61 protein-coding genes (2 of these 61 running past the window's edge) are annotated in these 57,671 nt (G+C 36.5%); 37 read left to right on the forward strand and 24 right to left on the reverse strand.

Annotated elements, in window-relative coordinates; translation table 11 throughout:
* Positions 1 to 619 carry the 3' portion of a sensor histidine kinase gene (locus CIL05_RS05485; protein ID WP_095654517.1) on the forward strand. 755 nt of this gene lie to the left of the window's left edge, so only the last 619 of its 1,374 coding nucleotides appear in the window; its start codon lies beyond the left edge, outside the window; it ends in the stop codon at positions 617 to 619.
* A gap of 5 nt (positions 620 to 624) precedes the next feature.
* A complete protein-coding gene (locus tag CIL05_RS05490; protein WP_095654518.1) occupies positions 625 to 1,293 on the forward strand; it encodes a response regulator transcription factor in 669 nt (222 codons plus the stop codon).
* A gap of 55 nt (positions 1,294 to 1,348) precedes the next feature.
* Here CIL05_RS05490 and CIL05_RS05495 read toward each other — a convergent pair whose 3' ends face one another.
* Positions 1,349 to 1,771 (reverse strand): cupredoxin domain-containing protein, encoded by a 423-nt coding sequence (locus CIL05_RS05495; RefSeq protein ID WP_165769049.1) that lies wholly within the window; start codon positions 1,769 to 1,771, stop codon positions 1,349 to 1,351.
* Between the two features lie 288 nt (positions 1,772 to 2,059).
* On the opposite strand from CIL05_RS05495, the gene ddlA reads away from it, so the two are divergent.
* Positions 2,060 to 3,163, forward strand: coding sequence for a D-alanine--D-alanine ligase (gene ddlA, locus CIL05_RS05500; protein WP_095654520.1), 1,104 nt, complete (start codon positions 2,060 to 2,062; stop codon positions 3,161 to 3,163).
* Between the two features lie 46 nt (positions 3,164 to 3,209).
* Here ddlA and CIL05_RS05505 read toward each other — a convergent pair whose 3' ends face one another.
* Positions 3,210 to 3,770, reverse strand: a complete 561-nt coding sequence (locus CIL05_RS05505; RefSeq protein ID WP_095654521.1) for a nitroreductase family protein — start codon at positions 3,768 to 3,770, stop codon at positions 3,210 to 3,212.
* Between the two features lie 263 nt (positions 3,771 to 4,033).
* Between CIL05_RS05505 and CIL05_RS05510 the strand changes: the two genes are divergently transcribed.
* The 6 genes from CIL05_RS05510 to CIL05_RS05535 all read left to right on the forward strand — a co-directional run bounded on the left by CIL05_RS05510 (position 4,034) and on the right by CIL05_RS05535 (position 8,310).
* On the forward strand, positions 4,034 to 5,071 hold the full coding sequence (locus CIL05_RS05510) for a PTS sugar transporter subunit IIC (RefSeq protein ID WP_095654522.1): 1,038 nt from the start codon (positions 4,034 to 4,036) through the stop codon (positions 5,069 to 5,071).
* A gap of 126 nt (positions 5,072 to 5,197) precedes the next feature.
* Positions 5,198 to 5,449 (forward strand): amino acid decarboxylase, encoded by a 252-nt coding sequence (locus CIL05_RS05515; RefSeq protein ID WP_240510126.1) that lies wholly within the window; start codon positions 5,198 to 5,200, stop codon positions 5,447 to 5,449.
* A 144-nt stretch (positions 5,450 to 5,593) separates the two neighbouring features.
* Entirely contained in the window at positions 5,594 to 6,322 is a 729-nt protein-coding gene (locus CIL05_RS05520; RefSeq protein ID WP_095654524.1) for a metallophosphoesterase, read from the forward strand.
* Positions 6,323 to 6,492: 170 nt separating this feature from the next.
* Positions 6,493 to 6,945 carry a DUF2269 family protein gene (locus CIL05_RS05525; protein WP_095654525.1) on the forward strand — a complete coding sequence of 151 codons (453 nt, stop codon included), beginning with the start codon at positions 6,493 to 6,495 and terminating at the stop codon, positions 6,943 to 6,945.
* Positions 6,946 to 7,192: 247 nt separating this feature from the next.
* On the forward strand, positions 7,193 to 7,732 hold the full coding sequence (locus CIL05_RS05530) for an HD domain-containing protein (RefSeq protein WP_095654526.1): 540 nt from the start codon (positions 7,193 to 7,195) through the stop codon (positions 7,730 to 7,732).
* 131 nt (positions 7,733 to 7,863) lie between these two features.
* Positions 7,864 to 8,310, forward strand: a complete 447-nt coding sequence (locus tag CIL05_RS05535) for an SRPBCC family protein (RefSeq protein WP_095654527.1) — start codon at positions 7,864 to 7,866, stop codon at positions 8,308 to 8,310.
* Between the two features lie 97 nt (positions 8,311 to 8,407).
* Here CIL05_RS05535 and CIL05_RS05540 read toward each other — a convergent pair whose 3' ends face one another.
* Complete coding sequence (locus CIL05_RS05540; protein WP_095654528.1) at positions 8,408 to 9,448, reverse strand: D-alanyl-D-alanine carboxypeptidase family protein; 1,041 nt, start codon at positions 9,446 to 9,448, stop codon at positions 8,408 to 8,410.
* Between the two features lie 166 nt (positions 9,449 to 9,614).
* Here CIL05_RS05540 and CIL05_RS05545 point away from each other — a divergent pair, with 166 nt between their 5' ends.
* Complete coding sequence (locus tag CIL05_RS05545; protein ID WP_095654529.1) at positions 9,615 to 10,634, forward strand: serine hydrolase domain-containing protein; 1,020 nt, start codon at positions 9,615 to 9,617, stop codon at positions 10,632 to 10,634.
* Between the two features lie 52 nt (positions 10,635 to 10,686).
* On the opposite strand, the gene pepT is transcribed toward CIL05_RS05545, so the two are convergent.
* Positions 10,687 to 11,916: a peptidase T gene (gene pepT, locus CIL05_RS05550; protein ID WP_095654530.1), complete on the reverse strand. Its 1,230-nt coding sequence runs from the start codon at positions 11,914 to 11,916 to the stop codon at positions 10,687 to 10,689.
* Positions 11,917 to 12,050: 134 nt separating this feature from the next.
* Here pepT and CIL05_RS05555 point away from each other — a divergent pair, with 134 nt between their 5' ends.
* From CIL05_RS05555 to CIL05_RS05565, 3 genes are read left to right on the forward strand one after another with little or no spacing between them, the layout of a single operon-like run.
* Complete coding sequence (locus CIL05_RS05555; protein ID WP_095654531.1) at positions 12,051 to 12,551, forward strand: GNAT family N-acetyltransferase; 501 nt, start codon at positions 12,051 to 12,053, stop codon at positions 12,549 to 12,551.
* A 2-nt stretch (positions 12,552 to 12,553) separates the two neighbouring features.
* Positions 12,554 to 13,396, forward strand: a complete 843-nt coding sequence (locus CIL05_RS05560) for a sulfurtransferase (RefSeq protein ID WP_095654532.1) — start codon at positions 12,554 to 12,556, stop codon at positions 13,394 to 13,396.
* Between the two features lies 1 nt (position 13,397).
* Positions 13,398 to 13,961, forward strand: coding sequence for a DNA-3-methyladenine glycosylase I (locus CIL05_RS05565; RefSeq protein ID WP_095654533.1), 564 nt, complete (start codon positions 13,398 to 13,400; stop codon positions 13,959 to 13,961).
* Between the two features lie 61 nt (positions 13,962 to 14,022).
* Here CIL05_RS05565 and CIL05_RS05570 read toward each other — a convergent pair whose 3' ends face one another.
* Positions 14,023 to 15,768 (reverse strand): methyl-accepting chemotaxis protein, encoded by a 1,746-nt coding sequence (locus CIL05_RS05570; protein ID WP_095654534.1) that lies wholly within the window; start codon positions 15,766 to 15,768, stop codon positions 14,023 to 14,025.
* A 173-nt stretch (positions 15,769 to 15,941) separates the two neighbouring features.
* On the opposite strand from CIL05_RS05570, the gene CIL05_RS22770 reads away from it, so the two are divergent.
* From CIL05_RS22770 to CIL05_RS05585, 4 genes are all read left to right on the forward strand, one after another.
* Positions 15,942 to 16,076, forward strand: coding sequence for an RAxF-45 family protein (locus CIL05_RS22770; RefSeq protein ID WP_276245331.1), 135 nt, complete (start codon positions 15,942 to 15,944; stop codon positions 16,074 to 16,076).
* Positions 16,077 to 16,187: 111 nt separating this feature from the next.
* A complete protein-coding gene (gene abc-f, locus CIL05_RS05575; protein WP_095654535.1) occupies positions 16,188 to 17,816 on the forward strand; it encodes a ribosomal protection-like ABC-F family protein in 1,629 nt (542 codons plus the stop codon).
* Between the two features lie 70 nt (positions 17,817 to 17,886).
* Positions 17,887 to 18,768, forward strand: coding sequence for a GNAT family N-acetyltransferase (locus CIL05_RS05580; RefSeq protein ID WP_165769050.1), 882 nt, complete (start codon positions 17,887 to 17,889; stop codon positions 18,766 to 18,768).
* Between the two features lie 388 nt (positions 18,769 to 19,156).
* Positions 19,157 to 20,731 carry a BCCT family transporter gene (locus CIL05_RS05585; protein WP_095654537.1) on the forward strand — a complete coding sequence of 525 codons (1,575 nt, stop codon included), beginning with the start codon at positions 19,157 to 19,159 and terminating at the stop codon, positions 20,729 to 20,731.
* A gap of 134 nt (positions 20,732 to 20,865) precedes the next feature.
* Here CIL05_RS05585 and CIL05_RS05590 read toward each other — a convergent pair whose 3' ends face one another.
* Positions 20,866 to 21,852 carry a diaminopimelate dehydrogenase gene (locus CIL05_RS05590; protein WP_095654538.1) on the reverse strand — a complete coding sequence of 329 codons (987 nt, stop codon included), beginning with the start codon at positions 21,850 to 21,852 and terminating at the stop codon, positions 20,866 to 20,868.
* 280 nt (positions 21,853 to 22,132) lie between these two features.
* Here CIL05_RS05590 and rsgA point away from each other — a divergent pair, with 280 nt between their 5' ends.
* A complete protein-coding gene (gene rsgA / locus CIL05_RS05595) occupies positions 22,133 to 23,203 on the forward strand; it encodes a ribosome small subunit-dependent GTPase A (protein ID WP_165769054.1) in 1,071 nt (356 codons plus the stop codon).
* Between the two features lie 67 nt (positions 23,204 to 23,270).
* On the opposite strand, the gene CIL05_RS05600 is transcribed toward rsgA, so the two are convergent.
* On the reverse strand, positions 23,271 to 23,810 hold the full coding sequence (locus tag CIL05_RS05600) for an HD domain-containing protein (RefSeq protein WP_095654540.1): 540 nt from the start codon (positions 23,808 to 23,810) through the stop codon (positions 23,271 to 23,273).
* 317 nt (positions 23,811 to 24,127) lie between these two features.
* On the opposite strand from CIL05_RS05600, the gene fni reads away from it, so the two are divergent.
* Positions 24,128 to 25,183, forward strand: a complete 1,056-nt coding sequence (fni, locus tag CIL05_RS05605) for a type 2 isopentenyl-diphosphate Delta-isomerase (protein ID WP_095654541.1) — start codon at positions 24,128 to 24,130, stop codon at positions 25,181 to 25,183.
* A 142-nt stretch (positions 25,184 to 25,325) separates the two neighbouring features.
* On the opposite strand, the gene CIL05_RS05610 is transcribed toward fni, so the two are convergent.
* Positions 25,326 to 26,483: a hypothetical protein gene (locus CIL05_RS05610; protein ID WP_095654542.1), complete on the reverse strand. Its 1,158-nt coding sequence runs from the start codon at positions 26,481 to 26,483 to the stop codon at positions 25,326 to 25,328.
* Between the two features lie 98 nt (positions 26,484 to 26,581).
* Between CIL05_RS05610 and CIL05_RS05615 the strand changes: the two genes are divergently transcribed.
* From CIL05_RS05615 to CIL05_RS05650, 8 genes are all read left to right on the forward strand, one after another.
* Positions 26,582 to 27,097 carry a hypothetical protein gene (locus tag CIL05_RS05615; RefSeq protein ID WP_095654543.1) on the forward strand — a complete coding sequence of 172 codons (516 nt, stop codon included), beginning with the start codon at positions 26,582 to 26,584 and terminating at the stop codon, positions 27,095 to 27,097.
* Between the two features lie 114 nt (positions 27,098 to 27,211).
* Complete coding sequence (locus CIL05_RS05620) at positions 27,212 to 27,670, forward strand: DUF2188 domain-containing protein (protein WP_095654544.1); 459 nt, start codon at positions 27,212 to 27,214, stop codon at positions 27,668 to 27,670.
* Between the two features lie 341 nt (positions 27,671 to 28,011).
* Positions 28,012 to 28,728, forward strand: a complete 717-nt coding sequence (locus CIL05_RS05625; protein ID WP_095654545.1) for a DsbA family oxidoreductase — start codon at positions 28,012 to 28,014, stop codon at positions 28,726 to 28,728.
* 418 nt (positions 28,729 to 29,146) lie between these two features.
* Positions 29,147 to 30,100 carry an ABC transporter permease gene (locus CIL05_RS05630; protein WP_095654546.1) on the forward strand — a complete coding sequence of 318 codons (954 nt, stop codon included), beginning with the start codon at positions 29,147 to 29,149 and terminating at the stop codon, positions 30,098 to 30,100.
* Positions 30,090 to 31,040 carry an iron chelate uptake ABC transporter family permease subunit gene (locus CIL05_RS05635; protein WP_095654547.1) on the forward strand — a complete coding sequence of 317 codons (951 nt, stop codon included), beginning with the start codon at positions 30,090 to 30,092 and terminating at the stop codon, positions 31,038 to 31,040. Before CIL05_RS05630 ends, CIL05_RS05635 begins: the two co-directional genes overlap by 11 nt.
* On the forward strand, positions 31,034 to 31,789 hold the full coding sequence (locus CIL05_RS05640; RefSeq protein WP_095654548.1) for an iron ABC transporter ATP-binding protein: 756 nt from the start codon (positions 31,034 to 31,036) through the stop codon (positions 31,787 to 31,789). Before CIL05_RS05635 ends, CIL05_RS05640 begins: the two co-directional genes overlap by 7 nt.
* A gap of 372 nt (positions 31,790 to 32,161) precedes the next feature.
* Complete coding sequence (locus CIL05_RS05645) at positions 32,162 to 33,112, forward strand: siderophore ABC transporter substrate-binding protein (protein ID WP_095654549.1); 951 nt, start codon at positions 32,162 to 32,164, stop codon at positions 33,110 to 33,112.
* A gap of 212 nt (positions 33,113 to 33,324) precedes the next feature.
* Positions 33,325 to 34,068 carry a SurA N-terminal domain-containing protein gene (locus CIL05_RS05650; RefSeq protein WP_095654550.1) on the forward strand — a complete coding sequence of 248 codons (744 nt, stop codon included), beginning with the start codon at positions 33,325 to 33,327 and terminating at the stop codon, positions 34,066 to 34,068.
* A 573-nt stretch (positions 34,069 to 34,641) separates the two neighbouring features.
* Here CIL05_RS05650 and hisC read toward each other — a convergent pair.
* From hisC to hisZ, 9 genes are all read right to left on the reverse strand, one after another.
* Complete coding sequence (hisC, locus tag CIL05_RS05655) at positions 34,642 to 35,718, reverse strand: histidinol-phosphate transaminase (protein ID WP_095654551.1); 1,077 nt, start codon at positions 35,716 to 35,718, stop codon at positions 34,642 to 34,644.
* The gene (hisIE, locus tag CIL05_RS05660) at positions 35,711 to 36,352 is read right to left on the reverse strand and encodes a bifunctional phosphoribosyl-AMP cyclohydrolase/phosphoribosyl-ATP diphosphatase HisIE (RefSeq protein WP_095654552.1); all 642 of its coding nucleotides are present in this window, start codon (positions 36,350 to 36,352) and stop codon (positions 35,711 to 35,713) included. Before hisIE ends, hisC begins: the two co-directional genes overlap by 8 nt.
* Positions 36,343 to 37,116, reverse strand: coding sequence for an imidazole glycerol phosphate synthase subunit HisF (gene hisF, locus CIL05_RS05665; RefSeq protein ID WP_095654553.1), 774 nt, complete (start codon positions 37,114 to 37,116; stop codon positions 36,343 to 36,345). The genes hisIE and hisF overlap by 10 nt, the downstream gene beginning before the upstream one ends.
* Positions 37,106 to 37,828 (reverse strand): 1-(5-phosphoribosyl)-5-[(5-phosphoribosylamino)methylideneamino]imidazole-4-carboxamide isomerase, encoded by a 723-nt coding sequence (gene hisA, locus CIL05_RS05670; protein ID WP_095654554.1) that lies wholly within the window; start codon positions 37,826 to 37,828, stop codon positions 37,106 to 37,108. The genes hisF and hisA overlap by 11 nt, the downstream gene beginning before the upstream one ends.
* Entirely contained in the window at positions 37,825 to 38,430 is a 606-nt protein-coding gene (hisH, locus tag CIL05_RS05675; protein WP_095654555.1) for an imidazole glycerol phosphate synthase subunit HisH, read from the reverse strand. The genes hisA and hisH overlap by 4 nt, the downstream gene beginning before the upstream one ends.
* A gap of 252 nt (positions 38,431 to 38,682) precedes the next feature.
* Entirely contained in the window at positions 38,683 to 39,267 is a 585-nt protein-coding gene (gene hisB / locus CIL05_RS05680) for an imidazoleglycerol-phosphate dehydratase HisB (protein WP_095654556.1), read from the reverse strand.
* Positions 39,260 to 40,540 (reverse strand): histidinol dehydrogenase, encoded by a 1,281-nt coding sequence (gene hisD / locus CIL05_RS05685; RefSeq protein WP_095654557.1) that lies wholly within the window; start codon positions 40,538 to 40,540, stop codon positions 39,260 to 39,262. The genes hisB and hisD overlap by 8 nt, the downstream gene beginning before the upstream one ends.
* A 6-nt stretch (positions 40,541 to 40,546) precedes the next feature.
* A complete protein-coding gene (gene hisG, locus CIL05_RS05690; protein ID WP_095654558.1) occupies positions 40,547 to 41,173 on the reverse strand; it encodes an ATP phosphoribosyltransferase in 627 nt (208 codons plus the stop codon).
* Complete coding sequence (gene hisZ / locus CIL05_RS05695; RefSeq protein ID WP_095654559.1) at positions 41,170 to 42,417, reverse strand: ATP phosphoribosyltransferase regulatory subunit; 1,248 nt, start codon at positions 42,415 to 42,417, stop codon at positions 41,170 to 41,172. Before hisZ ends, hisG begins: the two co-directional genes overlap by 4 nt.
* Positions 42,418 to 42,530: 113 nt before the next feature.
* Here hisZ and CIL05_RS05700 point away from each other — a divergent pair, with 113 nt between their 5' ends.
* From CIL05_RS05700 to murB, 4 genes are all read left to right on the forward strand, one after another.
* On the forward strand, positions 42,531 to 43,331 hold the full coding sequence (locus tag CIL05_RS05700) for a histidinol-phosphatase HisJ family protein (RefSeq protein WP_095654560.1): 801 nt from the start codon (positions 42,531 to 42,533) through the stop codon (positions 43,329 to 43,331).
* A 95-nt stretch (positions 43,332 to 43,426) separates the two neighbouring features.
* Complete coding sequence (locus tag CIL05_RS05705) at positions 43,427 to 43,807, forward strand: YbaN family protein (RefSeq protein WP_095654561.1); 381 nt, start codon at positions 43,427 to 43,429, stop codon at positions 43,805 to 43,807.
* A gap of 14 nt (positions 43,808 to 43,821) precedes the next feature.
* Positions 43,822 to 44,634, forward strand: a complete 813-nt coding sequence (locus tag CIL05_RS05710) for an alpha/beta fold hydrolase (protein ID WP_095654562.1) — start codon at positions 43,822 to 43,824, stop codon at positions 44,632 to 44,634.
* A 183-nt stretch (positions 44,635 to 44,817) separates the two neighbouring features.
* Positions 44,818 to 45,723: a UDP-N-acetylmuramate dehydrogenase gene (murB, locus tag CIL05_RS05715; RefSeq protein ID WP_439144827.1), complete on the forward strand. Its 906-nt coding sequence runs from the start codon at positions 44,818 to 44,820 to the stop codon at positions 45,721 to 45,723.
* A gap of 243 nt (positions 45,724 to 45,966) precedes the next feature.
* On the opposite strand, the gene ehuA is transcribed toward murB, so the two are convergent.
* The 4 genes from ehuA to ehuB all read right to left on the reverse strand — a co-directional run bounded on the left by ehuA (position 45,967) and on the right by ehuB (position 49,187).
* Positions 45,967 to 46,737, reverse strand: a complete 771-nt coding sequence (gene ehuA / locus CIL05_RS05720) for an ectoine/hydroxyectoine ABC transporter ATP-binding protein EhuA (protein ID WP_095654564.1) — start codon at positions 46,735 to 46,737, stop codon at positions 45,967 to 45,969.
* Positions 46,738 to 46,739: 2 nt separating this feature from the next.
* Positions 46,740 to 47,453 carry an ectoine/hydroxyectoine ABC transporter permease subunit EhuD gene (ehuD, locus tag CIL05_RS05725; protein ID WP_095654565.1) on the reverse strand — a complete coding sequence of 238 codons (714 nt, stop codon included), beginning with the start codon at positions 47,451 to 47,453 and terminating at the stop codon, positions 46,740 to 46,742.
* Positions 47,450 to 48,112: an ectoine/hydroxyectoine ABC transporter permease subunit EhuC gene (ehuC, locus tag CIL05_RS05730; RefSeq protein ID WP_095654698.1), complete on the reverse strand. Its 663-nt coding sequence runs from the start codon at positions 48,110 to 48,112 to the stop codon at positions 47,450 to 47,452. The genes ehuD and ehuC overlap by 4 nt, the downstream gene beginning before the upstream one ends.
* A gap of 136 nt (positions 48,113 to 48,248) precedes the next feature.
* Positions 48,249 to 49,187, reverse strand: a complete 939-nt coding sequence (gene ehuB, locus CIL05_RS05735) for an ectoine/hydroxyectoine ABC transporter substrate-binding protein EhuB (protein WP_095654566.1) — start codon at positions 49,185 to 49,187, stop codon at positions 48,249 to 48,251.
* Positions 49,188 to 49,690: 503 nt separating this feature from the next.
* Here ehuB and CIL05_RS05740 point away from each other — a divergent pair.
* The 3 genes from CIL05_RS05740 to CIL05_RS05750 are packed head-to-tail and all read left to right on the forward strand — an operon-like array spanning position 49,691 to position 51,270.
* Positions 49,691 to 50,113, forward strand: coding sequence for a GNAT family N-acetyltransferase (locus CIL05_RS05740; protein WP_095654567.1), 423 nt, complete (start codon positions 49,691 to 49,693; stop codon positions 50,111 to 50,113).
* Positions 50,114 to 50,126: 13 nt separating this feature from the next.
* Positions 50,127 to 50,288, forward strand: a complete 162-nt coding sequence (ytzI, locus tag CIL05_RS05745; protein WP_095654568.1) for a YtzI protein — start codon at positions 50,127 to 50,129, stop codon at positions 50,286 to 50,288.
* A 4-nt stretch (positions 50,289 to 50,292) separates the two neighbouring features.
* On the forward strand, positions 50,293 to 51,270 hold the full coding sequence (locus CIL05_RS05750; RefSeq protein WP_095654569.1) for a Gfo/Idh/MocA family protein: 978 nt from the start codon (positions 50,293 to 50,295) through the stop codon (positions 51,268 to 51,270).
* A 41-nt stretch (positions 51,271 to 51,311) separates the two neighbouring features.
* Here CIL05_RS05750 and CIL05_RS05755 read toward each other — a convergent pair whose 3' ends face one another.
* Positions 51,312 to 51,878 (reverse strand): M15 family metallopeptidase, encoded by a 567-nt coding sequence (locus tag CIL05_RS05755; RefSeq protein WP_095654570.1) that lies wholly within the window; start codon positions 51,876 to 51,878, stop codon positions 51,312 to 51,314.
* A gap of 282 nt (positions 51,879 to 52,160) precedes the next feature.
* Here CIL05_RS05755 and larE point away from each other — a divergent pair, with 282 nt between their 5' ends.
* Positions 52,161 to 52,994: an ATP-dependent sacrificial sulfur transferase LarE gene (gene larE, locus CIL05_RS05760; protein WP_095654571.1), complete on the forward strand. Its 834-nt coding sequence runs from the start codon at positions 52,161 to 52,163 to the stop codon at positions 52,992 to 52,994.
* Between the two features lie 86 nt (positions 52,995 to 53,080).
* On the opposite strand, the gene CIL05_RS05765 is transcribed toward larE, so the two are convergent.
* Positions 53,081 to 54,274 carry an ROK family protein gene (locus tag CIL05_RS05765; RefSeq protein ID WP_095654572.1) on the reverse strand — a complete coding sequence of 398 codons (1,194 nt, stop codon included), beginning with the start codon at positions 54,272 to 54,274 and terminating at the stop codon, positions 53,081 to 53,083.
* A gap of 144 nt (positions 54,275 to 54,418) precedes the next feature.
* On the opposite strand from CIL05_RS05765, the gene uxaC reads away from it, so the two are divergent.
* Together uxaC and gnd are read left to right on the forward strand one after the other, a co-directional pair.
* Entirely contained in the window at positions 54,419 to 55,816 is a 1,398-nt protein-coding gene (uxaC, locus tag CIL05_RS05770) for a glucuronate isomerase (protein ID WP_095654573.1), read from the forward strand.
* A 33-nt stretch (positions 55,817 to 55,849) separates the two neighbouring features.
* Positions 55,850 to 57,259: an NADP-dependent phosphogluconate dehydrogenase gene (gene gnd, locus CIL05_RS05775; RefSeq protein WP_095654574.1), complete on the forward strand. Its 1,410-nt coding sequence runs from the start codon at positions 55,850 to 55,852 to the stop codon at positions 57,257 to 57,259.
* A 142-nt stretch (positions 57,260 to 57,401) separates the two neighbouring features.
* Here the strand turns inward: gnd and CIL05_RS05780 are convergent, their stop codons facing one another.
* Positions 57,402 to 57,671: the end of an ROK family transcriptional regulator gene (locus CIL05_RS05780; protein WP_095654575.1), read on the reverse strand. 930 nt of this gene lie beyond the right edge of the window; only the last 270 of its 1,200 coding nucleotides appear in the window; its start codon lies off the right edge, out of view; its stop codon occupies positions 57,402 to 57,404.

Consider the following 57,671-nt stretch of genomic DNA (forward strand, 5'->3'; position numbering starts at 1 on the left):
CTATATGAAAGGCTATGCGGATATTATTAATCGGCAGGATCTCCCGAGTGATGAAATAAAAGAGTATACTGCAATTATCCGCGAAGAAACAGAACATTTAACTAAATTGATTAAGAATCTGTTTGAATTAGCAAAAATGGATCATAATAAATTTTCGATTGTTCGTAAGCAAATCCAATTTCGGGGTCTGATTGAATCAATTGCACATCGAATCAATCCTGTGTTTGCAGAAAAGGGAATCACATTTTCCTATCAGTGCCCTGATGATATATTTGTAAATATTGATCCAGACCGTTTTGAGCAGGTTTTGATAAATGTTTTGGATAACGCTTTGAAATATTCCTCTGAAGGCGGTTCTGTTTATTTAGATGTTCACAAATCCGGAAAAAATACAGAAATTACTGTTTCCGATCAAGGAGACGGCATACCGGAAAAAGATATTCCATTTCTATTTGATCGTCTTTATCGTGTTGAAAAATCCCGTTCGAGAAATAGTGGTGGAACAGGATTGGGCTTGGCTATTTCCAAAGAGATTGTGGAGTCTCATGGTGGAACCATACAATTATCAAGTAAACCAGGAAAAGGGACCACTGTTTTTATCAAGCTTCCATTGGAGTGATTTTGTTGAAAAAGGTCTTATTAATAGATGATGAAAAACGTATGCTGAATTTGCTGGAATTGTATTTGAAGCCACATCATTTTGATTGCAAAAAAGCACAGCTTGCAAAGGAAGCACTTACGTACATACAGGAAGAGACATTTGATATCATATTGCTTGATATTATGATGCCAGAGATGAATGGCTGGGAGCTTTGTCAAGAAATCAGACGCATTTCCGATGTGCCAATAATTATGGTATCAGCACGTGAAGAAAAGGAAGATATCATTAAAGGCTTGCGATTGGGGGCAGATGATTATATTACAAAACCCTTCAATGAAGGGGAATTATTAGCTAGAATGGAAGCACTAATACGGAGAAACTTCCAGGGAAATCATATTGAAATAAATGGTTTATTATGGGATGAGGAGCGTTATGTACTCTCCTATAAAAACAAGCCGATTAAATTGACGCCAAAGGAATTTACTATGGTTGGACATGTAATGAAAAATTCAAATCAAGTGTTTTCCCGCGAACAGCTGATTGATCTGATTTGGGGTATCGATTCAGAAACAGAAGGCAGGACGATTGATTCACATGTACGCAATATGAGGGAAAAGATCAGACGTGCCGGTTTTCCAATTGATGATCACTTCAAAACGGTTTGGGGCGTTGGGTATAAATGGACCAATTAAATAAAGGTTGTCTCTCAAGTATAAAATCCTTGAGAGACAACCTTTTATATATGAATTATATTACAACAAGCGTTGAGGTCATATCACCATGGCCATCACCACAGAAGATATTACAGTAAATCGTATATTCACCAGGCTCTTCAGGAATAAATGTTACTTCTCCTTCTGATTGAAGATTTACATCGAATTCATCTATTGATATACCATGATTTCCTTCTTCGTTGGTAAGTGTTAACGTAACTTCTTCACCAGCTTTAACGACAAATTCATCCTGTCCCAAATCAAAATTGGTTGCTACAACATTAACTTCATTGCTAGCTTCCTGATCACTTGCTGCTTCTGTATCCTCAGACTGTTCCTCGGTAGCACTTTCATCTGTATCTGCTGTATCAGTAGACGCATCACTGCTGTCACCACCACATGCTGCAAGGAATAGAATTAAACTAAAAAATAATACTGCCAGTAGACTTTTCTTCAAAATAAGCCCTCCCATTTACATTTGCCTAATTTTAAGCAAATGTATAAAATTTAAAGTGTTTATAAGAAAAACCTTAAGTAGTGGGTTGGAGATAATAAGGCTTTTCTCTTAAATACCTTTTCAATAATGATTATAGGGTTTAATTGTGCATTTTTTATCGAGAAATTGATACGGAACCATGAACAATTTTTTCGAAAATATTTCCAGCCAAACAGGATATTTCTTCTTAAAGCAAGCTGTTTTATGCTATCTTTAATATATAGTTTTTTTAAGAAAGGGAGTCAGAAAATGACTAAGCAGAAAGTTGGAATTATTTTTGGTGGGAAGTCTGCAGAGCATGAGGTTTCTCTTCAGTCCGCCAAAAATATTGTTGAAGCAATTGATAAAACAAAATTTGATGTTTTTTTAATAGGAATAGATAAAGAGGGGAAATGGCATTTAAATGATCAGTCCTCCTATTTACTGAATGCCGAAGATCCGAAGCTGATTCAATTAAACAAATCAAACGACCCTATCGCAATTGTTCCGGGGGAAATGGATAAACAGCTGATTCACGCTGAAAATGCCATTCAGCTGGAACAACTGGATGTTATATTTCCGATAGTACATGGAACGTTAGGAGAAGATGGAAGTCTTCAGGGAATGCTGCGTCTGGCTAATCTTCCATTTGTCGGGCCAAGTGTTCTTAGTTCATCAATTTGTATGGATAAAGATATTGCCAAACGCCTTCTCAAGGATGCTGGAATAAATGTAGCAAAAGGGCTGACATATACAAGTGCAAGGAAAGATAAAATCAGTTATGAGGAAGCCGTGGCCCATGTAGGTACACCAATGTTTATTAAACCTGCAAACCAGGGTTCTTCTGTAGGTGTCAGTAAGGTTTCAACCAAAGAAGAATTTGAAGCAGGTATTGCATCTGCCTTTCAATATGATCATAAACTAATTGTTGAGGAAAGTATTTCTGGCAGGGAGATTGAGTGTTCTGTATTAGGAAATAGTGATCCAAAAGCTTCGTTACTTGGAGAGATCCTCCCACATACTGAATTTTATTCATATGAATCAAAGTATATCGATGAAAAAGGTGCGGAATTGGCAATACCAGCAGAAGTAACGGAAAAAGTAACAAAACGGATGCAAAAAGTGGCTATTGAAGCATTTGAAACCCTCCAATGTGAAGGACTTGCTAGGGTGGACTTTTTCCTAACAGAGAACGGAGATATTTACGTGAACGAAGTGAATACATTGCCAGGATTTACAAAAATCAGTATGTATCCAAAGCTTTGGGAAGTAAGTGGTACCAGTTATCCGGAATTGATCAATCGTTTGATTGAACTTGCTATAGAGCGTCACGAAAGGGATAGTTCATTAAAAAGTACGGTTTGGGATGATTAAAAGAGCAGCACCAAATGTCAATTAAACATTTGGTGCTGCTCCATTTTTAACCTTCAAATCTAGTGAATTTATCTGCAACCTGGATTCTATCTTTTGTAATAGGTTTTTTATCAAAATAACCTAGATGAATAAAGCCGACAATCTTTTCGTTTTCTTCTACGTTTAAAATCTCTTTTACCTTTGGTTCATAAATATGCGGATTTGTTTTCCAAACGACACCAAGTTGTTTTTCCCAAGCAAGTAGCCAGAAATTTTGAATCATTGATGCTACTGCACCAAAGTTCTCATCCCACTGTTTTTGAATTTCTGGCTCTTCCATAACTACAATTAAAAATGCATTTGGTTCATTTAAATATTCTTTACGATTTTGTTGTTTTTCTTCCGGATAGGTCGCTGCAACCTTCTTTGCGAAATTAGCTTTTTGGTCTGCACCCACAAATATAAATCTCCACGGCTGACGCATCCCATGTGTTGGTGCCCATATAGCATCATCTAATAATTCTCTTACTTCATTCTCAGTCACTTCTATATCATTATAGCCTTTTTTCACCGCACGACGTTCACGGATGATTTTTGCTAATTCAGTTTGTTTTTTTGTTTTCTCCATCTAATTGTTCACCCCTTTGTATGACACAATACATGTTCATAATTGATAACAATTATCAATTAAATTGTAGCCTATTAGCTGAGGAAAGGCAAATTAACAAATTTCTTAGTTCAGTAAATAAAAGCAGTAATATCATAAAAACATAATATTATAAATAAGACTTGAAATATGAATGAACAAAAGTAATAATAGGGATAATTAGAAATAATTTATTCGATAATAAAATCATTCATGTGAAATGTTTCACAATTAGGGAGGAAAAAATGAGATCGTTTTTACAAAGAAAAGGAGTATCACTTTCAGTTAAGGATTATTTAATTACAGCCCTGAGCTATATGGCTTTAGGATTGTTTTCATCTTTGATCATTGGATTAATCATCAAAACAGCCGGTGAAGAAATAGTAATTAACTTTGCACCAGGAATTGCCGAAGCATTCATAGAAATGGGTGCTTTTGCAATGGAAACGAAAATTATGGGTGGAGCAATAGGTGTAGCGATAGCCTACGGATTGAAAGCCCCGCCTTTGGTTTTATTTTCTGCACTTTTTGCCGGTGCATTTGGTGCGGAATTAGGTGGTCCTGCAGGAAGCTATGTTACAGCATTGCTGGCAACGGAATTTGGTAAATTAGTATATAAAGAAACTCGGGTGGATATTATTGTCACGCCCCTTGTTACAATATTCATAGGTTTTTTTACCGGAAAGTTTATTGGCCCTCCAATCAATACATTAATGCTTTGGTTTGGAGAGATCATCAATTGGTCTACAGCACAGCAACCTTTTATTATGGGCATTTTAGTAGCAGTTCTGATGGGTCTTGCATTAACAGCACCCATTTCTGCTGCGGCAATTGCAATCATGCTGTCATTGGATGGGCTTGCAGCAGGTGCTGCAACCATTGGATGTGCTGCACAAATGATTGGATTTGCTACTGCAAGCTATCGTGATAATGGATTTGGGGGATTCCTGGCACAAGGCATTGGTACATCCATGCTGCAGGTGGCCAATATTATAAAAAAACCTATTATTATCCTGCCACCAACGATTGCCGGTGCTGTTTTAGCCCCATTTGCGAGCGTATGGTTGGGTTTAACAAATAATGCTTCAGGTGCTGGTATGGGGACAAGCGGTCTGGTAGGGCAAATAATGACCTTCGAATCGATGGGCTTTTCAATGAATGTATTTTGGAGCATTCTCATTTTGCATTTCATTGCACCAGCAGTAATTAGTTTAGCCTTTGCTGAATGGTTTAGAAAAAAAGGTTGGATAAAGCCTGGAGATATGAAAATATCATATGAATAAAGTGAAATTGTGATAGAGGTCACGTTACTTGGGAATGACATCATTTATACTTAGATCAGGAGAAATTCCTTTTCAAATTTTTAAATATTAACTGCAGTAACTTATAAAAGGAAGGTGAATCATTTGTTGAATGTAGAATTAGATGGAAAAAGAGCTATTATAGATGTACGCGAGCGGATTCTAAACGGAGAACATCCTCGTAACGAAATTTTCGATTATGTTAAACAAGCTCCACTGGGAACAGTATTCGAAATTCATGTTCCGAAGAAAGCTCAGCCACTTGTTCAAGGGTTGGAAAACCTGGGGATGAATGTCATCAGAGATGAGTTAGAAGCAGCTCATTATCGTCTGACGGCAATTAAATTAATGGAGATGTAAATGAGCGGCTACTCAGATAGATCTGCCATCTGAGTAGCCGCCTGTAATATCTAGATATTTAGTTGCATTTACCAAATGGTTCCAAGATAGTATAATTTTCTAAAAAGTAGTAAAAATAGGTTCTATTTGAAAGGAGTTAAGCATATGAGGATTTTTTTCATAAGTGATATCCATGGTAATTTCTGTGCATTTCAGAAATTAATTGACCATGTAAAGTTTGACCCGAAAAAGGACAAACTTGTAATTGGCGGAGATATGATTAATCGTGGCCCAAGAAGTGCACAGATGTTACAGTGGGCAAAGGAATACAGTAATAACCATCCACATACAATACATATAATCGCAGGTAACCATGAAGAAATGATGATTTGGTTTATGAAAGAATTATCCCCTATTTGGATGGAGTTTGGCGGGGATGAAACGATAGAGAGTTTTAAAAAGGTTTATGGAAGTGAAAATGGCTGGGATATAGCTGAAAACTATGCAGCTTGGCTGGAAACACTTCCGCTAATTTATGAAGATGAATATGCGATTTATACACATGCCGGGATTGATATTTATGCTGAGAAGGACAATCAGCCGCGTGATATTATTTGGATGAATAAAAGTGATCTATCGCAAATGAAGAAAGAGAACGTTAATAAGTGGGCAAATGGAAAGTTAATTTATAGAGGTCATAACCCGGCTTCAGCTGTTTATAAAGAAGGGCAGTTTATACATAGTGATTTAGGAAGTGGCGTTTTCGAAAATGAGCGTGCTGCTTTAGCATTAGTTGAAGTGAAAAAACATCGTTACTTTTGTTGTACGATGGATGGCGAAGTATCTGCACGTCCAATTGATTACAACCCTGAAAAAAGTATTCGTAAATTGTAATTGAAATCATTTATTCATTTTTTAATTAAATTATGTAAAAATACTTTTGGTAATCTGCCACAAAACTGTTACAAAATGAGTGATCATTGTGTGGGAAATCACAGCAATCCCAGTATGTAAATAGTGTATGATTGACCTGTAGATGATTTTACCATTTGGAGGTAACAACAATGACATTTTACGAGGTACTCGTATTTATCCATGTTTTTTCCGCGATTCTGGGTTTGGGACCGGGATTTGTCCTGATTTATATTGTAACAAAAGCTACAACAATGACCGAACTAAAGCATGCATACATTATTCGTAATAGATTGCACATTTTTGTAATGGTTGGTGGAACATTATTACTTGTAACCGGATTATGGATGGGACTAATAAATACATATTTATTCGAACAAGGTTGGTATGTGACAAGTTTAATACTATTTTTAATTGGCTTGGGATTTGGACCAACAGTACTTTCCCCAAGATCCAGACCTGTTAAAGCATTGCTGCAAGAACATAAAGGCGAAGAAATTCCAGCAGAATATTATAGCTTATCCAGAAAACTGTTTTTTTACGAACGAATCGAAAATATAATCTTTTTGATTGTTATTGCATTAATGATTACAAAGCCTTTTTAGTTTAAATTTAATATAGCGTATGGGTATGTTGGCCTAAAGCAACTTTTTATGATTTGATTTCGTTAGTCGGGCCATACCCATAAATGATAGAAAGCGGCGGTGAATCTGTATCCAATTTTGGAGGGATCACTGCTTTTTCAATGAGAATTCGTGTTTACAAATAGGATAAAAAGGCAATAAACCATTGCAAAGAGATAAAATACATGCTATATTCGTTAAAATCTATTTAGAAAGGAGAAACAATTAAATGAGACATGTAAGACTGGAAGAAATATTCACACACCCAATTACACAAAAATACCTTAAGCGCTCAGGGGTAGCACATGCTATTGCTGTAGCAGAGTATGCATATATATTTGCCAAGCGATTTAATGTTAACCCGGATCGTGCAACTAAGGCAGCGCTCCTGCATGATATTGGCCATTATACGTGGTATAAAGATGGGGAATGGGATTATGATTTGTATAAAGAGAATGACATTCATGCCATTAAAGGGGCAAGTCGTGCCCATAAACTGTTGATTCGAATTGGCGAGGATCGTCATGCGGCTAAGGAGATTGCTATTGCCATATTACTTCATACGGACTCTTATCTTCCAAAGGGAGAATTGGAATTAAATCCATTGCAGCAGGTGGTAAATCTTGCCGATGAAGCAGATGAGGAAACAGGTGGAAATCACCATTATAAAAAAATAGATGAACATGTATCATTAGCGCGTATTCGAGCACTGGATAAACAAATAGAACATGAGGAAACAGGTAAAATTAAATCAGAAAAAATTGTTTGATTTTGCTTGAAGTTTTTTCTCACTCCTCTTACTATACACCACTTTTTGATGGAAACGGTTTCCTCATATAAAATATCCTACCAGCTTTTATGTTAAAATAAGAATAAATGTTTTAGAGGCAGGTATAGATAATGAAAACATGGTCCCACCAAACAGAAATAAATGCTCCAATTGAACAGGTTTGGAAGCTACTCAACGGGTCTTTGGAAGACATGCAAAAAATAATGCCAAATGTGATTGAAAATGAACCAATTAAAGAAACGGAAGAAATTACAGGTAGTATCTATCGGCAAAAATACCAAGAGGGCAAACGTGTTCAGGAGTATGATGTGGAAACATTAAATTATGAGGACAAGCCTGATCATAAAGAAATGAAAGTCGGCTTTATACTTGCGAATATGTTCGAAATCACAGCACATTATGAGCTGGATAAGATAGATGATAATACAACCCACTTTCGTTACACAACAACAAATAATCCGCTTAAAACCTTTTTGAAATTATTTATGTTGTTTGCGAGTGATAAGATAGTAGTTAAGTTTGTTGAACGTGTAAAAAATGTGGCTGAAGCGGAATAATATGAGGAGGCACACATTAATTTGTGATGTCTTTTTTATTTTTAGTTAAAAATCAAAAGCTCCTAAATAAAGTAAATCAGGAGCTTTCAAAAATTAATTAATCTATTTCGAAGTATTCTTCTAATGTAATTTGGTTTGACATTATATCCTTTGCAGCTTTTTCACCTACAAACCGCAAATGCCATGGTTCATATTGGTATTCTGTGATTTCTTCTTTTCCCTTTGGATAGCGAATGATGAAGCCATATTCAGCTGCATGTTCCACCAGCCATTTACCTTCGTCCGTGTCACCGAAGGCTTCAACTAATTTAAAATCCACTTCCGGACTTGTTACATCCATTGTTAACCCTGACTGATGTTCACTTTCGCCAGGCCGGGCACTAAATTTATTTGCAGCTTCCTCGCCATGTTGACTTGCGTATGATGCAAACAGATTAACCTGTGTATCATAGGAACGATACCCGGATTGTGCATATAATTCAAGACCTGCATTTTCGGCAGCCTGAAACATATCTTCCATAGGATCTGCAGCTACTTTACGCATTTGCTTTTTAGGTAAATCCTCGGCAAAAGGAAATTGAACATCAGGAACTACCAAATCCTCTGGAATATATTCCCCTGGCAGTGCACGTTGTTTATTTACTAATGCAAGCAGATCAAATGGATTTGCTAGAATTTGTGTTTGATCATCTGTTGTGCTGACTTCTATTTCACGAGGAAGTCCGGCTCCGGGCTGGATGTCGATATTATCGGCAACAAGCGTTTCCAGTGTTTTCTTTGTGTCTTCGTTATAAACACCAGTAGCGGATAAATCATGTTGTAATTGTAAATCGGTAATTGCCCAAGTGGTCGTTTCAGCATAATCACCGTTTTCTTCAAATGAATAGCCTATTTTATTCAGTGCTTTTTGAAGCATTTGAACTGCTTCCCCGTTATCTTTCTTTTGCAGACCTGCTTCCGGAATCTGTATCTCTGCTTCAGCAGATTCGTCAGATTCAGAAGAAGAAGTTTCGTTAACGGCTTCGTTATTTGTGGTATCATCAGAATCAGTCTCATTTGAATCTTCTGTGTTACAAGCTGTTGTGAAAATTAAAATTGAAACCAATGCCAGAACTATAGTTATACTTTTTTTAAACAATATGATTCTCTCCCTAAGTGTTCTTGCTTAAACCATCTTTTATTTTCTCATAAAGTTGTTATAAGGGGCAATGGTTATTTTCTTTAAACGGGAAACAGAAAATTCACCCAAGTTTCAATATTTTGTGATATAATATCCATATATTCTAAAGAAATGGAGAAAACCAATGGCTGAAAAATTAAATGATGTTCTATGTGATGTAGTGGCAAATGAAAATTTTTCTGGGGTAGTTTATGTCGGAAAAGGTCAGGAAGTATTACATCATGCTGCATACGGCTATTCCAACAGGGCGGAGGCATTAAAAAATAAGCCGGATACGAGGTTTGGCATAGCATCAGGGTGTAAATTGTTCACAGCAGTGGGTATTTCCATGCTGGTTGAAAAGGGAGATTTATCTTTTCACACACGTTTAAGGAATTGTTTGCCGTTATCCTTTCCGCATTTTAATGAAGAAATTACCATTCATCATTTACTGACACATAGTTCAGGTATACCGGATTATTTTGATGAAGAAGTAATGGACGATTTTGAAGAACTTTGGGAAGCAAGGCCAATGTATAAAATGAATAGTTTACAGGATTTTCTGCCAATGTTTCAAAACAGAAAAATGATGTTTCAACCAGGGGAAAAGTTCCATTACAATAATGCGGGGTATATTGTTTTAGGCCTGATCATTGAGGAAGTAACAGGACTCACTTTTACAGATTTTGTTGAACAGCATATCTTTGAAAAAGCTGGCATGAATGATTCCGGTTATTATGAATTGGACAGACTGCCTGGCAATACAGCAACAGGCTATATCGACTCAGAAGATGGATGGAAAACAAATATCTATTCCATTCCTGTAAAAGGTGGTGCCGATGGTGGAGCCCTTGTAACCGCCGAAGATATGAACAGATTTTGGGATGCACTATTTTCCCATAAGCTTTTAAATGAGGAAACTTTGAAATTGTTATTAACACCTCATATGGAAAGTGATGAAGATGAGTACTACGGATACGGCATTTGGATTGATAAAATGGATGGGGAAGTTTCCAAATATCATGTGATGGGCTATGACCCTGGTGTGAGTTTTCATTCCGCTGTATACCCTTCAAGTGGTATTAATATTGTTATTATATCGAATAAAAGCGATGGAGCATATGATATCATGCTTGCGGTGGAAGAAGCATACAAACTGAAATAAAGTCAGATCCTTTAAGGCTCTGACTTTTTTAAACAATCTCTTGTAGATTCTTTTATTTTTGTTCAAACAATTTACAAATTTCCACAATCACATTGGTTGCCTTTTCCATATTATCAACAGAAATATATTCAAACTTGCCATGGAAATTCTCTCCACCTGTAAAAATATTCGGTGTGGGCAATCCCTTATACGAAAGCTGTGATCCGTCTGTTCCACCACGAACTGGTTTTACGTCTGGCTCAATGCTCAGATTCTTCATTGCCTGATAAGCTATATCAACAATTTCTTTAACGGGTTCTATTTTTTCACGCATGTTGTAGTATTGATCAGACATTTCCAATTCGACACTTGTTTCTCCATATTTCTCTTTCATTTCAGCTGTGAATTGTTCGAAGGTATTTTTCCTCGTCTGGAAATTCTCTTTGTCAAAATCACGAATGATATAAGTTACTTCCGTTCTTTCCACATCGCCATTTACAGAGATCAAATGATAAAATCCATCATATTTTTCCGTATGTTCAGGTGCTTCCAGTTCCGGAAACTTGTTTATAAATTCTGCTGCCATTTTCCCTGAATTAATCATTTTATTTTTTGCTGTTCCTGGATGGACGCTGTTCCCTTTGAAAATAATTCGGGCAGCCGCTGCGTTAAAGCTTTCATACTGCAATTCTCCAAGTGGGCCACCATCAACAGTGTATGCATAGGAAGCATCAAAACGTTCTACATCAAACTTATGCGGTCCTCGACCAATTTCCTCATCAGGTGTAAATGCCACACGAATCCTGCCATGCTTTATTTCTGGATTTTTTATTAAATAATCCATTGCTGTCATGATTTCAGCAATACCAGCCTTATTATCTGCACCGAGAAGTGTTGTGCCGTCTGTTGTAATCAGTGTATGCCCTTTATAGCCTGACAGCTCCGGGAAGTCCTTTGAAGATAAAACAACATTCAGGCCCTCATTAAGTGTAAGATCATTTCCGTCAAAGTTTTCCACAATTTGTGGATTAACATTTTCCCCGGTAAAATCAGTTGCGGTGTCCACATGGGCTAAAAACCCAATCGTAGGTACATCTTTATCTGTATTTGCAGGAAGTGTTGCCATAACATAGCCATTATCATCAACTGCCGTATCTTCCATCCCTATTTCTTTTAATTCCTGGGCAAGCAGATTGGCCAGATCAAATTGTCCTGGTGTTGAAGGGGTTGAGTCGTTACTTTCATCGGATTGTGTATTAATTTTCACATATTTAGTAAATCTCTCTATGATATCCTTTTTCATCCTGAATTCATCTCCTAAATTGATTTAATCTTATTTTACTATAATTTATATCGGTATACGAAATATTTTTAAAATAACATCTAAAAGGAATAAGGGAAAGTTTGTCGAATATATAAAAGTAGGAGAGTGTTGAGATGATTAGGACAGCTATTCGTGAAGATGCGGCTAACCTTGCTTCATTAATTAAACAAGTAGAAACTGAAAGCGACTATATGCTATATGAGTCAGCTGAACGTAATATATCTGCAGAAAAACAAGCGACAATGATTGACAGATTAAGTGCAGAGGAGAATTCTACAATCTTGGTATCAGAAATAAACCATCAATTGGTTGGATATCTTTTTGTAATAGGTGGAAATGCACGCAGGAATCAGCATTGTGCTTATATAGTTATTGGAATCCTGTCTTCTTACCAAGGAAAAAGTATTGGAACAACCATGTTTGAAGAGTTAGAGCACTGGGCTTTAAATCAAAAAATACATCGTTTAGAATTGACAGTAGTAAAAGAAAATAGATCTGGACTGAAATTGTATGAAAAAATGGGTTTTAATATAGAAGGTACAAAAAAGGATTCATTGTATATAGATGGTAAATATTATGATGAATATTATATGAGTAAATTACTGGAGGGGTAAAAATGCCTTATTTAATTAGTTTGGATCGTCTGAAAAAACGATTGGAAAACAACCAAGATAATACGGTAATAGTAGATGTAAGATTTCAGTTGAATGATCCGGATGCAGGGAGAAAAGCATATTTGCAGAATCATCTTCCTGGTGCAGTTTATATGGATCTAAATAAAGACTTGTCCGGTAAAGCCAGTAAGCATGGTGGAAACCATCCACTACCGGACATGAAGATGTTTGCGGGGAAAATTGGGAAAATCGGAATTGATCATGACACCACTGTTGTTATTTACGATCAAGCAAATGACATGTTTGCAGCACGTTTATGGTGGCTTCTTGACAATTTGGGACATGAAAAAGTGTATATTTTGGATGGTGGATATGAAGGTTGGATAAAAGAGGGGAATGAGGTTACAACTGCTATTCCTGAACTAAAGCCAAAAGAGTTTAAAGGCAATTTCAATGAAAACAAAATCGCAAACATTGAAGAAGTGAAAGAAAAACTGGAAGATAACTCAGCAGTTTTAATAGATTCCAGAGCTAAAGATAGATATTTAGGGGAAACGGAACCGCTTTATGGGAAAGCAGGGCATATTCCTGGGGCCAAAAACTTCTTTTGGAAGAATGTTTTAACCAAGGATGGGAATTGGAAAAAGAATGGAGAACTCGAAGAACATTTTGCATCCTTATCAAAAGATGAAGAAATTATTGTTTCCTGTGGCTCAGGTATCTCAGCATGCCCAAATGTTCTGGCATTGAAATTTGCTGGCTTTACAAATGTGAAGCTGTACCCGGGCAGTTTCAGTGACTGGATATCCTATGAAGAAAATAAAGTGGAAACGAAGGAAGAGTAGAATGGATAAAAAACGCTGTGAATGGGTTACATCTGAGCAAGTCTATATTGATTATCATGACCTTGAGTGGGGAAGACCGGTCCATGAAGATCAGAAGCTGTTTGAAATGCTTTCACTGGAAGGAGCGCAGGCAGGTTTAAGTTGGATAACGATACTTAAAAGACGTGAACATTACGGGCGAGCTTTTGATGGGTTTGATCCTGCTATTGTTAGTAAATATGATGATGATAAAATCGGTGAACTATTGCAAAATGAAGGTATCATTCGGAACAAGCTTAAAGTTCGTTCAGTTGTTACAAATGCTCAAGCTTTTTTGAAAATACAAAAGGAATTTGGCAGTTTTGATGCATATATTTGGGAATTTGTTGGAGGAGCTCCATTTTTAAATGATTGGCAAATTCATGATGAAGTGCCTGCATCCACAAAGGAATCGGAGGAAATGAGTAAAGATTTGAAACGAAGGGGATTTAAATTTGTTGGTCCAACGATCTGCTATGCATTTATGCAGGCAACAGGAATGGTTAATGATCATGTAAAAGATTGCTTTTTGCATAAAGGTAAATAAATTCAGGGTAAAAAAGCAGCTGACTTTGATAGAAAGTCAGCTGCTTTATACATTTTATTTATTAAACAAATCTAAATGAACTAAGCTCCTCATGCAGTTGTTCAGCGAGTTTTGCGAGTGTATCTGCATTGTACGAAACTTCCTCCATAGAACTGGAAGTTTGCTGTGCAGAAGCGGCAGCTTGTTCGACTCCTGCTGCTGATTCTTCTGAAACAGAAGCAATATCCTCAATCAGATTATTCATATCCACACTGTTTTCGGCAATATCCCTTAGATTGGTTGAGATAAAGGTAATTTTATTCACCATTTCGGTAACAGAGTTATTAATTGTTTCAAAGCTTTGACCTGTAGTCTCGATTTGAGTTGTTCCTTTATGAACCTCATTATAGCCTGTATTTAAGGAATCAACGACACTACCGGTTTCAGACTGAATGTTTTTCACAATCGATGTAATTTCCCCTACAGAGGATGCAACCTGTTCTGAGAGCTTTCGAACTTCATCAGCTACAACAGCAAAACCTCTTCCATGTTCACCAGCCCTGGCTGCTTCAATTGCTGCATTTAATGATAATAAATTTGTTTGGTCGGCAATGTTTTTAATCACAAGCACCAGTTTCGAAATTTCAGCTGACTGTTTATCGAGTCCCTGAACTTTATCAACTGCTTCTGCAACAATAGAATCAATTCGTTTCATTTGTTTAACAGATTTTTTCATTAGTTTAGTGCCATCTGAAGTTAAAGAAAGTACTTCATCTGAACTTGAGGAAATTTCTTTCCCATTTTGTTCAGAAAGTCGAACCTTTTGTACGAAACCGTTCATACTTTCAGCCAGATCGGATGCACTATTTGCCTGTGTCTCCGATCCTGTGGAAATGTCCTCCATTGTTATTGCAATTTGCTCATTACCCTCTTTCACCTCATTAGCTGATTGTTTCAACTCATCACTTTTGGTTTGTACAGAAGTGGAAGCAGATGCTACTTTATATAAAACGCCATGAATGTTATCCTTCATTTGATTAACAGCAGCAGCCAATTGGCCAATCTCATCCTTCCCATCATAGTCCACGGATTTTACTTTTAAGTTTCCTTCAGCTAATTCCTTAGTAATGGTAACAACTTTTTTCAAGCTGGACGAAATTCTTCGGCTAATCAGAATCATTAATGTAACACCTACTAAAATAGCCACCAAACTTGCTATCGATATAGTTATAATACTGGTCTTTAAGCTATCTTTTGAATTTTGGATTGTACTTGCCTGCTCGCCTTTAACAATATCCATTAATTCATTTACTAGTTCTACAGTTGCTGATCTGAGTTCAGAGGAACGATTCCTGATAGAATTAGCCATATACTGTTGGTTATTTGAGACAGACTCCATAATTTCGCCGAAAAATATATTATTAATTTTTTCATCATTTTCCAAAATATTATCGAATAATGTTTGTTGCTTATCCGTGGTCATTGTTGGTGAAAGCTTTTCTGCCAATGTATCAAATTCCTGTTGATATACGGTAAATGCATCAACGTATCTGGAGCTTTCCGTCAGCAGGTAATCGGCAATCTGTACGTCTTTCACTTGGATTATAGAAGACAACTCCGACATATCGCTGACCCGCATACTTTGCTGTTCAACTGCATCATGTTCCTGCTGACTATTATTTAATTGAAGATAAACAATTACTGATGCAGCAATAAATAGCAGTGCAGAAGCAAAAAAACCTGTTAAATATTTTTTTCCAATTTTAACGTCTTTCCAACTGAATGAAGCCTTTTTTGTCTTTAGCTTCTTTATCTTATTCTTTTTCATCTGTACGCCCCCAAAGTAAAATAAAGCTTTTTATATTATATCGACAAGATAGAGCTAAGTATTAAGTACTATTTTATAATATTGAAAATAATTTATAATTATCGTCTGTACCCTATTGACTCTATGCTCTATTTGAAATAAACTAAATATACAATAAAAAGGAGGTGGGTTAGATGAATCAAACTGGTAGTGGCATGACAAAATTCAGAGAATATCTCTGTATTCGTTATGCTATTTTTTCCACTAATTTTGTCCAAGGGAGAAGTGTGCCCTTTTTTAGTACAAATGAATGGAAAAAATACCAGTAAGAGACATCTGCCTGCTATCATAATATATTTTTAGTAGACGCTAGGGGTTTATCTCTTGGCGTCTTTTTCGTTTAGGAAAAGATGGTCTCTTCTATGCGGAGGAAGAGAAAAATGATTATATGCAGTTTACAAAATGTGACACAAACCTTTGGTGCAAATACGATTTTTGAAGAGATTACATGTGAGATTAAACAAAACGAACGGATTGGTTTAATTGGAAGAAATGGGGAAGGGAAGTCAAGCTTGTTAGATTTAATAGCAAGAAACACGGAGCCCACTGCTGGGAAAATCATTTGGAAGAAAGATCTGACAGTAGGACTACTAAGACAAAATCCAGATGTTGAAGATGGAAAAATAGTGGAAGCATTGCTTTTTGACGTTTTCACGTCTTTAAATAATTTACGGACTAAAATGGCGGAAATGGAAAGTAAAATGGCAAGCGAAACAAATCCAGAGAAATTAAATAGATGTATTGAAAAGTATGGTAATCTGCAGGAAAAGTTTCAACAGGATGGCGGCTACGAAATCGATGCACAGATAAGACGGATCATGAGCGGATTACAGATGGAGGAATTAGCTAATAAAAAATGGCAGCAATTAAGTGGTGGTGAAAGGACAAAAGTTGGACTGGCCAGGCTTCTATTGACAGCTCCAGATTTACTATTACTGGATGAACCAACAAATCATTTAGATTTTCTGGCAATCGAGTGGCTAACAGATTTTATCAAAAACTATCATGGAACAGTAGTCATTGTTTCACATGACCGCTATTTTTTGGATGAAACAGTTTCATTGATATTAGAAATGGATCAGGGTGAATTAATTAGATACCATACAAATTATACGAATTATGTAAAGGAACGGGAAGAACGACTGCTTCAGGAATTTCAGCAGTATCAGGATCAGCAGAAGAAGATTAAAAAAATGAAAGAAACGATTAAACGATTAAAAGAGTGGGCGAACCAGGCAAATCCACCGAATGATGGCCTGCATCGGCGTGCAAAGAGTATGGAAAAGGCTCTGGCCAGAATGGAAACAGTAAAAAGACCTATTCTGGAACAGAAAAAAATCAGTCTCGACTTTCACATGAATAAACGAAGTGGAAAAGATGTAATTTTAATGGAAGAAATCAGTAAGCAATACAAGGAGAAAAAGCTTTTTGATTTGCTGGATTTACATGTAAGGTTCCAGGAGCGGATAGCCATTATCGGGGAAAATGGCAGTGGAAAATCTACAATATTAAAAATGATATTGGGATTGGAAACTGCTGATAAAGGATCTGTAAAGCTAGGAAGCAATCTATCAATAGGTTTTCTGTCCCAGCATATACTGGAAATGGATAGTAATGAAACTGTTCTGGATGAATTTAGAAAGCATGTACATGTTGCTGAAGGAGATGCAAGAGGAATTCTCGCCAAGTTTCTTTTCTATGGCAGTTCCGTTTTTCAGAAGGTTTCAAGCTTAAGTGGTGGTGAGCGAATGCGCTTAAGGTTAGCAGAACTTGTTCATCAGAATCATAACTTATTAGTTTTGGATGAACCTACCAACCATTTGGATATTGAATCTAAAGAAGTATTGGAGGAAGCATTGGAACAATTTGATGGAACTATCATAGCAGTTTCCCATGATCGGTATTTCCTTGATAGAATTTTTCCTGTTACGTACCTGCTTTCCGGCAGGAGGCTGACAAGGTATGAGGGCAATTATACATTTGCGCGGAAGAAGTGGCTTGAGTTGTAGGGTTTTAGAAAAGGAAAAATTTTTGGCATCGAATATATTAAAAAACAATAACCTCAAAAGGAGCATGCTTATGTTTAAACTATCATCAGGAAAAGATATAGCAATAAAAGACGCAGCAAATTTCATTGCTGAGTTAAATCAGAAAAAAGAGCATCATATAGGATTTTGTGGTAAAGATGAACAGGAAATATCTAATTCACTTCACGAGGATTTTGAAGATATTTCCTATGAAGATTGCTTTATAGGTATAACCGTCAATGAAAAACTAATTGGCTTAATAGGTGCTGACATTGATTTGGATGATGGAAGTGCTGAAATCTTGGGACCATTTGTTGAGGAACCACAGGGTGTTGACGTTGCTTTAAATATGTGGGAAGAGCTTCTGGCTTTATTGCCATCTAGCGTTAAACATTTTATTCTTTTTCCTAATGTCCAAAATCAGCTAGTAAGCAAATTTGCGGAAAAGCTCCAGTTTGAACAGAAAACTGATCAATACATTCTCACAATGTCTGAATCCCAGTTGCCTAATCAATATGTACAACATGGAGAGTTGTTGGAAGAAGATCATGAAGCATTTAAATCTTTGCACGATTATGCATTTCCAAAAACCTATTATGATGGGCAAGAAATAGTAGAAAGATTAAATGAAAATCAGAAGGTGTTTGTGATGAAGGAGGCGGGCAGTCTGGCAGGATATGCTTATGTAGAAGCTGACCCGGAATTTGGTGATGCTTCCATTGAATTCATCGCAGTTAACCCGGAACAACGTGGAAAAGGCTATGGAAAGAAGCTATTGACTACAGTAGTGGATTGGCTATTTAGCTTTGATACAATCAATACAATTACACTGTGTGTTGCCGATGATAATACAGGCGCAATTAACCTGTATCAATCGGCAGGATTTAAGGTCGAGCACAGGTTGCATTATTTTACAAAAGAAGAGGGAAGCTAACAACAAACAAAGGAAAAAGGAATCCTATTAGTTCTACAATTAGATTCACATTATAATTAGAAAGTTGTCAATCACTATAATTATCGGTTACTTCAATGAATGAACTGTAAATGTCCAGTAGGTTGCTGTGGAAATTTCTAAGGTCAGAGATGCCAAAGTCAAAGAGATTGAACTGAAACTGAATAAAGTGGATGAAAATAAAGGATATTAAGATTAGCACAGTTTTTTAATTGTTAAGTTTATGTATTACTTTTTAGTCTCTTATTGGAAGCCAAATAATATTTTATAAATCCAAAAGGTAGTGTCATAAAAAATAAGTATTTATGCCTAAGTTAATATGAAGAACATCTATATTATCAAAAAGTGAAAAAGAGGTTGAAACTTCGTTATGAAAGAAAAAAGAAAGCAATTTTCCAGTGTATTCACTTATGCTTCAATAATTGTCGGACTACTAGTACTGTTAGGCTCCGTTTTTCCTGATCAATTTGGTAAGACTTCTGGCGCTGTTGGTACATGGGTTACTGAAACTTTTGGTTGGTATTATATGACGGTTTTTACTTTAATATTATTTTTTTGTATATTTTTAGGTTTTAGTCCAATCGGTAAACTCAAACTGGGTAAACCAAATGATAAACCTGAGTTTAGAACGATATCATGGTTAACAATGCTGTTTAGTGCTGGTATGGGGATTGGCTTAGTTTTTTATGGTTCATCTGAGCCAATCTCACATTACTTGGCCCCACCTACTGCTGATCCTGAAACAAAAGCTGCTTTGGCTGAAGCAATGAGATCAACTTTTCTGCATTATGGATTTCATCCATGGGCAGTATACGGCATTGTTGCACTTGCGTTAGCTTATTCACAATTTAGAAAAGGTGAGGTTGGTTTAATATCTAAAACATTACGACCTATTTTAGGAGATAAAGTAGATGGACCTATCGGTAATGTTGTTGATGTGTTATCGGTTTTCGCAACAATTATTGGAGTAGCTGTTTCTTTAGGGGTAGGTGCAATGCAAATCAATGGAGGTTTGAACTATCTCTTCGGTATCCCTAATAATCAGCTGGTCCAAGGCATAATCATTGCCGTTGTTACTGTGTTGTTCTTATATAGTGCTTGGACTGGATTAAGTAAAGGTATTCAATATTTAAGTAATTTAAATATGATATTAGCTGGTCTATTGTTTATTGCTATCTTAATTCTAGGTCCAACTTTACTTATTCTCAATATGATTCCGAGTGCTACTGGTGATTATCTGAATTCATTATTATTTAATAGTTTAGATGCAGCTCCATTAAACGAACAAAAACATGAGTGGATGCAGACTTGGACGATATATTATTGGGGTTGGTGGATGAGCTGGAGTCCGTTTGTAGGTATATTTATTGCAAGAATTTCACGTGGCAGGTCCATCCGGGAATTTGTCATTGCGATACTTACTGTTCCAACCGTTGTGAGTATAATTTGGTTTAGTGCATTTGGTCTGACAGGAATTGAAGCGGGACAAAATGCACCAGCAATATTTGAAATGTCACCTGAAACGCAGTTGTTTGGTATTTTCAATGAACTGCCTATAAGTATCATTTTATCTTTTATTACTTTGGCACTTATAGCATCTTTTTTTATTACTTCAGCCGATTCAGCAACATTTGTTTTAGGTATGCAGACTGCTTTTGGTACTTTACGGCCTGCAGCTTTTGTAAAAATCGTTTGGGGGTTAGCATTATCAGCAATTGCTTATATATTACTTTTAGCAGGTGGAGAAACGGGCTTAAATGCGTTACAATCCGCTGCAATTATATCAGCATTGCCGTTTAGTGTAGTGGTTATATTGATGGCGATAGCATTATACAAAGATGCCAATCAGGAAAGGAAGTATTTAGGTTTAACACTTACTCCAAATAAAAAAAGAATGAAAGAATATATGGATAAAACAAATGGTGACCAAGATAAAAGAAGTTAATAAAGTACAGTACACTTACTAAATTACAATAAAAATACACACGTCATTTTCAATTAAAATAACGTGTGTATTGAAATATTATTGGACTGTTTGCATCCCTAAAATTTACAAGTAAGAATAGGATTTTAGATTTCTTACAAATAATCCCTGCGCAAATCCTCTGCAGACTTCGGTGAGATATATCCAGGTGCGACATCATACACCGTTTTTGCACCCTTTTGTCCTTCTTTATTTAATCGGTATGCAGCACGTGCATATGCAGTGACTACACTTGCAGTGAATTCAGGGTTACTGTTCAGTTTCAAACTGTATTCAATGATTTGATTGTTTCCTTCACCGGTTTTGCCACTGCGAATAACAAAACCTCCATGTGGCATGGCGGCGTGGTTTTGCTTCAATTCTTCATCTGAAATAAAATGAACAGTTGTTTCATAGTCTGCAAAATAATTAGGCATTTTTTTAATTTTCTGTTCAATTTTCTGTTGGTCGGCACCTTCCTCAGCAACAATAAAGCATTCACGAACATGACGGTCATTTTTTGATACTGCTGGGTTTTCTCCATTTCTCACTTGTTCAATCACTTTTTCGGAAGGGATTGTATATTGAACACCGTTTTTAACGCCTTCTACTCTTCGCACTGCATCTGAATGACCTTGGCTTAATCCTTTTCCCCAAAATGTGTATGTTTCACCTTCAGTTAAAAGAGCTTCGGACATTACCCGGTTAATGGAAAACATTCCTGGATCCCAGCCTACCGAAATAATACTTGTTTTCCCGCTTTCCTGTGCGGGCTTGTCAACAGATGAGAAATATTCAGGGATTTTTGCATGTGTGTCATAGCTATCCACGGTATTAAACATTTTAGCGAAAAATGGAACCTGTTCCGGTAAATCAGTAGCAGAACCGCCACATAAAATCATTACATCTATCTTATCTGTATACTCTTTAGCTTCATCAATATGTACTACCTTTACATCTTCGTTAATCACATGGATACTATCTGGACTTCTTCTTGTAAAAACAGCTACAAGCTCCATATCAGATTGCTGCATAATAGCAGCTTCAGCGCCCCTTCCCAAATTTCCATATCCTACAATGCCGACTCTTATTTTATTTTCCATATGTTCCCCTCCACTTAAGTTTTCATATATGTTTCTATTTAATTAATACTACCTTTTTTGATTTCTATATGCAATTTTCTCAAATTAACTTCTGAAATATTAAAAAAGTCTGGTATCCATTATACAATTTGTAGTAAGCTATAGGAAGAAGTTCATTCATTTTGAAAGGAGTGGTGCGTTATGACTGTAAATAATAACATTTTATTTAATCAAAACACTAAAATCAAAATGGAGGAACAGTCGGTTTGACGTTGACTTTTCCTCCCAAAACAGGAGGAAAATAGTATTGAATTATATTGAGGAATTTGGATGGGATGACTCTATTCAGACCATTGATAAGGAAAATGCAGCTCGAGTTATTACAGTGCAAAAAAACAACTATCGAATAGCTGATGGCAATAAAGAATATTTAGCTCACCTGAGTGGAAGGTTCTTAAATCAGGCAATGTCTTCACTTGATTTCCCGGCAGTTGGTGATTGGGTGGAAGTACAGAAACTGGTGGATGAGGACAAAGCAGTAATTAAACAAGTGCTTCCCCGAAAAAGCCAATTTGTGCGACAGGCTGCCGGAATGAAGACAGAAGCTCAAATTGTAGCAGCTAATATGGATACAGTTTTCATTGTTAACTCACTGAATCATGACCTGAATGTCCGAAGAATCGAGCGGTATGTTTTAGCCACCTATGAAAGTGGTGCAGTTCCTGTTGTCGTGTTAACTAAAAAAGATGAGTGCTCATCAGAAGAAGTTGCTGCAGCTGTTTCACAGGTGGAAGAGGTGGCAATTGGTGTAACAATTGTTCCTGTTAGTAATGTAACCGGAGATGGATTTGAAGCATTAATGGCATATCTTCAGCCTGGAAAAACCGCAGCATTGCTTGGATCATCTGGTGTGGGAAAATCAACATTAGTTAATACACTGCTGGATAAGGAAGTTCAGGAAATAAAAGGTATCCGAGAAGACGACAGCAGGGGACGGCATACAACAACACATCGTGAAATGTTTGTCCTGCCAAATGGTGCATTATTGATTGATACCCCAGGAATGAGAGAACTACAGCTTTGGGAAGGAGAAACAGCGATTGGTGCTGCTTTTGAGGATATTGAAGCTTTAGCGGAAGAATGTCACTTCAAAGATTGCAGACATAGTGCGGAGCCTGGTTGTCGTGTGAATGAGGCTTTGGAAGATGGCGAATTATCAGAAGGCCGCTTTCGAAGTTACCTGAAATTGCAGCGTGAGCTTGCCTATGAAAAAAGAAGGCAGGATCAAAAAGCACAGCTTGAGGAAAAGAATAAATGGAAAAAGGTTTCCAAAGGTTTGAAAAGTAAATATAAACATCGCAATGTTAGATAAATTACGCTATACCATTAGGCTAGACCCGCCGACTATTAAAGATGGCAGGTCTGGCCTTTCCTGATAATCAGCCAAATACTCGCTTAACAGCGTCCTCAAATTCCTTAAAAAAAGCAGGAATATCCTCATTGTCTAGTCCGTCATGCATATTTTCAGCAATGGATTGGTTATACCATTTTTGTTTAGCCATTCCTGCATTAAATTTTTCCCAGACAATGTCACCTTGCTCCTTCAGATCTGCTTCCAATCCAAGCAAATTATCCAGTTTATCTGCAACAACTAAATATTTTATTTCTTTTTCAGCATTTCTGATTGTATCAATAGTATGCTGTTTTCGCTCCTGCCATGATTTCGATTTGTCTTCCGTATGTGCCGCAACCAGTTCAGCTACTTTCGGACCAAATTTCTTCTCAATATCTTCTATTTCAATCAATGTATCTTCAACCGTATCATGCAAGTAACCTGCGCAAACCAGCTCTTCACTGAAACCATTTGCCTCCAACCGCTCTGCCACGCGTATAGGGTGTGTTATATAAGCTGCATCTGAGTTTTTTCGTTTTTGTCCCACATGTGCTTTTTCTGCAAGTTCCAATGCTTGTTGTTTCAAAACTATTCCCCCTTTTCTAGAGTGTCAATTCCTTGGCAGAGAAGAAAGTATAAAACTTTCTTCTCTGCATAAGTGCAAGCTATGAGCATTTGCCCAACCTAAAGCAAACGCCAAGTTTTCTAATATTTGTAAACGACTTGTTAAAATACGTAACCTTATTCAAATTATAAATGAGTATATCAGATTTATTACACTTATAAAAAAAGGAGCATGGATAGTCATATTAAAACTACGTCAATTTCCTTTTATTTTCGCACATAATACTGGTATGATAGTAGATATATTGCTATGTAAAACAGCAAGGAGGCGGCCTTAAAATGGGAGCAGAGATAAATCAGCGAAAAACGGAGCACATCAGGCTTTGTTTAACCGAAAATGTCGAAGGTGTTAATAAATCAACAGGTCTTGAAGGGATCTCATTTATACATAATGCATTACCGGAAATTAATTTTAATGACATCCAAATTGAATCAAGCTTTTTAAATAAGAAAATTAATGCTCCATTTCTTGTGAGCTCAATGACTGGCGGCTCAGAGCTTGCAACACAGATTAACCAAAACCTGGCAATTGCTGCAGAGGAAAAGGGCTGGGCAATCGGACTAGGCTCAACAAGAGCATTTCTGGAAAGTGATGCACATAAAGATTCTTTCCTCATTCGTAAACAGGCACCCACTGCGCCATTATTTGCAAACCTGGGAGCAGTGCAGCTGAATTATGGCTATGGCAGTGAGGAATGTCAGCGTTTGGTTGACAAGACAGGAGCAGATTCATTAGTTCTTCATTTAAACAGCCTGCAGGAAGTAGTACAGGATGGTGGAGACTTAAATTTTGAAGATCTGCTGCCGAAAATAGAAAAGATAACAAAAGCATTGGATGTTCCAGTTGGAGCTAAAGAAGTAGGATTTGGAATTGATGGTATTGTTGCGGAAAAACTGTACAATGCAGGAATTTCCTATATCGATGTTGCGGGTGCTGGGGGCACGTCCTGGAGCCAAGTGGAAAAGCTTCGCTCGAAGGATCCGTTGAAGAGAGCTGCTGCAGAAGCGTTTAATAACTGGGGACTTCCAACGAAGGATTGTATTGTTTCCGTCAGAAGCAAACTTCCAGATGTTTCGCTTGTTGCCAGTGGTGGAATGAAAACTGGAGTGGATGCTGCCAAGGCAATTACGATTGGTGCAGATGTTATTGGTTTTGCGCGCCAACTATTACAGGCTGCAACGGAATCAGCTGAAGCGGTTATCGAAACAATGAACCAGGTTGAACTTGAGCTAAAAATGACGATGTTTGGCATTGGTGTTAAAAATTTAGATGAATTGAAAAATACAAAGCGTGTAAGTATCATGGGGAGATCCCTGCTGGAAAAAAACAGCTGAAGCCAAATTAGGCCTCAGCTGTTTTTCTTACACTGATAGGGTTATAAAACTTTTAGGAAATCAGTATAAGTGCATAAGTAATACTTCGAAGCATTATCATCGCAGACGAAAAGTGTTTTTCGTTGAACTAGGGCTATCGCCTTTAAAACTTTGGCGATGAGCCAAGTTTTCTAATAAATTTTACAATTAAGTATGGAATCCAAATAAGTGCAATTAATAACATGGCAGTACCTAAAATACTTGTGCCCATTTCTTCGGCAATTTTTCCACGATCTTCAACTACGATTGCATAGATTAAACAAATGATAAAGCTCTCAACACAGAAGCGGATCATATGGTACCAGCGTAAATAGTATTTGAATAAATAGAAATATAAAAAACCTAGAATGATCAATAAGGTAAACCCTGGGAGTGGGCCACCTTCATCAATGATTCCCTGCTCTGCCAGATTTACTGAAGTATAGATTCCAATTGCCATGAGCCCGTATACAATAAGCGCGATAACAAGCCATTGCTTAAAAGGGATTCTTTCTTTTGTCTTTGGCTTTTGGTTATTTATCTCCTCATTTTCAATTTCATGCTTTTCATTAATAGTTTTTTCCCACTCACGTGATAGCTTTGTCGATTGCTCTCTCCAGTCATTTTCAAATGTAAAAGCGATTAGGTTGGTTTTCCCGGATTCCAGAAAATCCAGTCTACTTTCATCAGTCAAAACATCTTCATATTTATTATATAGCCCAATGCTTGTGAACTTTAATGGTGTTCCCTTTTCTTGGAAGTAGCTTAACCAAGTATTAATCCCGGAGTCCTTTATGTAAAACGGAATGGAGAGTAATTTCTTTTTTGTATCCGTATAGATAATATATAACATAGGGGCAGTTTCGGTAATCGTATTAAATCTGGTGTTTTTCGTTTGTCTAACTGTATAGTATGAAAATACAACATAATCGATTGATGAAACAGAAAATTCCTCGCTTTGTTTCTTGTAAGGATTTTCTTTCTTCCACTGTTCGAAAGAGATGCTGTCTTCCTTTAAAGTGAATTCAGATAAATTGTTGTTTTTCCATATAAGTTTCTTGAATGTTTTGAATATCCCTTTAACTATGACAAAACCTAATGGAACCAATAAGAAAGGAATTAACAACCAGAAGGATTTAAAAGTAATTAATAAAATGAAAGGCCCAAATATAAACGATATTCCAATTAGAAGCCCGACAGTCAGTATGGAAAAATAGGTAATCCACCAATAAGGTTCTTCTTTTCGAGTTTTATGTTCATCTATAACATCGATATAATTCAATCGTGCCACCTCAGTACAGTAATGTTCACTAAATAGAAATTTACTAGTTTTCCTGTTAGAATTAGTATAACAAAAAGTTGGAAATCGTGGTGGAAGATATGGAATTTTATCCGGAAATGTTTTTATCGAAATGGCATCTTATTGTAATTTTCTTTACAGTAATTGCATTTGTTTCATTATTAATAGGTAAGTATCCTAAAAAAGTAGTAGTTAAATCAACATTTTTAGCATTCATTGTTTTTTATATTATGGCAACTATTCCTATTGCTGCTATTACATATGATTCAGAAAAGAGAGAGGAATACATTACTGCGGGACTCAATGATGTATACGAGCATAATAAGGGTCTTGATAACGACCATTTAGTAGTTTTTGTCGGTGGATTTGAAGATGATGATGGTGATTTGACTGTGAAGGTATTCATAAAGAACTTCCACCAGGAAAAATCGTTTGATGGGATAGTACGTGTAGCTATTTTGGATGAAAACAGGGAAGTAATTACAGAAGAAACTTATACTGATGTATCCCTTAAAGCGGGAGAACAAAAAGAAATTGATCCTTATTTAACGGACGATTCATTTGAGCAATTTCAGTATATATTTGAACAGAAATGAGCAAGCAGCCTTTCATGAGAGGGCTGCTTACTTTATGCAGTTCCGGATAAAGATGTGTTTTGTAGAGAAATGGACGGGTATATGAATATTAAAACCCTATAGGAGGAATATTTTATGCCTTGGACATTAAATGACTACCCGTCTTCTATGAAAAATTTAAACGATGTAACAAAAAAGAAAGCCATTGATATAGCAAACTCAATGGTTGATGAAGGATATGAAGAAGGTCGTGCCATACCGATTGCAATTGAACAGGCGAAAGAGTGGCGAAAAAATGCCAGCAAGAGTGAAGTTGAAACATATGAAAAATCCGGAAAGCCAATCGAAAGATCTGAAGAAGGAAAGAAATATGAAAACAACCCAGAGCGGCTGGAAGAAGGGGAACAGGTAGTTAAACATGAAGAAGGCTGGGCTGTCAAATCAAGCAATGCCAAACAGCCAAGCAATGTATTTAATAATAAAAATGATGCAGTAAAACGTGCAAGGGAAATTGCAAAAAATAAAGGGACATCACTGACAATTTATAAAGCGGATGGAACTGTGGAGGAAAAACAATCCTATAATGAGAAATAATTAAAGTTTAGCGAGAACGAAGCTAAGTAGTCTTTTAAACAGAAGAATACTGAAGCAGCAAAGTTGGGCGATATGAAGAGTTAGTTGAGAGAAAACTGCAGAAAGTTGAGAGAAGCTGGTCAAAAGTTGAGAGAGAGCTGAGTTAATTCCAATCGTCTCTCAACTTTTTAAGAGGATGTCTCAACTATAAGTGATTGTCTCTCAACTTATATATTTATCTCTCAACTTTTCAACTTTTTTCTCCGCATCCAAATCCAATCGCACGACCTGCAGCTTAAGCAAATTATTTAGACTGTGATCAAACCTGTGCTACAATATTTTCAAGAAGTGAGGTGTAATTTATGAAAATAGAAGTTTGGTCAGATTTCGTTTGTCCGTTTTGTTATATTGGTAAACGGAGACTTGAAAATGCTTTGAAGGAATTCCCCCATAATGAAGCTATTACTCTAGAATACAAAAGTTACCAGCTGGATCCTACCGCTGAATACGTGGAGGGCGAGAACTTTTATGAAACTTTTTCCAATAAAAAAGGAATGCCAATTGATCAAGTAAAGGCTATGAATGAACAAGTTGGTCAGCAGGCTGCAGAAATTGGATTAACTTATAATTTTGATGAAATGAAACATGCGAATACATTTGATGCACATCGGGTTGCAAAATACGCAACTGAACAAGGTAAAGGAAATGAAATTACGGAGCGTTTCTTATATGCATATTTTACGGAATCAAAACTTATCAGTGATCCTACAACATTAATCGAACTTGCTGATGAAACAGGCTTGAATCCGGAAGAGGTTAAGCAAGTACTTTCTGGAGATAAATATTCAGATCAAGTACGTGCTGATATCGATACAGCTCGCCAAATTGGTGTACAAGGCGTACCATTCTTTGTATTTAATGAAAAATATGCTGTATCCGGTGCACAGCCTCCGGAAGTTTTTTCAGAAGTACTTGAAAAAGTATGGGAAGAAGAAAACGAGAAACCTGTATTACAATCTTTGGACCCTGAAAAATCCAAAACAACTTATTGTACAGATGAGGGCTGTGAAACAAAATAGTCCGGAAAAAGAAAACCAATGTGTCACGAAAACATTATTCGTGCCACATTGGTTTTTTTCATTGGCAGTTAAGAAAGTATAAAATACTTCCTTACTGCATAAGCGAGGGCTTTGAGCTGTCATCTAAGTGCTTGGTGACAACCAAGTTTTCTAAAACCAAGTCATCGTCAGAAGGCCTACACTCCAGAGTATAAGGTTTTCCTAAGATTGTAATAAATTTGTAAGAAGATTGGCTTGTTTGGCATTGACTGGGTATTTAATTCTGTTATACTGTAAATGAGATCTAATTGATAATGAATATCATTCTTAATTAGATTGATTTAAAAATAATAATCATTATTAATAGCGATACAAAATATTACTTTGGGAATAGAGAAAAGCGAAGGCTAAAATGTTTTTCTCAAGAGAAGGTCATTCTATGAAATTACGATACTTAGTTTTAACACTTTTGATTCTTTCGGCTATATCTGTTTTTACAGGAGTCTCCGATGTATCTCCATTAGACCTATTCAGTTTAACAGAGGAGCAGACACAAATATTAGTTGTAAGCAGGATACCTCGGCTTTTCAGTATTTTAATTGCCGGTATGAGCATGAGTATTTGTGGACTTATCATGCAGCAACTGAGTAGAAATAAATTTGTTTCTCCTACAACTGCGGGAACATTGGACTCGGCAAGACTTGGAATTTTAGTTTCAATGATGGTATTTACAGCAGCCAGTCCACTACAGAAAATGCTGGTATCATTTATTTTTGCACTTTTAGGTACGTTTATATTTATGAAGATATTGGAAAAAATCAAGTTTAAAGATGCGATTTTCATCCCATTAATCGGATTGATGTTTGGTAATATAGTTAGCTCAATCGCCACTTTCTTCGCATATCGGAATGACCTCATTCAAAATATGTCATCCTGGATGCAAGGTGACTTTTCGATGATTATGAGTGGAAATTATGAGTTAATGTTTGTAAGTATTCCAATACTTTTCCTAGCATACTTTTATGCAAATAAATTTACGATTGCTGGAATGGGAGAAGATTTCTCGAAAAATTTAGGCTTGAACTATCGTCAGGTTGTAAACCTTGGGTTGATTATTACGGCATTGGTAACAGCTTCGGTAGTATTATCAGTTGGTGTGATCCCATTTCTGGGACTGATTATTCCAAACATCGTAAGTATTTATCAAGGGGATCACTTGAAGAAAAGTTTAATACATACTGCATTGCTAGGTGCTGTATTTGTATTGTTTTGCGATATCATCGGCAGGGTTATTATTTATCCATATGAAATTCCTATAAGCTTAACGGTTGGCGTTATTGGTAGTGGGATATTTATCTACCTATTATTAAGGAGAAAGAAATATGGGTTATAAGAAAAAGACAATTATTTTAGCCGTTATCGCAGCATTACTAGCATTGTTATATATTCTTTATGATTTAAGTGGCAATATTGGATACATTTTACCAAGGCGAATAATTAAAGTGATAGCAATTATCCTAACTGGTGGAGCCATCGCCTTTTCAACAACTATCTTTATGACGATTACGAATAATCGAATCCTGACCCCCAGTATATTAGGGCTTGATTCACTATATATGTTAATCCAAACAGTTATTATCTTTGTTTTTGGTGCAAATTCACTTGTTATGATGAATAGTGAACTCAATTATTTAGTTTCCATTGTCATAATGATCTTGTTTTCATTACTGCTTTACCGTTTTCTTTTCAAAGGGGAAAAAAATAATATTTATTTCCTTTTATTAATTGGAATGATTTTAGGAACATTCTTCGGCAGTTTTACAGACTTTATGCAAGTGTTAATTGACCCGAATGAGTTTATGGTTGCACAGGACAGAATGTTTGCGAGTGTCAACAATGTTAATACGGATCTCGTTTACTTATCCATCGGGCTTGTCGTATTAGCTATGATTTACTTCATACGTTTTTACAAATACCTGGATGTCTTGGCATTGGGTAAAGATGACGCTATTAATTTAGGAGTACCATATGACTATGTTGTAAAGCGCTTGCTAATTATTGTAGCCATATTAATTTCTATCTCTACAGCATTAATTGGTCCGATAACCTTTCTTGGGCTGCTGGTTGTAAATGTAACCTATGAATTTATGAAAACATTTCGTCATTTTTATATTATTTTGGGTTCCATGCTCATTAGTGTTATCGCATTATTAGGCGGCCAGTTTATTGTAGAAAAGATTTTTACATTTGATACAACAATCAGTGTCATTATTAACTTTATTGGCGGAGTATATTTTATATATCTTTTGTTAAAGGAGAATAAATCATGGTAGGTATAAAAAATGTTTTTAAATCGTATAACCGGAAAAATGTGATAGAGGATGTCTCTTTGGAAATTGAAAAGGGAACAATTACGTCATTTATTGGACCAAATGGTGCCGGTAAAAGTACGTTAATCTCAATGGTTAGTCGACTAATCGCAAAAGATAATGGTGAAATTACAATTGATGGTGAGGATATTTTAAAAACTAAAAATAATGAACTCGCTAAGAAAATATCCATTTTAAAGCAATCCAATGCAATCAATTTAAAATTGACTGTTCGCGAGCTTGTTTCATTTGGGCGTTTTCCCTATTCTCAAGGTAAATTAAGAAGAGAAGACGAATTGAAAATAGATGAAGCAATTAATTATATGGAGCTTCGTGACATGGAGGATAAATATTTAGATGAACTAAGTGGCGGACAACGTCAACGTGCGCATATTGCCATGGTTATTGCGCAGGATACAGAATATATTATGCTGGATGAGCCATTAAATAATTTAGATATGCGACATTCCGTTCAAATCATGAAAACATTACGTAAGCTTGTAGATGAATTGGGTAAAACAATTATTATAGTGATCCATGATATTAATTTTGCTTCATGCTATTCAGATAATATTGTTGCACTGAAAGATGGTAAAATTGTGAAACATGGACGTACATGTGATGTCATTGATAAATGTGTCCTAAAGGATATTTATGATATGGACATCGATATCAAAGAAATCGATAATAAACGTATTTGTGTTTATTTCTAATAACCGGTGTTGCATGAAAAACAGATGGATATAAGTGAACTTTCAGGCTATCTAAAAATAAGCAAAAAAAGTCCCTTATAATGGAATTGGTACTAGATGGCCAGAACCATTATAAAGGAACCCTACATGAACCATATTACCTTATATTTATAAGAAGGTAAATGAATTTGCTTATCGATTAAAAATAACATTCCATGTATCCTGAGCGCTCAGATACATAAGTATAGAAATAAAACAAACAGCTCATTTGCTGTAGAATCATGCTTATTTTTTAATGGACGACAGTTGAATCACTTTATTTTCATGTGTTTAATCATGCAGCCTCCGATTATTGTTAATATAAAATTTTTTAATAAAGAGGAGTTAAATTACATGAGGAAATTTTTACTTTTGTTTGTAATAAGTATTTTAGCTATGGTAGCAGTAGCTTGCGGTGCATCAGAATCTGAGGAAGAAAGTGAAGGAACAAATGCAGATTTAACCGAAACAGTAACAGTCAACCATGAACTGGGTGAAACAGATGTACCTAAAAATCCGGAGAAAGTGGTCGTATTTGACTTTGGTATTTTAGACACATTGGATAAACTGGAGATTGAAGTTGCAGGTATTGCTAAATCCGGAGTAATTCCGGCTTACCTGGAAAAATATGCAGGTGATGAATACGCAAATATTGGTAGTTTAAAGGAGCCGGACTTTGAAAAAATTTCCGAAATTGATCCGGATTTGATTATAATTTCCGGACGTCAGGCAAGTTTATATGATCAGCTGACAGAACTTGCTCCAACCATTCATCTTGGTGTAGATACAACAAATTATATGGATTCCTTTAAAGAAAATATGGCTGTTATTGGTGATATTTATGACAAACAGGATGAGATAGATAAAGAAATTACTGCAATTGAAGAGTCAATCGCTACTTTAAACGAAAAGGCATCTAAAAGTGGTGAAAATGCCCTTATTATTTTATCCAATGATGATAAAATCAGTGCATATGGTCAAAATTCAAGATTTGGCTTAATCCATGATGTTTTTGGGATTCCTGCAGTGGATGAAAGTATTGAAGCATCCACACACGGGATGAATGTAACATTTGAGTATGTAATGGAGCAGGATCCTGACCTACTATACGTTGTAGATAGAACAGCCGTAGTTGGTGGAGAATCCTCAGCAGAACAAATTGTGGAAAATGAATTAGTGAAAAATACAAAAGCATATAAAAATGATAACATCGTATATCTGAATCCAGATTTTTGGTATCTATCAGGTGGAGGACTTGTATCTGTAGCGGAAATGGTGAAGGAAATAGATGAAAGTTTGAATTAAGAGGGAGAAGGGGCTGTTCATATGAATAGTCCCTTCTGTTTTTTACGGCAGAATTAAGTAAAAAAGTTGTTAAATTGTTACTAAACGTTAATAATGGCTGTGAACACTGTTCTGATGCGTTTTTTCAGAAATTACTATTTTTCCATACTTGAAAGTGGTCCCGTAAATGTGTTTGAATAAAGAGACACTGAAAAGAAATGAGGTTCTATTAGATGAAAAAATTTATAATGTTAGCTTTAGCGCTAAGTTTAGCAATAGTATTAGCTGCTTGCGCAGATGATTCTGCAGAGGAAAATGAAGGTAGCGAGGAAACAGAAGAAAATACGTCAGAGCAGGAACAAGAACCATCATCAGAGCAAGCACAGGAACCAGAACCAGTAGAAATTACAGATGAAGAAAAAGTAGATGAAGAGGCAGCTGTAGTAAGTGTTAACGGTGATGAGATAAAGGGGAATAAATATAACCCTATATATTCACAATTAAAAATGACGATGCAACAATCAGGACAAGATACCAGTAATTTGGATCAGCTAAAGGAACAAACAATAAATGTACTGATAGAGCAGCAATTGATCAAACAGGCTGCCGAAGATAAAGGTTTAGAGGTTACTGAAGAAGAGGTACAATCAGAATTCACCACATTAAAAGAAGAAAATGGTGAGCAATTGTCAGCTGTATTGGAACAATTCCAGCTAACGGAAGAAAACTTTAAGAATCAATTAGCTGATGATCTAATTACACAAAAGTTCATTGACTCAGAACTTGATACAGAAGTTACGGATGAGGAAATTAAAGAAACCTATGATCAGTTAAAAGAGCAAAATGAAGAAATCGGTGAATTGGAAACAGTAGAACCACAACTTAAACAGTCACTTAAAAATCAAAAGGTTCAAGAACAGCTTCAGGTAAAAGTTAAAGAACTAAGAGAAAATGCAGAAGTAGAGACATTGATATAATTAGGCTTTTTGTTTATGTCCCAAAAGATATAAAGTGCGACGAAGTGAAAATTCATTTGCAAACGCTGGTTGAGAGCAGGGATTCGCTACGGAAACACATTTCGCGGACCTTAGGGCGGCTGGTGAGCCTCCTCGTGCTACGCACTCGGGGGTCTCACCTATGCCTTTCCTCTCGCAGGAGTCTTCAATGTGTTTCCTCCGCTGGATTTCCGGTTACTACCGATGTACTGCATTAGTAATCAATTTTCAAAACATCAAATCACTTCACCAGTTTGGGTGAGCGGAGGGCGGTGACTCCTTGAAAATACAGATCTATTTTCTGCGTGCGATGTAACGCTGCCGAAGCTTTCCTTGTCCTGCGGGAATAGCACGTGTCCGAAGACCCCGCAGAGTGGGTTTCTCGAGGAGGCTGAGGCCGTGCCCGCGGAAAGCATCCGCCCGCAGCGATCCCGGACGGCGGCAATAGCACATGTTATTGGAATCAATCTCGATTTACTTCGCAGTTTACATCAATTGCGAGGGTTAAAGAGTAACTAGATTTACGAAAAGATCCTATAATTAAAAGCATCGATCCTAAGATAGGGTCGATGCTTTTTCTAATATATCATCTAGTTTTTGAAAGAATAATTTCATATCATTATCCGTACCAATTGTAATTCGTAAATAGTTATCAATATCCGGCTTGTTAAAATGCCTTACTAAAACTTCATTTTCCTTAAGAGCTGTATATAAACCCAATGCAGACTTTGTATAATGACTTGCGAAAATGAAATTTGCTTTTGAAGGAACTACATAAAATCCACGCTTTTTCATTTCTGTTATAACCCATTCTCTTGTTTGAATAATTTTCTGAGTTGTAGCGATAAAGTAATCTGTATCCTTCATAGCAGCTTCTGCACCAACAATCGCCAGACGGTCAAGTGTATAGGAATTAAATGAATCCTTTATTCGAGTTAATGCTTCGATAGCATTTGGATTCCCCAGGGCAAAGCCTACTCTTAATCCCGCAAGTGATCGTGACTTTGACATGGTTTGCACAACTAATAAATTGTCATACGTAGCAATTAAAGAAACTGCAGATTCCAATGCAAAATCAATGTAGGCCTCATCAATAATGACCATCTGATTTGGATTGCTTTGGAGGATCTCTTCTATTGCATCCAATCCTAAATAAACACTTGTTGGTGCATTTGGATTTGGAAAAATAACGCCACCCTCTGACTGAAAGAAATCCTCTACAGGCAGTGTGAAATCACGGTTTAATGGAATCTCTTCATAAGGAATATTAAAGAGCTTTGCATAGACGGGATAAAAACTGTAAGAAATAGCTGGAAAACGTATTTTCTTACCAGGTTCAAAAAAAGCCATAAAGGAAAATGCAAGAACTTCATCTGATCCGTTCCCAACAAAGATATTCTCTTTTGCTAAATGATAGTATGCCGCAATTTCATTCCTTAGTTGATCAACAGTGGGAGAGGGGTAGAGATTTAATTTACGCTCCATCTCCTTATTTATTGCTTCCATCACATTTGGTGATGGAGGATTAGGGTTTTCATTTGTATTTAATTTTAATATGTTTGGATTATTCATCTGCTCACCAGGGACGTAGGGATCACAACGTTTCACGGCTTCACTCCAAAATTTACTCATTCTGCTTTCCTTCTTTTTTGATATGCCGTGCTTGTAATTCTTTTTTAATATCATCGACAGAAACATCTAATAGCTCCATGAGAACAAGCGTATGATAGGTTAGATCAGCGATTTCCGAGGTTACTTCTTCTTTATCCATATTCTTGGCACCAATGATGACTTCACTCGTTTCTTCTCCTACTTTTTTAAGTATTTTATCGATACCTACCCTGAAAAGATAGGATGTATATGTGCCTTCAATGGGATGATTTTTTCGTTCTTTTATTTTGGAAACCAATGTGGATACTACGTCACGGCTAACTTCGCCATTTTCATATAGGCTGTTGTGAAAACAGGTCTCATTTCCTGTGTGGCATGCTGGACCAAGCGGATTTACCTGAACTAAGAGAGCATCAGCATCACAATCAAAGGTTATTCTTTTGATAAGCTGTTTATTCCCAGATGTTTCTCCCTTATTCCAAAGCTCCTTACGCTTTCTGCTATAAAACCATGTCTTATTCGTTTGGATGGATTTCATTAAAGATTCTTCATTCATATAGGCTAAAGTTAATACTTCCTTGGTTTCAACATCCTGTACAATCGCTGGAATAAGACCATCTTCATTAAATAAAAGATTTTCGATGTTTATTTCCATGATAAATCTCTCCTTACATCAATTCCATTGTCAGCCAGATGTTTTTTTAATTCAGGTATTGAAATTTCTTCATAATGAAAAACGGATGCTGCCAGAGCTGCATCTGCATAGCCTGGCTGCAGGACTTGGGAAAAGTGTTCCAGCTGACCGGCTCCACCACTTGCTACGATTGGGATATTAACTGATTCTGCAATTATTTTTGTTAATTCCAGATTGTAACCACTTTTTTCTCCATCTGTATCAATTACGTTAACAACGATCTCTCCAGCCCCAAGCTTTTCTCCTTGGATTGCCCAATCAATTGCATCCATCGACGTATTATATCTCCCGCCATTTGTGTAAACTTCCCACTGGTTTTTATCATTCTGTTTAGCGTCAATGGATAAGACAATACATTGACTGCCGAACTTCAATGCAGCCTCTTCGATAAGATCTGGATTATTTACCGCAGCACTATTAATCGACACTTTATCTGCACCGGAACGTAATACTTTGTGAATATCTTCCACTGTTCGGATGCCACCTCCGACAGTAAAAGGTATCGTAACTTCACTAGCTACCTTTTCAACAACATCTAGAAAAATATTCCGTTCCTCATTGGAAGCTGTAATGTCATAAAAAACAAGTTCATCTGCACCGGCCTCATTATATCTTTTTGCCAGTTCAACGGGATCAGCAACATCACGAATATTTTGGAATTTTTTCCCTTTAACTACTCGTCCTTTGTCAACATCCAGGCAAGGTATAATTCGCTTAGCTAGCATCTTCATCACCATCCAATAGTTCTTCAAAGTTTACTGTGCCATCATATAATGCTTTTCCTATAATTGCTCCATAAAGGTTAAATGATTTTAATCTCAAAACATCCTGTGCTGAAGAAACGCCACCAGAAGCAATTACATTCATGGAAGTAGCCTCATTGATTGCTTGCAATTCTTTAAAATTAGGCCCTTGCAGCATGCCGTCTTTCAAAATATCTGTATAAATAATGGTTTGTACACCGATTGATTCCAGCTCCAGAACAAGATCAACTGCTTTAACCGTACTTGTTTCAGTCCATCCATCTGTAGCAACATAACCATCCCGGGCATCAATGGAAACCGCAATTTTTACCCCGTACCTAGTAACTGCTTCTTGTAAAAATTCCTTATCATTAATTGCAGCTGTACCTATAATGACCCGATCTACCCCTGCTGCTATATATTCTTCAATAATAGCTAATGAACGAATGCCGCCACCAACCTGAATCGGAATGGAAGTTTGTTCAGCAATAGCTTTAATGCTCGGTTTATTGCTGGATTCCCCGGTTTTAGCCCCGTCAAGATCAACAATATGTAAATATTCAGCTCGTTTTTTCTCCCACTGTTTAGCTACTGTGGATGTGGATTCACTGTATATCTTTTCTTTATTATAATCTCCCTGTGTCAGGCGGACACATTTTCCATTTCGTATATCAATTGCTGGAAAAAGAATCATGAAATCATCTCCTTGAGGTTTTGTAGCAGCTGTAATCCAACTGCACCGCTTTTTTCTGGGTGAAACTGCATTCCAACAATATTGTCTTGTTGTACAATGGCTGGAATGCTTCCACCATATTCAGTACTTGCTATTAAAGTATTATTTTGATATTTATTTACTGCATAAGAATGAACAAAGTATACATATGCACCGTTGTTTATATTTTTTAGTAAAGGGCTGTTCGTATGGGCTGAGATATTGTTCCAACCAATATGTGGCACTTTAACCGAATCAGGAATACGTCTTACATTTCCTTTTACTAAACCAAGGCCTTCCCATTTTCCATCTTCAAAACTTCTTTCATAAAATAACTGCATACCAAGACATATACCTATCAGGGGCTTTCCTTTTGCTGCTTCTTTTTTTAATACTTCTGATAGACCTAGTTGATTCAGAGACGCTATGGCATCCTTAAATGCTCCAACTCCTGGTAAAATAATCGCTTTTGAGTCTTTGATTTTTTCCGGGTCAGTGGTTAAGCATGACTCCATGTTCAGTTTTGATAAAGCGAATTGTAAGCTTTTAATATTGCCGGCACCATAGTCTATAATAGCGATCATATATGTTCTTCCTTTCTATGAGGCTGTTTTCTAAAAGATTGGGTCAGCAGTTACTCCTGTTTCTGATGCTATATCATTTGTTTTCTAGAGTTTATTCAACCCATCTCTACGCCCGAACGAAGCCAAAACTGGTGCAAATGGTCGAATAGAGCGCTTCTCAAGGACAAAACTCAAACTGTCCAATAGATACCGCAGGACAGGAATGCTCCACTACGAAAATTAACGGCCTTCAAAATTTACGAAAAAAGCCTTTTATAAAGATCCTTTAGTAGACGGCACCCCTTTAATACGTGGGTTCTTCATGCTTGCTTGATCCAGTGCACGGCCAAATCCTTTGAAAATAGCTTCAATAATGTGATGTGTATTTTTTCCATACGTCAGATTAATATGGAGTGTAACCTTGGCGTTACTTGCAAAGGCCTGAAAGAATTCTTCCACCAGCTCTGTATCAAAGCTGCCCACCTTATCCTTTAATCCCTCCACATGATAGACAAGGTATGCACGTCCACTGATATCAAGGGACACATTAGCTAACGCTTCGTCCATTGGGGAAGTAACAGTTGCATAGCGATTAATACCTTCCTTTTCCCCGAGTGCCTGATTAAATGCCTGCCCCAGTGCGATGCCAATATCTTCGACAGAGTGGTGCTGATCGACTTCCAGGTCACCATTACAGGTAACTTCCAAATCGAATAATCCGTGTTTTGTCATCAATATCAGCATATGGTCGAAAAAGCCAATACCTGTATTTATAGATGAGGAACCACTTCCGTCAATTGTAAGATCTAAATCTATTGCTGTTTCTGATGTCTTTCTGTTTATCTTATAATTACGCATTGGATTCACCCCTTCTTACTTGAATGGAATTTGCATGTGCTGTTAAGCCTTCCGTATTTGCCAGATTAATAATTGACTCGGAAGCATTTTGCAGAGCCGCTTCGGAATAGCTGATAATACTGGACTTTTTGACAAAATCATAAACACCAAGCGGGGACGAAAAAGCAGCAGTTCCATTTGTTGGCAAGGTATGATTTGGCCCTGCAAAATAATCGCCCAATGGTTCGGGAGAATAATTCCCCAAAAAGATTGCACCGGCATGTTTAATGAATTGTATATTTTCAGTAGGACTTTGAATCATTAATTGCAAATGCTCTGGTGCTAATTTGTTTACGATATCGAAGGCTGCCATCAGATTCTTAGCAATAATTATTCTGCCGTTTAGTTCCAGTGATTTTTTAATAATATCTTTTCTCTCAAGCCCCGCTGTTTGCTTGTCGATTTCAGCTTTAATGTCTTCAGCTAAGTCCCTGTTTGTTGTTATACATATCGAACTTGCAGATTCATCATGCTCAGCTTGAGAAAGTAAATCAGCGGCTATATAGGCTGGAGGTGCTGTTTCATCTGCTACGATACATATTTCACTTGGACCTGCGATCATATCAATAGCTACATCGCCAAATACCCATTTCTTCGCACGGGCAACAAAGGCATTCCCGGGACCAACAATTTTTGCAACTTTCCCAACCGATTCTGTTCCATATGCAAGTGCAGCAATTGCCTGTGCGCCACCTAATTTATATACAATATCTGCACCGGCCTCTTTAGCGGCAACAAGAACATTTGGATTAATTTTTCCGTTTGATTGTGGTGGGGTAGCTATTGCAATCTTTTCCACACCCGCCAATTTTGCAGGTATTACGTTCATTAAGACAGAAGAAGGATAAGCTGCTTTGCCACCAGGAATATAAACACCGACTTTTTCAAGTGCTGTAACCTTCTGTCCTAACATGATGCCACCTGATTTATTCAAAAACCAGGACTGTTCCTTTTGCGCTTGGTGGAATTCGGAAATATTCTGTTTAGCCTGTTGTAATGCGCTTGAAAATTCGGAAGTGACAAGCTCTCCTGCTTCACTGAATTCTTCTTCTGTTACGATAAGCTTATCTATGTTCACACCATCGAATTTCTCAGTATAACGACGTAAGGCATCATCACCATTTTTCCTTACTTCCTTAATAATTTCCAAAACAGCTTGATCGATATCATGTTCACTCTGTTGTCTAGTATTGTCTTTTTCTAAAGCAAATTGTTCGGCTGTTATTATTTTCATTGATTATCACTCCAGAACTGACTTTAATCTATTGATAAATTGGCGGATATTATCAGATTTAGTAGCAAAACTAGCTTTATTAACAATTAATCTTGTACTGATATCTTCTATTTCCTCTAAAATAGTTAATCCATTTTCATTGATTGTATTACCTGTTTCAACAATATCTACAATATAATCAGCGAGCCCAATTAATGGTGCCAATTCTACGGAGCCATTTAGTTTCACTGTTTCAATCGGTTGGTTTATTTTCTGGAAAAATTTCTTTGCAATCGTCGGGTATTTTGAGGCAATCGTAAGTTTTTGCTTCTTTTCCAGCGTTGAGCCTATTTTCCCTGCAACTACAAATTTACATTTTCCTAGCTTCAAATCAAGCATTTCATAAACATCTGCCTGTGATTCTAAAATGTTATCCTTTCCTACGATTCCAATATCTGCAGCGCCTTTTTCCACATATGTTGGTACATCAACGGCTTTGACAAAAACGACTTTAATCGTTTTATCACTATCATAGAAAACCAGCTTTCTTGAGTCTTCATGGAAATCTTTAAACTGAATACCTGTATTTTCCAAGAGAGTGATGGTGCTTTTTGCAGTCCTCCCTTTTGCTAATGCCAGTGTTATATAACTCAAGTTACCTCTCCTTTCTCATCCCGTAGCAGTTCATAAAGGTCAGCATAGCTTGAGAATTCCGTCTTTTTGCCGTTAAGCAAAAATTGATTCTGATTTTCCTCATAGCTGACAATATATGTCGGGGAAGCTGTGTTATTTGTGTCTGACAATGATGTTAAAACCTGATATCCTGCCTCACGCAGTCTGAATGCGGTAGATAATGCTTCCCGTTGCTTTAGCTTTTCATAATAAATAATCATATCCACTGATGGGTTCTGATCGTCTGACAAACCTTGCTGATTGAGTGCGTGTAATAGTAAATCAACTTCAAAGGCAAATCCAATTGCGGGCATTCCAGTGCCATATTGTTCACCGAGGTTGTCATATCTTCCACCCATTAAAACCGGCTTTCCGACATTGGCTACAAATCCCTGGAAAATAATCCCCGAATAATAATTCATATTGTTAATTAATCCGAAATTAAATACGATGGAATCTTCCACACCATAGTCTTTTATCACTTCATATACTTCGATTAGATTTTGTAACAGTACCTCCATTTCATCGTTTAAAATAATATCTTTGGCCTGTTGGATAACATGGGCTGGATCTCCATACAGTAGTGGAATCATTTGGATGGCCTTTTTCACATCCTCATTTATTGATAAGCTTGTTAGAAATGGTTCCATTTCAACAATGTTTTTTGATTGTATTAAAATTTGCAGCTGATCTATTTCAGCTTGGGATAAGGTTGTTTGTGATATAAGCTCTTTAAAAAATCCCGCATGTCCCATCTCTATTTTAAAATTTGAAAAGTCAAGATCCTTTAGTGTATGAATTGCCAGCATAATTACCTCGGAGTCTACTTCAGGTTTATTTTCTCCAAAATATTCAATACCTGCCTGTGTACTTTCTTTTTCATCAGCCTGTTCAACTGATTGACGAAAAACATCCAACATGTAGAAAAGTCTGAGGTTATCTGATAAATGTTGTTTATTTAATGCTATCATTCTAGTAATAGGGATGGTTACATCTGGACGCAGCACCAATACTTTTCCACCGGAATCTATTACTTTTATCATTTCATCCTTATTTACGGTACCGGAAATGGTAGAATATAAATCATAATATTCAAAGGTTGATGTTCTTACCTGTTTATAGCCGTATGTAGTAAAGCGATTTTTTAATGTTGTTATCAGGTTTTCTCGAATCTGAAAATCTTCAACACTACTGCCATTGTTGGCATCAATCACATAGGGTTGCATGAAATAACTCCTCTCATTTAACGCTTTATCACTTTATCGCTTTAACTAATTAAAGTTATATAGTATTCTAATAATTATAGACAAAAAAGTCAAGAGAAAAAGGAGAATTTAAAATGTTTGATTACCATATTCATAGTAATTTTTCTGCAGATTGTGAAACACCAATGGAAAAAACAATTGAGCAAGCAATTATATTGGGACTTGAGGAAATATGTTTTACAGAGCATATTGATTATGAGTATCCCGATAAATCAATCGTCTTTGAATTTGATTTAGAAGAGTATGATAAGAAAATTAAACAAATGCAATCAAAATATATGGATGAGATCCGAATTAAAAAAGGAATCGAGATTGGGCTCCAACCACATCTTTTAAATAAATATGAAGAACTTTTTAAAAATGAAGTCTTTGATTTTGTCATTTGTTCCATGCATACAACTGAAAAGAAGGATCTTCATTCAGGGGACTTTTTTAAAAATAAAACTGTGGATGAAGCCTATCAAACGTATTACGAGGAATTACTGTATTGTGTGAAAAACTATAAGAATTACAATATCTTAGGACATTTGGATTTGGTGAAACGATATACAAAGCAACAAAGCGAGCATAATTTCCATGATATTATTCAACAAATTTTCCATGAAATTATTCCGAGCGGCAAGGGGATTGAATTAAATACCTCTGGTGTTCGTTATGGAATGGATGGCGGAATGCCGAGCACTGATATTTTAAAATTGTACAAAGAATGTGGCGGGGAAATCATTACACTTGGATCCGATTCCCATGTTGAAACTACATTGGCCTATCAATTTAAGGATTCACTTGATATCCTTCAATCATTAGGTTTTAAGTATATAGCCACATTTAAAGATCGGCAGCCGGAATTTCATGCTATTGAAAAGCTGATCAAATAAAAATTCATACAATATCCTTATTGTTTTGAGGAAAAGCAGGATTATAAGTGCTATAATAGTATAGGAAAATAAAATTATTACAGCTGGTGTTAAACATGGGTTATATAAAAAAGATTTTACTAATTATTGCTGGATCCTTATCCTTAGGACTAGGAGTTTTGGGAATATTTTTGCCGTTATTGCCAACAACCCCGCTGCTTTTATTAGCAGCTGCCTGTTATGTTAGAAGCTCTGAAAAATTATATCATTGGTTAATTACAAATAAATATTTTGGATCCTATATCGAAAATTACCGAATGGGCAAAGGAATACCATTAAAAGCTAAAATTGTAAGTGTAGTTGTGCTTTGGGTTTCCATGCTTTATACGGTGATTTTTGTCATTCCTTTAATATTGGTTAAAATTCTTCTACTTTTAACTGCTTCTTATTTTACATGGTTTATTTTAAAACAAAAAACATTAAGAAAAAATGCATAAACGAGGGGAACATTTTGAAAAAGAAACATATTATCAGTGTTACTACATCCTGCATGATACTTGTTGGTATCATAGCAGTTTTCTATATGCCGAATAAAGCAAAATCCGAATTTTATACAGGACAGCCTACCGTTTTTGTTCACGGCTATAAAGGAACGTCCAATTCCTTCGGCTATATGCTGAACAGATTTGAAAATAAATATAACTGGGGAAATAAAGCATTGGTTTATCATGTCTCCTCAACAGGGAAAATTCGTCAATATAACCTGAACAAAGGGAAGGAAGCACCTACATTTGTCCAGGTAATCTTTGAAAATAATCGTGCCAGTTTTAAGGATAGTACTAAATGGTTAGCTTCTGTCTTAAAACATATGAAAGAGAATTATTTTATTGATTCTGTTAATCTTGTTGGACATTCGATGGGAGGACTTGTTTCATTTAAGTATCTGACGGATTATAACGGCGTGGAATATCCAAATGTTAACAAGCTTATTACAATCGGAAGCCCATTTGATGGAATTTACAGTACGGAATATTTTTATGTTCATCGAGATGCCGGGGCAATGGATTTGAAGCCAGATTCAGCTGCACTCCAACTGTTGCGTAAAAATCCATTCCCGAAAGATGTTGATGTGCTAAGCATAGGCAGTACAGGAGATACGGTTGCTGTGCCAGAAAGTGTACAAACTTTACGAACTATTATACCAAGGAACCAATTACAGGAAATTATGATTGAAAATGAGAAACTGGGTCACAGTGCTTTACATGAAAATAAACATGTAGATAAATTAATTCACTCATTTCTGTGGCAAGATGAGGAAGATTGACTTACAATGTAACAGATAACTTTAATATTTGGCAGTCTTATAAGTATAAAACTTCGTATTTGCATAAGTGCAACTGCAACTGTGGCATCCACCCAAAATTATGGAGGATCCCATGTTTTCTAAAAAACCTATTAGCTAAATAAAATTTTTAAAGGAATGATCTAGGTGATAAATTATCATCATATGTATGAAAAATTAATAAAGATTACACCTGAGAAAAATGTGATGGTGAATGAGCCATTAAAAAATTATACCTATACCCGTCTTGGTGGTAAAGCAGATTTTTTAGTAACACCTGAAACCTATGAGCAGGTGCAGGCAATGGTTGAGCTGGCAAATAAAGAAAAAATTGCTTTTACACTACTGGGAAATGGTTCTAATCTAATCGTAAAAGACGGCGGTATTCGCGGGATTGTAATGAATTTACAAAAATTAACGGAAATCAAAACAAATGAAACAACAATGGTTGCACAAAGTGGCGCAAAAATTATTGATGCTTCACGGGAAGCCTTAAGTAAGAGTTTATCTGGTTTGGAATTTGCCTGTGGTATTCCTGGTTCCGTGGGCGGTGCACTATTCATGAATGCAGGAGCATATGGGGGAGAAGTGAAAGATGTCCTAACAAGTACTAAAGTAGTTAACCGGGCAGGGGAGCTTCTCACTTTAACAGCTGAGGAACTGGATTTAGATTATCGTACCAGTAATATTCCGGATAGAGGATATATCGTGCTGGAAGCTACCTTTTCATTAACAGTCGCTAAATATGAAGACATAAAAGCAATGATGGATGACCTGACATATAAAAGAGAATCAAAACAGCCACTTGAATACCCTTCTTGTGGAAGTGTATTCAAACGGCCACCAGGGTATTTTGCCGGAAAACTTATTCAGGACAGCGATTTACAAGGAAAGCAGATTGGTGGCGCCCAAGTATCGCTCAAGCATGCAGGCTTCATTGTTAACAAAGATAGAGCATCAGCAAAAGAATATATTGATTTGATCCATTTTGTTCAGGATACTGTAAAAGATAAATTTGGCGTGAACCTTGAACGAGAGGTAAAGATTATTGGTGAAGACCTGATAATATGAAATTGTAAGCTGTGACCATCTGGCATAGGTGGTTACAGCTTTTTTGTGTTTAAAGGAACATCGACTCGAGAGCGGGATATCAGCTCGAGAGAAAAGACATCAGCCCGAGAGTGGGAACATCAGCCCGAGAGTTATCCGTTCGGCAACCTGGACAGATGCTCACAAATTGCCCCGATCGAATCTGAGGTAAAACAAAAAAGCACCTCAGGCTTTAGCCTGGGGTACTTTACTTTAAGTGAAAAGTTAACTTCTGAAACGCTTCAGGAAGCTTTGTAATCGTTCGTTTTTAGAGTGCTCAATGACCTGACTTGCTGAACCTTGTTCAGCAATGACTCCCTCATCCAGGAATAATACTTTATCAGCAACATCAAGTGCGAAATCCATTTCATGTGTAACAAGGATCATTGCCATTTCACCATCTTTGGCGATACCACGTATAACCTCAAGCACCTCTCCAACCAATTCCGGGTCAAGAGCAGAAGTTACTTCGTCAAATAACATAACCTTTGGACGCATAACCAATGCACGAGCCATTGCTACACGTTGCTTTTGTCCTCCGGAGAGCTGACTTGGGTAGTTATCCAGTTTATCGCCAAGCCCAACTTTTTCCAGCATCTCGATGGAGTGTTTTTTTGCTTTTTCTTTATTTTCTCCTTTGACATGAATTATTGCTGTCATGCAGTTTTCTAAAATTGTCATATGTGGAAATAGATTAAAGTGCTGGAATACCATGCCAATATCCCCGCGGATTGCCCGTAGATGCTTATCATTTGCATCTACTGTTTTTCCGTTCTTTTCCATTTTCCATAAGTTATTCCCATCGACAATAATATCGCCTGCAGTTGGCTCTTCCAATGTCATAAGCATTCGAATAATTGTTGTTTTACCTGAACCACTAGGCCCGATAATTGCAATTTTCTCGGCTGGTTTGACTTCTAAATCAATACCTTTAAGTACTTTTACATCACCAAATGATTTATGCACATCCTGAAATGTAACTATTGGTTCTGACATTATCATACCGCTCCTTTACTACTGCTGCTATTTACTACTGCTTTTTTATCAAAACGTGTATTCATCTTTACTTCCAGCTTTTTAATAAGTATAGCAGATGGATAACTTAAGATTAAGAATAAGATTGCCACAATGGTTAACGGCTCAAGGTATGCCCAATTCTGTGCACCATAATTGTTAGCCATTTGCAGAATTCCTACCACACCGATTGTTGAGGCCAAAGGAACCTCTTTAAACATAATAATTAGATAGTTTCCCAGCATCGGGATGGTTGGCGGGATTGCCTGTGGAATAATGATTTTTGTCCATTTTTGTCTGGTGGAAAAATTCAATGCTGTTGACGCTTCCCACTGCCCTTTGTCAACAGCGTCAATACCTGAACGATATACTTCTCCTATATACGTGCTGAAATGCAAACCAAGTCCAAGCACTGCACTTGTAAATGGATCCATTGCGAAACCGACTACCGGTACCATTGGCCAAGCATAAAAAATAAAGAAAAGCTGTACAAGTGGTGGTGTGGAGCGAATAAATTCCATTACCCATGTTACTAACCAATTTATCGGCTTGATCGGGATTCGTCTCAGAAATGTCCAGACAAACCCAAATAGTAATGCAAATAAGTAGCAAGCAACAGTCAGTCCAATTGTAATCCATATACCTTCAAGTACAAGAGGGAAGGCTTCAAAGAACGTATCCCAATTCCAATTATTCATTCACTAGCCACCCCTTTCTTCGATATACTCTCCATTTTGCGTGTCAAAAAGATTAATGGAAGTGCAAGAATGAAGTAGAATACCAGAACTAATAAGTATACAGTTGGTGCCTGTGAAAGATTTGAACTTCTTAGAATGTCACCATAGTATAAAATATCTGTCATTCCAATTAATGATACGAGAGAAGTAGCTTTAAGCATTTGGATGAGGTAATTCCCGAACTCAGGCAACATCATTCGAACAGCCTGTGGAAAGATAACAAGTCTCATTCGCTGGAAGCTGGACATATTCAGTGCAGTTGCGGCTTCTGTCTGTCCTTTTGAGACAGAAAGAATTGAACCGCGAACAATCTCGGACATATAGGCACCATAGTTTAAGGAAATTGCCAGTACACCTGCCCAGAAGTCACTGCCCAGATCAATGCCAAATAGAATTGGAAGTGCATAATACAGCCAGAATAGCTGTACGATTAATGAAGTTCCGCGGAATACCTCGACATATAAGCCGGTGAATTTGCGAAGGATAACATTATTTGAAAGGCGGCAGAAACCTGCGATAAATGCAAATAAATAACCACAAACAATAGAGGCCAACAGCACAGTAACCGTAATTTTTATACCCTGCATCAATACCGGAAAAATTTCACTGATTGCACTAATTGTAATCACTCCTTTGCTTCAGTATTAGTCTATTAATCTATTGAACAATGTATGAACGTAAAAATAATTAAAACCATAGGGTCAGCCCCCCTGGGTGAGGGAGCCGGACCCTATGGAGTAGTCAATCCTATTTATCTTACTTAATTTCTCCGCTGCAAATCTTCTCTGCTGTAATTTCCGGGTCATTCACTGAGTTGCTTTCTGCGCTGAATCCATTCTTTTCAAGCATTTCATCAACAGTTCCATCTTCTTTTAATTCAGCTAGCTTTTCATTGTAAGCCTCGCGAAGTTCATCATTGTCCAGATGGAAAGCAGCTGCACCATAGCTTGGAACACCGTCAATATCCGGCTGTTCGAATGACTCTACGAATTCAAGTTGATCAGAACCAGCGGATTCCAGAGCCATTTTGATCGTCATTTCCGTACCGGTAGTTGCATCTGCTCTTCCAGACTCAACTGCTGAGAATGTTGCAGGGATATCCGGAGCACTCTGGATCTGGCTTGGATCTACACCTTCTGATTTCAGGAATTCATTTTCTGTTGCCCCAGCCATAACGGAAACCGTAACATCCGGATTGTCAGCAATATCTGTGTAGCTTTCCAGTCCAAGTGGATTTCCTTTTTGTACAATGAGACCTTCCCCGTATTGCATTTCAGGCTCACCAAATGCTGCGTTTTCACAACGGTCCGGGTTTATTGCCATACCTGCAGTAATGACATCAAATTTACCTGCTTTTAGTCCGGGAATAAGCTGTCCAAAATCAGCAAGCTGAGATTCCATCTCGTCAATTCCCAGTTCGGCAAAAACTGCTTTTGCGATATCAACCGCAGCACCTTTTAGCTCACCGTCTTCTTGATATGCGTACGGCTTTTCATTGGCAAAACCTACCGTTACCGTACCCGCTTCCTGTAATTCTGCTAATACACTGTCAGAAGTGTCCCCACTTTCTGCACTTTCTCCACTTTCATCACTATCGCCACCATCACTGTTTGCAGAATCATCGTCTGAACTGCCACAAGCTGCCAATGCAATGAGGGCAAATAATAGTACTGTTGTAAGTAATAATTTTTTCATTTCTAAATGACCTCCCTTTATATTAGAAACATTTTTTTTAGGTGATATCATGACCAATATACCGGGTATAAATCACCTGTATAAAAAGAAAAAAATTTGAAAGAATCTACGGGGGTAAAACTTTCAAACTCTTACACTATAATGTTATAGATTTATTAATATTCATTCAAACTTAATATTTTTAGATAATTTCCAATTAAATAGCAAATATGGCAGTTAATAGAATTTGACTCACGAATACCAAAAGATGCTACATAATGATCCCATTTCCTTTCATATACAAAGAATTCGCAAAAAACTGATGGAATAAGTACTTTTTAATTAAAGATAGACAAAACAGCTGATAATAAGTACCATTGATATGTATACAACAGAAAGGCATATAGTATATGATACTTGCTATAACAATGCTTCTGCGGAAATATATGGAGGAAAATAAGTGCTTTTTAAAAAGCGATTTATAGGATGATTTATCCATACAATAATGTGTAAGGAGAAATTTGATGTTTAAAATAAGAGAAGCAACAATGGAAGATTATATAAAACTGCAAGAAATTACTAATGATAAAAGTAATATACATATAAAAATGGAATCTACATTAGAAAAGAAGGAACTTGAAGAATTTATCAGATCAAAGAATAATAGAGTTTATATAGTAGAAGATTCAGGAGATCCGGTAGCATTTATCCAGTTTCAATTAAATGAAGATAATATTATTTCCATAGAGAGATTTTCTATAGAAAAAAATTATAAGAAAAAAGGAATTGATGAACACTTATATTCTAAACTGGATCGATTTGCGAATGGGCAAGGAATTACACAAATGGTCGTATATATAGATGCTGAAGATCATACTGTCTATGACTTTTTTGAGCGTAAAGGCTGGAAGCAAGGACAGCAGGAAAATATTTATTATTTGAAGTAAAGAGGGGATTATAATGTCGGTCATCGTTATTGTTGGGATTGTTTCCGTTGTTTTGGTAGCTGGAGTCCTGTTACTGTCAATGTTTACAATTTCAAAAGGTTATACTTTCAAACATTCTGTTGATCCGTTGCCAGGTGAAGCGGGAGCAGAAGAAAATAAGGATAGAAAAGAGTGATGGAATGAAGTTTTCAACAATTGGAACAAGCTGGATCACAGAAGCATTTATAAAAGCAGCACAATATTCAAAAATAGCTGAGCTGCAATCTGTTTATTCAAGGTCAGAAAAGTCGGCTAAGGATTTTGCTGAAAGAAATGGTGCGAAAAACGCTACTACAGATTTGGACGCATTGCTGGCTGAAGAGACAGACTTCATCTATATTGCTTCTCCAAATGGAATGCATTATGAGCACATACTCAAATGCATTGAAAATAAGAAACATGTTTTTTCTGAAAAGCCAATGGTACTTACGGAAAAGCAGTGGAAAGAAGTTAAGGAACTGGCAGAGAAACAAGAGGTATTTGTTTTTGAAGGGTTCAGACATTTATTCTCTCCCAATTATGAAATTCTGAAAAAGTCACTACCTGATGCAGGAGAAATTCGTAGTGTAATGCTGCAATATGTTCAATATTCCTCCCGCTATGATAAGTACAAAAATGGGGAGGAGCCAAATGTATTCACAAAGGAATTTGCTGGCGGTGCGTTAATGGATCTCGGGGTTTATCCGCTAAGTATGGCGATTGATTTATTCGGGGAACCAAAGGCTGTAGATTATTTCCCTGTATTATTATCCAATGGCATTGATGGAAGTGGAACATTAGTAATGACATACGAAGGCTTTATTGTAACTATTTTATGTTCAAAAATAGCCCAAGGGTCAATTCCATCCGAAATTCATGGGGAAGATGGTGCATTAACTATCGACCGTGTTGCTCCAATTGAAAAGTTATCATTTTACAATCGTAAATCGAAGAAAAGTAAAGAGTTGGCAAAAGACCAGTTGGAAAATGATATGGTCTATGAATTAGAGGCTTTTACTAAAATGATTGAACAAAAAGATATAGTCTCTCATGATTTATGGATGGAAAGAAGCAGACTTGTAGCAAAATGGTCAGAACAAGCAAGAAGAAAACAAGGTATATTATTTCCAGGTGAATAATAAAGGATCGCACAGTCTGGTGCGGTCCTTTATTTAATTGCTTACTGATCGGCCTCCTCAATAACGGGACGCAATCCTCTTTGCAGTTGATTTATACTTAAATCGAAGGTCATTTGTAAATGTGGGTAATCTTTGAAATCTTTAAAATCCCCACCCCATTCGAATCCCAGCTCTTTCGCTACCTGAGCTACTTCGAACCAATCAGCCTTCCCATTATTATTTCCATCATAATGAATATCCCAAATAATTTTCCCATCAGAATTTCTAAGGGCATAATCAATGGCTAACCCATAATTATGATAGGATTCACCAGCCTTGGCATATGTGACAATATTACCAGTTCCGGATCTTCCCTGATTATATAATTTGTTCTGTCTGGAAAAAGACCTCATTCCTTCTGTTATAACAAGATCAATATTTATATCAGTAGCTCTATCCAGTAAAATAACTTTATTTTCTTCCACAATTGGATGTAGTTCACTTGGTATTGGAGCATCTTCTCCAGGCTCTGTATATTGGTTGTCCATTCGGTTATATAAAACAATTATAATGATTAAAAATAAAATAATGATGATCCATGTCAGGGTGATTTTTTTGAAGTCTTTCATGTTGTGGGTACTCCTCTTATAAAAATAGCTTATTACACTATATTACCAGAAATAGATTGATCTTTTCTAAGAGTTTTATCATTATTGACTAAGAAAACATAGTGGCAATAAATATCAAATGATTCCTTCTTCGATTGTTGACAATAATTAATTTGGGCAGTAAACTAAATATGAAAGGGTTTTAATAAAGACTTCATGAGGCCAATAGATATATAAAGCGTGATTTATTTCATATAATTTAATCCCTAAATAAGGGAAATAATATAAAGTGAGGCGAGAAGAATGAATATGACAATGAATGAAAAAAATAGCCGTCTAGGTAAAATACTTTCCGGCATGGATCGTGTCATGATTGCTTTTTCCGGAGGTGTTGACAGTTCCTTTCTCTTGAAGCGTGCACAACAGGAATTAGGTGATCAAGTTCTTGCGGTTGTCGTATCATCAGAATTATTTCGCGAGCAAGAATTCGAAGGTGCTATAAAGCTTGCAGAGGAAATGGGTGTAAGTGTTCATCAAACAGAAATAAAAGAGCTTGATAATCCAGCAATTATAGCAAACAATCCGGATAGCTGGTATCACAGTAAAAAAATGCTTTACTTCCATTTGGGAGAGTTAGCTAATGAATTGGATTATCCTTACGTACTTGATGGGATGATTATGGATGATATGGATGATTTTCGTCCAGGCTTAAAAGCAAGAACGGAAGAGGGAGTACGAAGTGTACTGCAGGAAGTTGGATTATACAAAAACGAAATTCGCGAACTTTCAAAAGAGCTTGAACTTCCTGTTTGGAATAAACCCGCATCATGTAGCTTAGCATCAAGAATTCCATATGGTACAAAACTTGATAGAAGCAAAATTGAACAGGTAAATCAAGCGGAACTTTTCCTTGCGAAACTTGGATTTGACATGGTGCGTGTACGATACCACGACAATGTAGCCCGTATTGAAGTAGTACCGGAAAAAATTGCAGATATTCTGAAACATCAGGAAAAAATAAACCTTAAACTTGTTTCATTAGGCTTCTCCTATGTATCTGTGGATTTAAAAGGATATCGAACAGGTAGTATGAATGAAGTATTACCTAAGGATTCATTAGAAGCAGAGATCGTTTAAATTGCTAAAAGCCGTTCAGCGTTAGAGCTGAACGGCTTTTATTTAATTATTGTTTATGGGTGTGTATCATCTTTTCATAAGTTTAATCATTGACCGGGAATTTCATCCAAATTACTAAGATAATCATATTCAACATAATTAATCATATTTAATCCTAGGTAGTTTTTAATTGCAAGTGCTGCCCCACCTAGTGCACAAGAGTTTTCACCTAATCTGGAACTGGTTATTTCACGGTAATTATTCATTTTCGACTTTAATTTTTCCTGAACTTCTGAAATGAATGGTGTGTTTCCGTTAATAATCATTCCATTTAGGATTACTTTTTCCGGGTTGAAAATATTAATAATGTTATTTAAACCGACAGCCAAATAGTCAAGATATTCATCAACAATCTCCTTGTTTTCTTCCTTACCCAGCAATTTTTCGAAGTTATCCGATAAAGTACCAACAGATAAATTTCCCTTCAGTTTGCTGATTAAGACTTTTTCGGAGGCGTACAATTCCCAACAACCTGTATTCCCACAAGAGCATGCTAATCCTTTAGGGTCAATGATCATATGACCGATTTCTCCAGCAAATCCCTGGTGTCCCTGGTATATTTTATTTCCATTTATAATTCCCAAACCGATCCCGGAGTATAATGTGACACAGAATAAATCTGGAATATGCTCACTGTATACTTGTTCAGCAAAAACACTTAGGTTGGCATTATTGTCAATGTGTACATTGGTTTTAAACGCTACTTCCAGTCTGTCTTTAATATTAATATTCGACCATTGCTGTTTAGGTGTGAAGATAATCTCCTGATCTTTATTGACGATACCATGGATTCCAATCCCAACACCGATAAGTCCTATTGGTTTATAGATTTGATTGAATTTCTCAATCTGGGTAGATATGTTTTGAATTAATTGATTGGTAACATCATCCAATTTATAGTTTTGAACAGGAAGATTCATTTTATAAAATGGTTTACCCTGTAAATCCGTAAAAAATATTTTAAGAAAATGTTCATCAATATCTATACCAATACTGTAACCAGCATCTGCATTAATTTCTAACAAGATAGGTTTTCTGCCACGTGTAGTTAGTTCACCTTCACTTTTTTCGTTAACGATATTTTCATTTAAAAAATCTCTGACCTGGGCAGATACAGTAGCTTTATTAAGGCCGGTCTTTCTTGCTAAATCACTTCTGGAAAGGGAGACGTTTTTAATGATTTCCTCCAATAAAATTCCTCGGTTCATTTGTTTGATATAACTAGCATCTCCTGTATTCAAATTAAATCCTCCTATAAAAATCAAATAACATATATATTTAGGTTGAAATATAAAACGTTTACATATATTATATTAGTATAGACTTAATAGTTTGTTTAGTAAACAAAATAAATAGACCATTAACACAAAGAAAGGAAGATTAGCGTGAAAACCTTTATTACAGATGACTTTTTATTATATAATGACACTGCTAGGGAACTTTATCATAATACTGCAAAAGATTTACCTATAATCGACTATCACAACCATTTGAACCATGAGGAAATATTAAAAGATAAAAATTATAGTAACCTGTCCGAGATTTGGCTTGCTGGGGACCATTATAAATGGAGAGCTATGCGAGCGAATGGCATTGACGAAGCTTATATAACTGGCGACAAAAGTGACTACGAAAAATTCTTGGCATGGAGTAAGACAGTCCCGAACACTTTCGGTAATCCTTTATATCATTGGACGCATTTGGAACTCTTACGTTATTTTGACATTGATGAAGTTTTAAATGAAGATTCAGCTCCGGCTATTTGGAAGGAAGCGAATGCTAAGTTAGCAACACCGGAACTATCTGTAAGATCTTTATTGAAACAAGAAAAAGTTGAATTTGTTGGAACTACAGATGACCCAACGGATGATTTAGCAAGTCATATTAAATTAGCAGAAGAAGGGTTTGCAAGTAATGTCTCTCCATCTTTTAGACCGGATAAAGGCCTTGGTATTGAAAAAGATGAATTTATTCCATGGGTGAATAAACTAGGGGAAGTAACCAATTCAACGATTGAAACTTATAATGGATTCCTGGATAAGTTAGCAAACCGTGTAGACTTTTTTGATAAACATGGCTGCCGAAGCTCTGATCATGGCATTAATGTATTGTATTATGAGAAGACCTCAAAGGAAGATGTAGAAGCTATATTCTCCAAACGCTTGAAAGGGGAAGAACTATCAGCAATAGAAGTGGATCAATTTAAAACATATACATTACTAACATTAGGTGAGCTGTATGCGGAAAAAGGTTGGGTAATGCAACTTCATATTAGTCCATTACGTAATAATAATACGAAAATGTTCAATAAGCTTGGGCCTGATTCCGGCTTCGATTCAATCGGTGATCCACTTATAGCTGATAAACTGGCACGTTTATTGGATTCTTTGGAAGAAATAGACAAGCTGCCAAAAACTGTTCTATATAGTTTGAACTCAAAAGATTATCATGTCCTTGCAGCAATGGCGGGAAATTACCAAAACGCAGAAATCCCTGGAAAGGTTCAGTTTGGAACTGCATGGTGGTTTAATGATACAATTGATGGTATGGAAAACCAAATGAAAATTTTGGCGAATATTGGACTAATTAGTAATTTCATTGGTATGCTGACAGATTCAAGAAGCTTTCTATCACTGGCACGTCATGATTATTTTAGGAGAATATTGTGTAATCTGTTAGGTACATGGGTAGAAGAAGCTAAGGTACCAAAGGATATGGCTTTACTTGAAAATTATGTCCGTAATATTTGCTATGAAAATGCAAAGCGTTATTTTTCACTTTAAATAAAAACTCTTAGATGTAGAAAGGAAATGGGTATGTCAAAACAGCAAATTGGAGTTATTGGTTTAGCAGTAATGGGAAAAAATCTGGCTTTAAATATTGAAAGTAGAGGGTACTCTGTTGCAGTGTATAATCGTTCACCGGAAAAAACAGATGCTTTTCTTGAAGATGAAGCAAAAGGCAAGGATTTTGTTGGAGCAAAATCAATCGAAGCGTTTGTTAATGCTTTGGAAAAACCACGTAAAATTTTATTGATGGTTAAAGCTGGACCGGCAACAGACGCAACAATTGAATCATTGCAGCCTTTTCTTGAAAAAGGTGATATTCTGATCGATGGTGGAAATACTTTATTTGAGGATACGATTCGTCGAAATAAGAAACTGGATGAAACTGGAGTCCACTTTATTGGTACGGGCGTTTCCGGTGGGGAAGAAGGCGCCCTTAACGGTCCGTCAATGATGCCTGGTGGACAAAAAGAAGCCTATGAACTTGTAGCCCCAATTTTTGAAGCTATTTCTGCAAAAGTAGATGGAGATCCTTGTGTAACATACATCGGGCCAAATGGTGCCGGACATTTTGTAAAGATGGTACACAATGGTATCGAATATGGAGACATGCAGTTAATTGCTGAAGCTTATTACATTTTGAAACATGTACTTGGTATGGACACACAGGAACTGCATGAAGTGTTTACAGAATGGAATAAAGGCGAATTGGATAGTTATTTGATTGAAATTACTGCTGATATTTTCACGAAAAAAGATGATGAAACAGGCAAACCTATTGTAGATGTGATTATGGACAAGGCTGGGCAAAAAGGAACAGGAAAATGGACAAGTAAAAATGCATTGGATTTAGGTGTTCCACTTCCATTAATTACAGAGTCTGTATTTGCTCGTTTTATTTCTTCTCTAAAGGAAGAGCGTGTAGAAGCAAGCAAAGTGCTAAACGGTCCGGAAGCACAGAAATATGATGGTAATAAAGAAGAATTGATTGAAGCAGTAAGAAAAGCATTGTACATGAGTAAAATTGTTTCCTATGCGCAAGGCTTTGCACAAATGCGTGCAGCATCCGAGGAAAATGAATGGGATTTACAATATGGAGAAATTGCAATGATCTGGCGTGGGGGATGTATTATCCGCGCTAACTTCCTGCAAAAGATTAAAGATGCCTATGATCAAAAATCGGAATTAGCTAACTTAATGCTGGATCCTTATTTCAAAGAAATTGTAGAAGGATATCAATCAGCATTACGTGAAGTGGTTTCCGTTGCAATTAAAAATGGTATTGCTGTACCAACTTTCGCAAGTGCAATTGCTTATTATGACAGCTATCGTTCGGAAGATCTTCCAGCTAATCTGATTCAGGCGCAACGTGATTACTTTGGGGCACACACCTATGAACGTAAAGACAAAGAGGGCGTATTCCATACGAACTGGTTCTAGGTTTCAAGTATGACTAGAATTAAAAAAAGAACTCCCATTTTCCTTGTGGCGGGAGTTCTTTTTTATACTGATAGGTTTGGTATCGCTGATAAGATACAATTTATATAATAAAAAGAGCCTGGCAATAAGCTAAGCATTCTAATCAGCTTAATACTTTCACATCATTTTTAGTAATGCCATCTTCATCTATTTTTAAAATCAATTCGGGAACTTCCAGAAATCGTTGAATTGCAAGTGCACAGGCACCCATGACACAGGATTCGCTTCCAAGATCTGATAGTGTAATTTCCCTGTATTGACTTACTGATGACTTTAAGTTGCTTTTAATTTCTTCAATAGCATTAGGATACATTCGTAGTATGTCACTATTTATTACCAGGTTCTCTGGATTATACAAATTAATAATGTTATT

This window comes from Virgibacillus profundi (assembly GCF_002287375.1).
Lineage (GTDB): Bacteria > Bacillota > Bacilli > Bacillales > Amphibacillaceae > Virgibacillus_K > Virgibacillus_K profundi.

Bases quoted from the DNA above. Each gene is read 5' to 3' on its own strand.
- ddlA (WP_095654520.1), top strand. From the start codon at position 2,060: ATGACTAAGCAGAAAGTTGGAATTATTTTTGGTGGGAAGTCTGCAGAG.
- CIL05_RS05505 (WP_095654521.1), bottom strand. From the start codon at position 3,770: ATGGAGAAAACAAAAAAACAAACTGAATTAGCAAAAATCATCCGTGAA.
- CIL05_RS05510 (WP_095654522.1), top strand. From the start codon at position 4,034: ATGAGATCGTTTTTACAAAGAAAAGGAGTATCACTTTCAGTTAAGGAT.
- CIL05_RS05520 (WP_095654524.1), top strand. From the start codon at position 5,594: ATGAGGATTTTTTTCATAAGTGATATCCATGGTAATTTCTGTGCATTT.
- CIL05_RS05525 (WP_095654525.1), top strand. From the start codon at position 6,493: ATGACATTTTACGAGGTACTCGTATTTATCCATGTTTTTTCCGCGATT.
- CIL05_RS05530 (WP_095654526.1), top strand. From the start codon at position 7,193: ATGAGACATGTAAGACTGGAAGAAATATTCACACACCCAATTACACAA.
- CIL05_RS05535 (WP_095654527.1), top strand. From the start codon at position 7,864: ATGAAAACATGGTCCCACCAAACAGAAATAAATGCTCCAATTGAACAG.
- CIL05_RS05545 (WP_095654529.1), top strand. From the start codon at position 9,615: ATGGCTGAAAAATTAAATGATGTTCTATGTGATGTAGTGGCAAATGAA.
- pepT (WP_095654530.1), bottom strand. From the start codon at position 11,916: ATGAAAAAGGATATCATAGAGAGATTTACTAAATATGTGAAAATTAAT.
- CIL05_RS05555 (WP_095654531.1), top strand. From the start codon at position 12,051: ATGATTAGGACAGCTATTCGTGAAGATGCGGCTAACCTTGCTTCATTA.
- CIL05_RS05560 (WP_095654532.1), top strand. From the start codon at position 12,554: ATGCCTTATTTAATTAGTTTGGATCGTCTGAAAAAACGATTGGAAAAC.
- CIL05_RS05565 (WP_095654533.1), top strand. From the start codon at position 13,398: ATGGATAAAAAACGCTGTGAATGGGTTACATCTGAGCAAGTCTATATT.
- CIL05_RS05570 (WP_095654534.1), bottom strand. From the start codon at position 15,768: ATGAAAAAGAATAAGATAAAGAAGCTAAAGACAAAAAAGGCTTCATTC.
- CIL05_RS22770 (WP_276245331.1), top strand. From the start codon at position 15,942: ATGAATCAAACTGGTAGTGGCATGACAAAATTCAGAGAATATCTCTGT.
- abc-f (WP_095654535.1), top strand. From the start codon at position 16,188: ATGATTATATGCAGTTTACAAAATGTGACACAAACCTTTGGTGCAAAT.
- CIL05_RS05580 (WP_165769050.1), top strand. From the start codon at position 17,887: ATGTTTAAACTATCATCAGGAAAAGATATAGCAATAAAAGACGCAGCA.
- CIL05_RS05585 (WP_095654537.1), top strand. From the start codon at position 19,157: ATGAAAGAAAAAAGAAAGCAATTTTCCAGTGTATTCACTTATGCTTCA.
- CIL05_RS05590 (WP_095654538.1), bottom strand. From the start codon at position 21,852: ATGGAAAATAAAATAAGAGTCGGCATTGTAGGATATGGAAATTTGGGA.
- fni (WP_095654541.1), top strand. From the start codon at position 24,128: ATGGGAGCAGAGATAAATCAGCGAAAAACGGAGCACATCAGGCTTTGT.
- CIL05_RS05615 (WP_095654543.1), top strand. From the start codon at position 26,582: ATGGAATTTTATCCGGAAATGTTTTTATCGAAATGGCATCTTATTGTA.
- CIL05_RS05620 (WP_095654544.1), top strand. From the start codon at position 27,212: ATGCCTTGGACATTAAATGACTACCCGTCTTCTATGAAAAATTTAAAC.
- CIL05_RS05625 (WP_095654545.1), top strand. From the start codon at position 28,012: ATGAAAATAGAAGTTTGGTCAGATTTCGTTTGTCCGTTTTGTTATATT.
- CIL05_RS05630 (WP_095654546.1), top strand. From the start codon at position 29,147: ATGAAATTACGATACTTAGTTTTAACACTTTTGATTCTTTCGGCTATA.
- CIL05_RS05635 (WP_095654547.1), top strand. From the start codon at position 30,090: ATGGGTTATAAGAAAAAGACAATTATTTTAGCCGTTATCGCAGCATTA.
- CIL05_RS05640 (WP_095654548.1), top strand. From the start codon at position 31,034: ATGGTAGGTATAAAAAATGTTTTTAAATCGTATAACCGGAAAAATGTG.
- CIL05_RS05645 (WP_095654549.1), top strand. From the start codon at position 32,162: ATGAGGAAATTTTTACTTTTGTTTGTAATAAGTATTTTAGCTATGGTA.
- CIL05_RS05650 (WP_095654550.1), top strand. From the start codon at position 33,325: ATGAAAAAATTTATAATGTTAGCTTTAGCGCTAAGTTTAGCAATAGTA.
- hisC (WP_095654551.1), bottom strand. From the start codon at position 35,718: ATGAGTAAATTTTGGAGTGAAGCCGTGAAACGTTGTGATCCCTACGTC.
- hisIE (WP_095654552.1), bottom strand. From the start codon at position 36,352: ATGGAAATAAACATCGAAAATCTTTTATTTAATGAAGATGGTCTTATT.
- hisF (WP_095654553.1), bottom strand. From the start codon at position 37,116: ATGCTAGCTAAGCGAATTATACCTTGCCTGGATGTTGACAAAGGACGA.
- hisA (WP_095654554.1), bottom strand. From the start codon at position 37,828: ATGATTCTTTTTCCAGCAATTGATATACGAAATGGAAAATGTGTCCGC.
- hisH (WP_095654555.1), bottom strand. From the start codon at position 38,430: ATGATCGCTATTATAGACTATGGTGCCGGCAATATTAAAAGCTTACAA.
- hisB (WP_095654556.1), bottom strand. From the start codon at position 39,267: ATGCGTAATTATAAGATAAACAGAAAGACATCAGAAACAGCAATAGAT.
- hisD (WP_095654557.1), bottom strand. From the start codon at position 40,540: ATGAAAATAATAACAGCCGAACAATTTGCTTTAGAAAAAGACAATACT.
- hisZ (WP_095654559.1), bottom strand. From the start codon at position 42,417: ATGCAACCCTATGTGATTGATGCCAACAATGGCAGTAGTGTTGAAGAT.
- CIL05_RS05700 (WP_095654560.1), top strand. From the start codon at position 42,531: ATGTTTGATTACCATATTCATAGTAATTTTTCTGCAGATTGTGAAACA.
- CIL05_RS05705 (WP_095654561.1), top strand. From the start codon at position 43,427: ATGGGTTATATAAAAAAGATTTTACTAATTATTGCTGGATCCTTATCC.
- murB (WP_439144827.1), top strand. From the start codon at position 44,818: ATGTATGAAAAATTAATAAAGATTACACCTGAGAAAAATGTGATGGTG.
- ehuA (WP_095654564.1), bottom strand. From the start codon at position 46,737: ATGTCAGAACCAATAGTTACATTTCAGGATGTGCATAAATCATTTGGT.
- ehuD (WP_095654565.1), bottom strand. From the start codon at position 47,453: ATGAATAATTGGAATTGGGATACGTTCTTTGAAGCCTTCCCTCTTGTA.
- ehuB (WP_095654566.1), bottom strand. From the start codon at position 49,187: ATGAAAAAATTATTACTTACAACAGTACTATTATTTGCCCTCATTGCA.
- CIL05_RS05740 (WP_095654567.1), top strand. From the start codon at position 49,691: ATGTTTAAAATAAGAGAAGCAACAATGGAAGATTATATAAAACTGCAA.
- ytzI (WP_095654568.1), top strand. From the start codon at position 50,127: ATGTCGGTCATCGTTATTGTTGGGATTGTTTCCGTTGTTTTGGTAGCT.
- CIL05_RS05750 (WP_095654569.1), top strand. From the start codon at position 50,293: ATGAAGTTTTCAACAATTGGAACAAGCTGGATCACAGAAGCATTTATA.
- CIL05_RS05755 (WP_095654570.1), bottom strand. From the start codon at position 51,878: ATGAAAGACTTCAAAAAAATCACCCTGACATGGATCATCATTATTTTA.
- larE (WP_095654571.1), top strand. From the start codon at position 52,161: ATGAATATGACAATGAATGAAAAAAATAGCCGTCTAGGTAAAATACTT.
- gnd (WP_095654574.1), top strand. From the start codon at position 55,850: ATGTCAAAACAGCAAATTGGAGTTATTGGTTTAGCAGTAATGGGAAAA.